Here is a 56130-nt window from a genome sequence, read left to right as displayed (position 1 = left end):
CACAGGATCCCGTAGAAGACGTTGCCCGCGTCGACCGGGCCCATCTGGCGCTTGATGAACGCCGCCCACACCCCGTAGACGAGGCCGGCCAGCAACGGGCGGAGCAGCGCGCTCCTGCTCGCGTGGTGTGCGTCGGCCGACCTCGCCGGTCGGCGCCGCCGGGAGACGGTAGGTGCCGCATGTGCCATGACGGGCTCCTCTCTTCCATCCTCCAGAGCACACCCGCCACCCCCGCCCGGCAAGTGGATCACCCGTCCCGGCGGTGGGTGAGGACGCAGGCGGGGCCCGGTCCCGGCCGTGGACGGGCCGGCGCCGCCGGCCGGTCCCACCCGGTCGCAGCAGCAGCGGTGGCGCCGCCGCGCGCCCCGCCTTTCCCTGGTGACGTGCGCACCTTCCTGTCGGCGGCCCTCATCGTCCTCGTGACCCTGCTCGTGCCCGCGAGCGCCGTCGCGTACTGGGCCGATCACGAGTTGGGGAACGCCGACCGGTACACCGCGGCGATGTCCCCGCTCGCCGAGGACCCCGCCGTCCAGGGAGTCGTCGTCACCCAGGCGGGCCGCGCCCTCGCCGGTCAGATCGACGCCGGCCCCTTCCAGGACACGGTCGACGAACTGATCGGGGAGGCCCTGCGCTCCTTCGCCGGCACCCCCGCCTACCGGACGGCCTGGGACGCCGCGAACCGCGCCGCCCACGCGGCCTTCCTCGACGCCCTCACCACCGGCCACGGCGACGCCCTCACCATCGACCTCGCCCCCGTGATCGCCCAGGTCAAGAGCGAACTGGTCGGGGACGGCGTGCCCTTCGCCGACCGCATCCCGGAAACCCACCTGTCCGTGAAGGTCATGGAGTACGACAACCTCGGCGCGCTCCGGAAGGGCTTCCACATGCTCCAGATCGCGGGAGTCTGGCTGCCCCTGCTGACCCTGGCGCTCGCCGCGGCGGCCATCGCCGTCGCAGTGCGGCGCCGGCGTGCCGTCCTCGCCACCGGGATCGGGCTCGCCGTCGGGGCCGGACTGCTGTGGATCACGGTGACCCTGTGCCGCCGGCTCGCCCTCGACGACCTGCCGACCGACGTTGACCGGCCCGCCGCCGCCGCGGTCTACGACGCGCTCACCGCCTACCTGCGGACCACCGCCTGGGTCGTGCTCGCCGTCGGCCTCGCCGCGGCGCTCGGCGCCTGGCTGGCCGGCCGGCTCCGCCGCACCCCATAAGCTCGGAAGGTACCCATCCTCCGCGAAACTCCCCAGAAGAACCGATTCGCGAGCGGCGACACGGAAGCGGAATGACCACCGAACGACGCACCGACCACATACCCCCCGGCCGGGACCGGACGAACCCCCTGGCACCCCCCGCCTGGCTGCTCGCGGGCCTGCGGCCGACGGCCGCGCCCGTCCCGTGGGCCGCGGTCCTGCGCGCGGGCGTCGCCCTCTCCGTCCCGCTGGCCGTCGGCTTCGCCCTGGACGAGCCCGAGTACGGTGCGCTCGTCTCCATGGGCGCCCTCTCCGGGGTGATCGGCGACACCGCCGACGCCTACCGGATGCGGGTCCTCAACATCGCCGTCCCGCAGCTCTTCGGCGCCGTCGGAGTGGCCCTGGGCACCCTCGTGTTCGGGCACGGCTGGCTCGCCGTCGGCGTCCTCACCCTGATCGCCCTCGTCTCCGGCATGATCTCCTCGATCGGCACCGTCGCCTCGGTGTCCGGGCTGCTGCTCCTGCTCAACGCCGTCGTCGGCGCGGGGCTGCCGATGCCCCGGCCCTGGTGGATCGCGCCGCTGTTGCTCGCGGCGGGCGGGCTGTTCGTCCTCGCGCTCACCCTGCTCGGCTGGCCCCTGCGCGGCCGCCGACCGGAGCGGGCGGCCGTCGCCGCCGCGTACCGGGCCCTCGCCGACGGCCTCGAAGCGGCGGGCGGGCCCGGGTTCGCGTACGAGGACGCCCGCCGCCGACTCACCCTGGCCCTGAACCACGCCTACGACCTGGTCCTGGGTCGGCGTGCCCGCGTCCACGGGCGCAGCCCGTCGCTGGTACGGATGCTCGCCCAGCTGAACGTGCTCATCCCGCTCGTGGAAGCGGCCCCGGCCGCGCACCTGCGGCGTCGGCCGTTGCCGCCCGCGGTGCCGGCGGCCGTCCGCGAGCTGGCCGACGCGGTGGAGGAGGGGCGCACCGGGGCCCACGTCCTCGTGCTGCCCGCCCCGCACAGCCAGTCCGAACGGGCCGTCGACGCCGCGCTGCGGCACGCGGCGGCCATCGTGCACCTCGCCGAGCCGGAGACCCACAACGTCGACGACCGGCTCGGCCGGCCCGCCGCGCTGCGGGTGCGGGCGCGGCGGGCGGTGCGCGACATGATGTTCTCCTCGGCGTCATGGCGGTACGGGCTGCGGCTCGCGCTGTGCATCGGGCTCGCCCAGTCGCTGGTCTCGCTGATCGAGGTCGAGCGCTCGTACTGGGTGGCGCTGACCGTCACCTTCGTCCTCAAGCCGGACTTCGGGTCGGTGTTCTCCCGGGCGTTGCTGCGGGCGCTGGGTACGGCGGCGGGGTTGGTGCTCGCGGCGGCGGTGCTCGCGGAGGTGCCTCGCGGGTGGTGGGACGTGCCGGTGATGTTCGCGCTCGCCGCGCTGATCCCGGCGTTCTCGGCGAAGGGGTACGCGTTCCAGACGGCGGCGATCACGCCGGTCATCCTGTTGCTGTCCGACCTGCTCAACCACCAGGGGTTCGACCTGATCCGGCCGCGGCTGCTGGACAGTCTGATCGGGTGCGCGATCACGCTGCTGGCCGGGTACCTGCTGTGGCCGGAGAGCTGGCGGACCCGGCTCGGGGACCGGTTGGCCGACTGCGTGGACGATGCGGCGCGGTACGTGGAGCGGTGCTTCGCGCCGGTAGCGGACGAGGCGGGGGTGCGGGTGGCTCGGCAGGCGCGGTTGCAGGCGCGGCGGCGGATCTATCGGGACCTGTCCGGGGTGCGGAGCGAGTTCCAGCGGGCGTTGACGGAGCCGCCGCCGACGGGGGCGCGGGCGGCGGCGTGGTGGCCGTTGGTGGTGGCGGTGGAGCGGATCGTCGACGCGACGACGGCTGCGCGGGTGCGGGTGAACCACGGGGCGGTGCCGCCTGCCGCGGAGGAGGTCGAGCGGATCGCGCGGGAGCTGCGGGGGCTCGCCGAGGGGGTCCGCAGCAGTGTGACGCCGGTCCGGGTGGTGGTGCCGCCGGCGGCGGACGCGTCGAGCGTGTTGGCGCCGGTGCACCAGGAGGTGGCGGCGGCTCGGGCGATTGCGCAGCCTGTGCGGTAGCCCTGGCCGGGTGGGGGTGGGGCCGGGGCTGCGGGTGGGGACTGCGGGTGGGGTCGGGGCCGGTGCCGGGGTGGGGTGTCGTCCGGGACGGGCATGATTTATGGCGCCCTGTCCGGGGTGGATTCGTCGGGCGGCACCGCGCGCCAACAAATCACGTTTTGGTCCCGGACGACACCCCACCCCGACCTGCGGCACCGTCCGGTTCAGGTTCGCCGGGGGTGGGGCGGAGATGCGGGGGGCGGGCCTTGGGTCTGTGTGCGTGGGGGGGCGCTCCAATGGGTCATTGTTCGGGCCCGGGGGCTGGGGTGGGGGGAGCATCGGGGTATGAGGGACTCGGTGCGGCGGGGGTGGTGGGTGGGGGTCGTCGTGTGGTGTGCCGGGTGTGCCGACGTGGAGGGGTTGCAGAGCGCCGGCGACTTCGGGACCGTGCACGCCCCGCAGAGCCTGTGGCGGGAGATCCGGCCCGATCCCCTTGGCCCGGGGCAGGAGCCGGGCGCGGCCGCCGTCGTGCCGGGGCTGCCCGAGGTGACCACCGGCAGCATGCGCGGCGTGAACGCGGTGGACGTCGTACGGGCCGACGTCACCGCCGCCACTGCCCAGGACGGCGGCACGGGCCGGCTCGTCGACCCGCGGGCGGCCCAGCGGCTGACGCTCTGCACACAGGCTGTGGACGGCGGTCCGGACTGTCCCGTGCGGCCCCCCGTCCTGCACGACGTGACGGGCAACGGCAAGGACGAGCTGATCACCGCCCTCGACATCGACGGCCGGCTGAGCGAACTGCGCGTCTACACCGTCCGCGACGACGGCAGCGTCGCCCGGATCCTGTCGCGCCGCGCGGTCCTGGAGGGGGTGGAGGTGGCCGCCGAGCACCTCGCGGTGCGTGAGCCCACCTCGAACCCCGAGTACATCTCCGTCTCCGACTACGTGTGGGACCCGGACGCCGGGATCATGAACCTGTCGCAGCTGACCCTCGACGAGTGCTCCGCGCTCGCGAAGGCCCCCCTCGGCGAGGACGGGGCGCGATGCGCGCGCTGAGCAGCCTGCGCTGGAAGATCGCGCTGACCACCACGCTCGTGTGCTGCGCGGTCGCCGCCGTACTGGGCGTGCTGGTGCACAACGTGGTCGCCGAGCAGATCTCCGGCGAGGTCCGCAAGGACGTCTACGGGGACCTCGACCACGCCCTCGGCCACTACGAGTACGGCACCGCGCACGGTGACATCGCGGTCGCCCTGGACCCGCCCGCCCTGCCCGCGCCGCTGCGCCGGCTCGTCGCGCGCGGACAGACCGGCAGCATGGTCGGCGAGTACCGGGGCGAACCCGTCATGTGGGGGGCCGGGCCCGCCGACCGGAAGGCCCTCGCGGTGTGGATCCCGTACGAGGGGACGCGCGAGCGGCTCCGCGACATCGACACCGCGATCCTCGCCTCCTCGGCGCTCGCCGCCGGAGTGGTGGCCCTGGCCGGCCTGTTCCTCGCCGACCGGATCAGCCGCCGGCTCGCCCGGACGGCGGCCGTCGCCCGCCGGATCAGCGGCGGGGACCTGGACGCCCGGGTGGGTTTCCCCACGCGCCGCTCCGACCCCCGCCGGGCCGGCGATCGCGACGAGGTCCGGGACGTGGCGCAGGCGCTGGATCTGATGGCCTCGTCCCTGCAAGCACGGCTGGAGGCCGAGAAGAGGTTCACGGCCGACGTCGCGCACGAGCTGCGCACCCCGCTGACCGGTTCGCTGGCCGCCGCCGCCCTGCTGCCGGAGGGACGCCCCAAGGAGATGATCAACGACCGCCTCAAGGCCCTGCACCTGCTGACCGAGGACCTGTTGGAGATCTCCCGGCTCGACTCCGGGGTGGAGCGGGCGGAACTGGCGCGCATCGACCTCGGCCGGGCCGTCCGGCGGGCCGTCGCCGGGACCGGACTGGCCGCGTCGGTGGAGGTCGTACGGGACGCGGTGGTGCTCACCGACCGGCGACGGCTGGACCGGATCGTCAGCAACCTGCTGGTCAACGCCCACAAACACGGGCGGCCGCCGATCGAGGTCACGGTCGAGGGGCCGGTCGTGGTGATCCGCGACCACGGGGCCGGCTACCCGGCCGAACTGATCGAGCAGGGTCCGCGGCGCTTCCGCACCGGGGACCCCGGGCGCGGGCGCGGCCACGGGCTGGGGCTGACGATCGCCGCCGGTCAGGCGGCCGTCCTGGACGTGTCGCTGACCTTCTCCAACGCCCGCGACGGGGGCGCCGTGAGCACGCTCCGGCTGCCGGTGGGGCTTTTGACGCCCGACAGTTGAGGGGGCGGTCGACCGGGTCGGGGCCGTGTTTCACGTGAAACACGGCCCCGATCAACGGCGCAACTCGGGTCGTCAGACGCCGATGTTGCGGCCGTCCTTGCGCCACACCGAGACCACGGAAGGACGGACGATCCTGCCCGGTCCGTCGGGCCACACCGACTGCGGCTTCTCGACGGACGCGCCGTCGATCTCACCCGGGTGCTGAACCGCGACGAGGACCCGCTTTTCCTGGATGATCGGGCCGCAGGTCTCCGCGCCGCGCGGCACGGTGAGGAACTGCTTCAGCTCACCCCGGCGGTCACCGGTGGTCGCGACGCCGAACAGACCGTCGTGGGAGCCGAGCTGGTTGCCGTCCGTGGAGATCCACAGGTTGCCGTGCGGGTCGAACGCCACGTTGTCCGGGCAGGAGATCGGGCTGACCTTGTCCTTCGGGAAACCGGCGAAGTAGGTCGACGGGTCGTTCGGGTCGCCCGCGACCAGGAACAGCCGCCACGCGAAGCCGTCGCCGGCCGGGTCGTCGAAGTTCTCGGCGAGCTCCAGGATCTGGCCGTGCTTGTTCAGGTTGCGCGGGTTGGACTCGGTGGCGCCCTCCTTGCCGGGCTTGCCACGGTCCGTGTTGTTGGTCAGCGCCACGTAGACGCGGCCCGTGCGCGGGGACGGCTCGACGTCCTCGGGGCGGTCCATCTTGGTCGCGCCGACCTTGTCTGCGGCCAGCCGCGTGAAGACGTAGACCTCTTCGGCCGTCATGCCCTCGACGTGCGAGACGTTGCCGGTGGCGAGCTTGATCCAGATGCCGGAACCGTCGAACTCGCCGTCGGCGGGCAGCTTGCCCGAACCGTCGAACTGCTCGACCGGGGAGTCACCGGTCAGCTTGGCGACGTACAGGGTGCCCTCGTCGAGCAGCGTCAGGTTGTGCTCCTTGGCCGCGCGCGAGTTGCCCTTCTTCATCTGCTTCGACGAGACGAACTTGTAGAAGTAGTCGAAGCGCTCGTCGTCGCCCATGTAGACGACCGGACGGCCGTCCTCGGTCAGGCGGGGCTGGGCGGCCTCGTGCTTGAAGCGGCCGAGCGCGGTGCGCTTGCGCGGCACGGAGTTCGGGTCGTACGGATCCAGCTCGACGACCCAACCGAAGCGGTGGGACTCGTTGGGCTCCTGCGCCACGTCGAAGCGCTTGTCGAACCGCTCCCACTTGCGCTCGGTGGCGCCCGAGGTCACGCCGTAGCGCTTCAGGCGGGCGGCCGCGGTGGGGTCGGTGACCTGGCCGGCGTTGGCGAAGTACTGGTTGAAGTTCTCCTCCCCGTGCAGGGTGGTGCCCCACGGGGTGGTGCCGCCCGCGCAGTTGTTGAGCGTGCCCAGGACCTTCGTACCGGTCGGGTCCACGGAGGTCTTCAGGAGCGCGCCGCCGGCCGCCGGGCCGGTCATGCGGAACTCGCTCTTGGTGTGCAGGCGACGGTTGAGCTGGTGGCGGGTGACCGCGGTCAGCTTGCCGCTGCGGTGGTCCTCCTGGACGACGACCACGGACAGGCCGTGCGCGGCCCAGGCGATCTCGACCTGCTCGCGCGTCGGGTTCGCCGGGTCGTAGCCCTTGAACATGAGGATCTCGTCGGTGTACTCGTGGTTGGCCACGAGGAGCTGCCGGCGCTCGTAGTCACCACCGAGCGGGAGCAGGCTCAGGAAGTCGTTGTTGTAGCCGAACTGACCGGCCTGGGCGGCGGCGGTCTGCTTGTCGGCGTTGAAGCCCGGAGCGCCCTTGACGATCGGCTCGCCCCAACGGATGACGACGTTCTGCTCGTAGCCGCCGGGAACCGTGACCTTGTCGTCGGTGTTCGGCGCGACCGACGCGAAGCGCAGGCCGCGAGCGGCCTCGCCGCCGCGCTGGGCCTCGGTGACGGGGGTGGCGTTGGCGCTCTGGCCGCCGTTGCCGCCGAGGGTGACCGCGGTGCCGGCGGCGGTCGCCACCGTCACGACCGCGGCGGAGCGCAGCATCGAGCGACGGGAGTAGGCACGGGCGATGACGTCGCCGACGTACTCGTTGTCGCTCTTGTTGGGCACCTCGTGGAAGCATGCGTCGCCGCAGCGGTAGCGGCAGGTGAGAGCGGAACGGCCGCTCCCATGCGGGTTGCCGATGAGCGGCAGGAGCTTGCGCACGAGGTGTCCTCCGGAAGGTGCACGGTGCCGACAACGTGTCGGAACGAATCCAGCCGTGACGCTAGGCCCGGGTTGCGCCGATGCGGCGGCGCTGGGATGAACGCCGGATGAACCCGGCACGGCGGGGGGGCAGTTCGGCCGCGGGCACGTTTGCCCGGACAGTCGGGCGCCACGAAAGGCGACCCTGCCGAAGATCCAGCCGGACGGCCGATAACCTTACGTGTCCACTCTGGGCAGGGATCATCCGCGCAGCACGGACAAATGACTCACACACTCATGCGAAAGGCCTGGCCCATGGGTATTCGGAGCTTGTTGCGCAAGGTGTTCGGACGGTCTGCGGAACCGGTTCCGGAGACGTCGGACGCCCCTTCGGCGGCCCTTCCAAGCCAGACGGAACGCACCCCGCTGGACGTGGCCGCCGAGTTGGTGGCGGCGTCCTTCGACAACCCGACGGTGCCGCCGCAGCCGGCGCCGCGGGACCGCGAGCCGGGGACGGTCATGACCGCCCCCGTGCCCGCCACGGACCCGACGGTCCCGGAGGCGCGCCGCCCGGTGACCCCGCAGTCGCCGCAGGGCGGCGGCGAGGGCCCGACGGCGACCCCGACGGGCGGGGCGAGCCCGGCGGGTCCGGAGGCGAAGGAGCCCCCGGCCGCGGTCGCGGAGCCGGCTGCCGAGCCGGCTGCCGAGCCCGTCGCTGAGCCCGTCGCCGTGGCGGAGGCGCCGGCGGTCGTGAAGGCCGATGCCGAGCCGGCTGCCGAGCCCGTCGCCGTGGCCGGGGTTCAGCCCCCGACCGGCGTGGGGCCCGAGGCCGAGGCGGCCGTACCGGCCGTGGCCGAGGACTCCGCCTCCGCGGTCGAGGCACCTGTCGCGCAGGCCCCGGCCGACGTCGCAGCCGAAGCCGACGTGCGGGCCGCTGCGGTGGTCGAGGTCGTGCCCGAGGCCGAAGCGGCCGCCGTGGCACCGGCCGTCGCGGTACCGGCCGTCGCGGCGGTCGCCCCGGAACCGGAAACGGAACCGGAACCGGAAGCGGAAGCAGAAGTCGCTCCCGAGGCCGCCTCGGTCGCACCGGCCCCGGTCGCGGTAGTAGCCCCCGAGGCCGAGGCACCCGTGCCCGCCACCTCTCCGGTGGAAGCGGAGCCCGAGCCGGAGCCGGAGCCCGAGCCGCTGCCCGCGGCCGCTGCGGTCACCGCCGACGCGAACGCCGAATCCGAGCCCGAAGCGGAACCCACGGCGGAACCCGCGCCGGAACCCGTGGTGACCGAGCCCGCAGTGGCCGAGGTCGCTCCCGGGATCCCCGCCCCCGTGGCGGAGCCCGTGGCCCCCGAGGCCGTGCCCGTAGCAGCAGCAGCAGCAGCCGTCGCGGCCGCGACGGTGCGGCGGCGGGCGCCCGGGGTGAGCGGGGCGTACAAGGCCGCCGGCCAGGTGCTGCGCGGCAAGGGGAGGGTCGGGGCGCGGGCCAAGGTGTACCTCGTCCTGGACCGTTCCGGCTCGATGCGCGGGTTCTACAAGGACGGCAGTGCCCAGCACCTCGCCGACCACGCGCTCGCGCTGGCCGCGCACCTCGACGAGCGGGCCACCGTCCACACGGTGTTCTTCTCCACGGAGGTGGACGGCACCGCCGACCTGACCCTGGACGCGCACGGCGCGAGCTGGGTCGAGGCCCGGCACTCCGAGCTCGGTCGGATGGGCCGCACCAGCTACCACGCGGCCGTCGAGGCCGTCCTGGAGCGGTACCAGAAGGACGGCGGCGAGGGCCCGGCCCTGGTCCTCTTCCAGACGGACGGCGCCCCCGACAACCGTCAGCCCGCCCGGCAGGCCCTCGTGGACGCCGCGACGGCCGCTCCGGACGTCCGCTGGCAGTTCGTCGCGTTCGGTGACCTCGACTCGAAGGCGTTCGACTTCCTGCGTCGGCTGGACGCCGGGAACGCCGGCTTCTTCCACGCCGGCCCCGCGCCCGCCGCACTGCCCCCGGCCACGCTCCTCAAGGGCCTGCTCGACGGCTTCTAACAGCGGCGGCGGCACCCGAACGAACGAAGGCGGCGCCCCCTCCCGACGGAGGGGGCGCCGCCTTCGCGCGTCACGGGGTTCAGCCGCGCGGGGAGCCCGCGTCCGGGATGACCGCGTCGGAGACGGGACGCTCCGAGGTCTTGGTCTCGACCGGCTTGCGCAGCGCGATGTTCAGCTCGCGCAGGCGGGCCTCCTCCAGCACCGTCGGTGCGCCCATCATCAGGTCCTGGGCGTTGCCGTTGAGCGGGAACGCGATGGTCTCGCGGATGTTCGGCTCGTCGGCCAGCAGCATCACGATGCGGTCGACGCCCGGGGCGATGCCACCGTGCGGCGGGGCGCCGAGGCGGAACGCGCGCAGCATGCCCGCGAACTCGCGCTCGACGGTCTCGGCCTCGTAACCGGCGATCTCGAAGGCCTTCAGCATGACCTCGGGCTCGTGGTTGCGGATGGCGCCGGAGGACAGCTCGATGCCGTTGCAGACGATGTCGTACTGCCAGGCCAGGATGTCGAGCGGGTCCTTCTCCTCCAGGTCCTTCATGCCGCCCTGCGGCATGGAGAACGGGTTGTGGGAGAAGTCGATCTTGCCGGTCTCCTCGTCCTTCTCGTACATCGGGAAGTCGACGATCCAGCAGAAGCGGAAGACGTTCTCCTCGAACTGGCCCGCGCGCTTGGCCGCCTCGACGCGGACGCCCGACATGATCTTGGAGACCTCGTCGAACTCGCCGGCGCCGAAGAACACCGCGTGGCCGGCCGCGAGGCCGAGGCGCTCGGTGAGGACCTTGACGTTCTCCTCGGTGAGGAACTTGGCGATGGGGCCGGTCAGGGCGCCCTCCTCGCCGACGCGGACCCAGGCCAGGCCCTTGGCGCCCAGCGAGATCGCGTACTCGCCGAGGCCGTCGAAGAACTTGCGGGGCTGGGCGGCGACGTCCGGGACGGCCAGCGCGCGCACGTGCTTGCCGGCGAACGCCTTGAACTCCGAGCCCTCGAACACGTCGGTGATGTCGACGAGCTCCAGCTTGGAGCGCAGGTCGGGCTTGTCGTTGCCGTACTTGAGCATCGACTCGCGGAACGGGATCCGCGGGAAGGGCGAGGTGACCTCGCGGCCGTTGCCGAACTCCGTGAAGATCTCGGTCATCAGGCGCTCGATCGGCTGGAAGACGTCCTCCTGCTCGACGAAGGACATCTCCACGTCGAGCTGGTAGAACTCGCCCGGCGAGCGGTCGGCGCGGGCGTCCTCGTCGCGGAAGCAGGGCGCGATCTGGAAGTACCGGTCGAAGCCGGAGATCATCAGCAGCTGCTTGAACTGCTGCGGAGCCTGCGGCAGGGCGTAGAACTTGCCCGGGTTCAGGCGGGACGGGACGACGAAGTCACGGGCGCCCTCGGGGGAGGTCGCCGTGAGGATCGGGGTCGCCATCTCGTTGAAGCCGAGCGCCACCATCTTCGAGCGGATCGACGCGATGACGGCCGAGCGCAGCATGATGTTGCGGTGCATGCGCTCGCGGCGCAGGTCGAGGAAGCGGTACTCCAGGCGGCGCTCCTCGTTCACCCCGTCATCGGTGTTGATGGTGAAGGGCAGCGGGGCGGACGCGCCGAGCACCTCGACGGCGGTGACCTCGACCTCGACCTCACCGGTGGAGAGCTCGGGGTTCACGTTGTCGGCGCCGCGGGAGACGACCTTGCCGTCGATGCGGACGACGGTCTCCTTGGTGACGCTGCTCAGCGCCTCGTTCGCGGCGGTGCCGGGACGGGCGACGAGCTGCGTGATGCCGTAGTGGTCCCGCAGATCGATGAAGAGGATGCCGCCCAGGTCTCGACGATTGTGGAGCCAACCGCTCAGCCGGACGTCGGAGGCGACGTCGGAAGCACGGAGCTCGCCGCACGTGTGGGACCTGTACCGATGCATCAGTCATCCAGTTCTACGCGATACCAGGGAGGATTCAACCGTCCCCAGGTTACCGCCCGGGCGGTGACGGCGTGGGCGCGCCCGGAGAGGGTGGCGAACGGGCAGGTCCATGGGATGACCTGTAAAGATGACCGGGTGCGCACCGAGGACGTCCTGGCCGCCATCGCGACCGGCCTGTGGCGATGGGACAACACCTCCGGGAAGGTCACGCTCGACGGCGAGGCCGCCCGGCTGCTCGGGCTGCCCGCCGAGCCCGTCGTACTGCCCGAGGTGGCCGTGCGCTCGCGGTTCCATCCGGTGGACTGGAACGAGATCAACGCCATCATCACCCTGGCCGTCGCCGAGGACACCCTCGCCGAGGCCCGGCTGCGGATCATGGACGAGGACGGCCGGGTCCTGCGCACCGTCCGCAGCCGCTCCAAGCCGTTGGAGCGCCGCACTCCGGACGGCCGGGTCGACTTCGAGCTGATCGGCACCCTCCAGGAGATCGCCGAGCCGCAGCCCGGCACGACGGCCGCGCACACCCCGATCACGGGTGACTGGCGGCGCTCGCGCGAGGCGTTCCTGCTGGACGCCGGCCGGGCGCTGGCCGAGGCGCGCTCCACGTCGGAGGTGCTGCGGGTGGCGGCCTCGCTGTCCATGCCGGGGTTCAACCCGGACGGGCTGGCGGTCTTCGGCGTCGAGGGCGACCGGCTGTCGGTCATCGGGCACCACGGGCACGGTCCCGGGGACGAGGGCCCCTTCACCGACATGGAGCGGGAGACGGACTACCCGGCCGCGGAGGTCGTCCGGACCGGGCGGGCGATCTACCTGTCGACCCCCGAGGACTACAAACGGCGCTTTCCGGCCGCCTGGCCGCTCGCCCAGCGGTTCGGCAGGGTCTCCTGGGCCTTCCTGCCGCTGATCGTCGCCGGGCGCACCATGGGCGCCTGGATGGCCGCCTTCAAGCACCCGGTGTCCTTCTCGCCCGACGAGCGGTCCGTGCTGACGACGGTGGCCCGGATGCTGGCCCAGGCCCTCCAGCGCGCCGGGGTGGCCGAATCCGAACGGGAACTCACGACGGGGCTCCAGCGGTCGATGATGCCGCAGCTCGGTCCGGAGGTCCCCGGCATGACGATCGCGGCCCGCTACGTCCCGACCGGCGGCGGGCTCCAGGTCGGCGGCGACTGGTACGACATGATCCCGCTGCCCTCGGGCCGCTTCGCGCTGGTGATCGGCGACGTCCAGGGGCACGACGTACGGGCCGCCGGGCTGATGGGCCAGCTGCGGATCGCGGTCCGCGCGTACGCCTCGGAGGGCCACCGGCCGGACGCCGTGCTGTCGCGGGCCTCCCGCTTCCTGGCCGGCCTGTGTTCCTCGCAGGAACGCGAGGAGGACGCCGGGCAGGACGGCGGCCCGCGCTTCGCGACCTGCCTGTACGTGGAGTGCGACCCGGAAACCGGAATGCTGGAGGTGGCCCGCGCCGGGCACCCCGATCCGGCCGTCCGGATGACCGACGGCACCGTACTGATGCGGCCGACGGCGGGCGGGCTGCCGCTCGGGATCATCCCGGACACCGACTACCCGACGACCCGGTTCGTCCTGGAACCCGGCGAGACGATGATGCTGTGCACCGACGGGCTCATCGAGACCGGCGGCCACGACCACGACACGGGCTGGGCCCGGCTGCGGGCGATCCTGGAGACCGAGCCCCCGGAACCGGCGGGCGGCGACGCGAGCGGCGGCGCCGGCTCGGCGCACCTGGAACGGATGGCGGACCTCCTGGTCCAAGCCGTGCACGGGCCGTCCTCGCACCACACCACGGGGCCGCTCGTCGACCGCCGCGAGGACGACATAGCGGTGGTGCTGCTGTGCCGCGAGGGTTCGGACTGCGGCTGCGGCACCACGGCCGCGCACCCGGCGCGGCTCGCCCGGCGCACGATGCTGACCGTGGCCCAGGCCGAACCCGGCCGGATCGCGGGGGCCCGCCGGCAGATCCGGGAGCTGCTGCACGACTGGGCGGACGACGACCAGGTGGACTCGGCGGTGCTGATGGTCTCCGAGATGGTGACGAACGTACTGGTGCACACCGACGGCGACGCGCTGCTGGTCGCCGAGGCGGCGGGCGACCTGGGCACCCGGCGGCTGCGCGTGGAGGTGGCCGACGGGAGCGACGAGCTGCCCCACAAGCGGCAGCCCGGGGAGATGGCGTCGAGCGGGCGCGGGGTGCTGCTCATGGAGATGCTGGCCGACGACTGGGGCGTCGATCCGCGGGGTGAGGGCAAGTCGATCTGGTTCGAGTTGCACGAACGGTCCAAGCCGGACGCCGACGCGCTCGACTGAGCCGGGTCCGCGCGGGTCACCGTGGTTCGATGCCGCGGTGTCGACCCCCGGCGCCGCCAGGTACTCCGACCCCGACCCCGCGGCCGCCCGAGGCCGTACGGCGGCTCGGCGCCCGGTGCGCCGTCGTCCTGCTCGTCACCGCCGTGCTCGGCACGGCCCTGCTCGGGCCGATGCACCGGCGGCTGATCGGCATGAAGGTCAACCGTTCGCTCGCGGCGACACCGGCGACCGGGGACCGGCCCGATGGCATGGCCGGGGTGCATAACCGCAGGTCAGGTCAGTGTCCTGAGGGACCGTCGACTTTCCCTTGCATGTGAGGTGTCTCACCCACCGGGATTTTGCCCTCCCGTTACCCGATGCTTACGATCGCATTTCGAACAGTCCATCGGGGGAGAGTGACTGCTTTGCACACCATGGAATCCGTGCGTCCAGCCATCGCCGACCAAGTGCCTGACCAGCACGCAGAGTTGACGAAAACGGACGCACACGGCACGGGAACCTGCGACTGCGCGCACCTGCGCGGTGCCGTCCACGATCCACGGGGGATCGGGACGCTCACCGGGCGCGAGCGCCAAGTGCTCGCGCTGCTCGGCCACGGCATGCCCAACCGGCTCATCGCCCGACAGTTGGGCGTCGTCGAACGGACCGCGAAGGCCCACGTGGCCAGCATCGTGGACAAGCTCGGCGTCAGTTCCCGGCTCGAAGCCGCGCTGATGGCCCACCTGCACCACCCGCTCATCTGCACCGGGCACGTTGTCCCGAAGGACACCACACCAAGGGACAACTCCCCATTGGACAACACCCCAAGGACCAATACCCCTACCTCCGGGCTCGGTTGTTGACTGGGGAACACCCCGCCGGAACCACGGGCGGGCGTTTCCAAATGATCCGGAGAGCACAATGCAGAAGATCGAGAACGTCAGCGTCATGGAGCTCGTCGGTGGCTTCGAGGCCTACGCCGACGCCGCCGAGCTGAACTTCGAGGCGTCGGCCGACGCCCCGGCGATCACGCCGACCCTCACCACCATCGCCTACACCAAGGTGAGCGTCGCCGCGTCCGCCGCGTCCGTCAAGTGGGGCTGCTGAAGCAGCAGTAGGGGCGGCCGGTAACGGCTGATCCCGAGCGGTCCTGGGCGCGAGCAAGGCGCCCAGGACCGCCGCAGCCCCATGCCCCGGCAACACCCGGGCCCGGGCCCCGCCCATTCTTTCCTGCCCTTCCCTTCCGCGACTCCCGGAGGTGCGGCGATGAGCCGCAGCGTCTCTGTTCTGCTGCCCATGGTCCCGACCCGCGCGGAGCACGCGGCGCCGTTCGCCGCGTTCGTCCAGTGGCGGGGAGCGCGGGCCCTGTGGCACGGACAGGCCCTCCTCAACGAACAGCACCAGATCCTGGCGCAGTTGAGCGGCATGGGACTGGGCGTCCCCTTCGGGATCGGCGTCTCGTTGATGCCGCTGCGCCATCCCGTGCAGGCCGCCATCGAGGCCCGCACGCTCGCCGCGGCCTCCGGCCACCCGATCACCGCGGGCTTCGGCCCCGGCGCACGCGCCTTGCAGGCGATGGTGCTCGGCGAGCCGTACAAGAGCCCGCTGACCGCCTGCCGCGAGTACCTGAACATCGTCCGCGGACTGCTCGACGGCGACGAGGTCGACCAGCGCGGCAGCTACTTCTCCTGCGTCGGCGCCCTGCCGCCCGCGCCCGCGCCTCCCGTCCGCGTCGGACTCGGGGTGCTGCGCCCCGGCATGGCCCGGATCGCCGGCGAGGCCGCGGACGTGGCGATTACCTGGCTGACCCCGCCCGCGTACGTGCGCGACGTCATCGTGCCCGCGCTGCGCGAGGGCGCCGAGGCTGCCGGGCGGCCGGTGCCGCGCGTCGTGTCCGTCGTCCCGATGGTCGCCGCGGCCGACGGCAGGAACCCCCTGACCGCGCTCGCCACCGGCAGCTCCAGCCACTTCGGCGCGCCCCACTATCGGGACATGCTGACCCGCGCCGAGGTGCGGGTCGACCCCGAGGACCCGGCCGCCACCGCCGCGGGCCTCCTCGCCGCGGGCGGAGCCCTCACCGGCGACGCCGCGGAGATGGCCGCGGGCGTCGCCGCGTACCACGCGGCGGGCGTGGACGAGGTGGTCCTCAACAACGTCGGGGTCGCCCTGCTGGAGGGACCGCGCGCCGTACTGCGCGACCTGGAAGCCCTGTTCACCGGAAACGGCTGGTGAGCCCGGTGACCGAACACAAGGGGGACGGCCGGACCGGCACGGGCATCGGGGGCGCCGGGGCCGACCAGGCCGTCGAAGCCGCTGAGGCCACCCGGGCCTCCGCGCCACCCGCGCCCGCCGGGCTCGGGTTCACGCGGTTGCTGCTCGTCGCCACCGGGTCCGTCTCCGCCGCCGAACTGCCGTCCTGGATCGCCTGGTTGCGTGCCACGCACCCCGAGCTGGAGATCCAGACCGTCCTCACCCGCAGCGCCCAGCGCTTCGTCACCCGCGAGTCCCTCAACCTGCTCACGGGCCGCCGCACCATGGTCGACGCCTGGCCGGAGGAACCCGTCCTGCGCGCCCCGCACGTCGACCTGACCGCCTGGGCGGAGGCCGTCCTCGTCCACCCCTCGACGTTCTCGTACACCGCCCGCCTCGCGCTGGGCCTCGCCGACAGCCCCTCACTGCTCACCGCGCAGTGCACGGCGGCGCCCGTCGCCGTCGCACCCGCGCTGCCGCCCGGCGGCGTACGCAGCCACGCCTTCCACCGGCACGTCGAGTCCCTCGCGGAGCGCCCCAACTGCGTCGTCGTACCGCCGGTGCCCGCGCTCAGCCTGACCACCGGGCGCACCGACAGCTGGGCCGCCGCCCCGCTGCCCGACGTACTCGACGCCCTCGGCGCGCTGCACCGACGGCTCACCGCGGAGCCGACGCCGTGACCGCGGCCCCGCACACGGCTCAGGGCGCCGTCGTCGTCGACGCCTACGCCACCGGCCTGCTCGCCACCACCGTCACCGCCCTGCCCGACGGCGCTCACCACTGGCTGCGCCGGCCCGGTACGCGGGCCCCCGAACCGTTCGCCCCGCTCACCCCCCGCCTGCGCGCAGTCGTCGAGCAGACCTCCCCCGGCCCCGGCACCCGCCTGCTCGTCGGGGCGGCGGCGCCGGACGGCGCCCGGGCGTACGCCGCCCCCGGCCCGTACTCCGTGGCCCACTGGCTCATCGCCGGCGGCAGCCCGCACGCCGTCCCCGGCGGCCCGCGCGCGCTCCACGACGCCCTCCGCGAGGTCGGCGCGCTGCTCGCCGCGCTGCACGCCCGGCCCGTCCCCGCGGAGGCCCGCCGGCCGGCCCGCGCCGCCGTCCGGCTCCACGCCTGGCTGTCCGGGCGTACGAACGCCGGCGGCGCGACCGCCGCGGACCTGCTGGGCGGCGCCGCCGTCGGCCCCCTGCGCGACTGGGCCGCCGAAGCCGCGCACCCCGCGACCGGGCACGTCCTGTCGCACGGCGCGCCGAGCCTCGGCTCGCTCGTCCCCCGCGCCGGCGGGGTCGGCGCGGGGGTGCTGCTGACCGGCGAGGACCTGTGCGCCGCACCGGCCCATGTCGACCTGGGCTGGATCGCCGGCGAACTCGCCGAGTTCCGCTGGCTGCTGGGCACCGCCGGCGACCCCCGCGACTGGCAGCAGCCGTTGGAAGCCCTGCTCGACGGCTACGGCGCCGACTCCGCGCCCGCGCGCGACGGCTGCCTGCGCGGCGCCGCCCTGCGCATCGCGCTCCACGCGCACGACACGGCCGCGTACGTCCCGGACGGCGCCGACACGGCCCGCCTGTACGGCGTGCTCGCCACCACGCTCACCGAAGGAGCGGCCGCATGACCGGCATCGGGATCCGCGCGACCGGCGGGACGGGCCCGCGCCGGCTGACCCTCGACAACGGGCTGCGCGTACTGATCGACACGGCGGCGACACCGGTCGGTCTCATAGCCGTCGCGGTGCACTACGGCGTCGGCTTCCGCTCGGAGCCCGAGGGCCGTGCCGGCGTCGCCCACCTGCTGGAGCACATGATGTTCGAGGGCAGCGAACGCCTTCCGGAACGCGCCTACTTCACCGCCCTCGTGGCCGCCGGCGGATCCGCCGAGGGCACCACCCACCAGGACTACACGGACTACGTCCACGTCGTTCCCACCGCGGACCTGGAACGGGCACTGGCCGCCGAGGCCGACCGGATGCGCGCCCCCCTCTTCACCGCGAACTCCCTCGCCGAGCAACTCGCGGGCGTAGGGGCCGAGATCAGGGCCGCCGTCCACGACGCCCCGCTCGGTGGGCTGCCCTGGCCGCTGCTGCCGGCCCTGATGTACGACCGTTGGGCCAACTCCCACGACGGCTACGGCGACCTGCCCGAACTCGCCCGCCTGACGCCCGGGGACTGCGCCGACTTCTTCCGCGCGCACTACGCCCCGGGCAACGCCGTCCTCACGGTCAGCGGCGCCGACGACCCCGACCGGGTCGCCGCGCTCGTCACCCGGCACTTCGCCGCGGTGCCGGCCCGGCCGGCCCCCGATACCGCACCCCGCCCGGTCCTGGCAGAACCCCCGCTCGCCACGGACCGGGTGGGCGTGCACACCGTGCCCGGGGGCGGCGCCGTCAGCCTCGGCTACCGGCTGCCCGACCCCGCGACCGACCTCGACGGCTACCTCGCCCGGCTCGTGGTCGCCCGGCTGCTGGCCGTACCCCCCGTGGACGCGGGCTGCGGCTTCTTCGGGCCGCTGGACGCACTCGACCCCGACACCCTCGTCATCACCCTGCCCGCCGCCGACGAGGACGGCGTACGGGAGGCCCTGCGCCGGGTCGACGACGCACTGCGGGCCCTCGCCGGCGCCGGCGACGCCGAGGTCCGGCAGGCGGCGGGCCGGCTCGCCGACGACCACCTGCGCGCCCACCACGGCGCGGACCAGCGGGCCCGCGCACTGGGCCGGCTGGAGATCCTCCTCGGCGGTCCCGCCCTCCTCGACGCCCTGCCCGACCGCCTGCGGACCCTGGACCCGGACCGGGTCCGGGCGGCCGCCGGCGCCCTGTCCGCCGACCACCGTGCGGTCCTGGCCCTCCTCCCGGGCGGCGCCCCGACCCTGTTCCGCGACCTGACGGCGACTCCCCGCCCCGCCAACCCGGCCCCGCTCCCGCTCCCGCGCCGCGCCCCGACACCCGGCGCGACCGCACAGCCCGCCTCCCGCACCGCCGATACGCAGGCACCGGCACCCGGCGCTGCCGGTACGCCCGCACCGGTACCCGGAACCACCGCACCGGAACACGGCGCCCCCACGCCGGAGCCGGAGCCCCACGACTTCCCTCCTACGCCCGGCACTGTCCCCGCGCCCGCGTCGGCGCCCCGCGACCCCGCTGCCACGCCCGGCACCGCCCGCGAGCCCTGCGGCTCCGCGACCGCGCCGCGTTCCGCCGTCGCGGCGGGTCCGGAGCCGGCACCGGTGCCCGTCGCGGCCTCGGCGGCGCCCCGGTTGCGGGCGTTCGGGTTCGCCGAGAGCGGGGGCGGGAGCGGGCGGGTCGGTGGTGAGCCCGTCGTCGCCGCCGTGCGGGACACCCGGGCGCCCCTCGTGGAGTTCCGGCTGCGTCTGCCCGCGCCCCCGGCGGCCGCGCCCGCCGACCGGGAACGGCTCGCCCTGGTGCTCGCCGACCGCTGGGCGGCCCGCTTCCCCGCGCGGGGATCGGTGTCCACGACCGTGGAGGGCGGCGCCGTCCTGCTCGACGCCTGGCTGCCCGCGCCCGCCCCCGACCCGGTGGTGTTCGCCGACCTGCTCGGCGTCCCGCCCACGGCCGCCGAGCTCGCCGACGCGGAACCGCGCGCCCGGGCCCGCATGGGCGGCCGGGTCAGCAGCCCGACTTGGCTCGTCGAACAGGCGCTGCGTCAGCGGCTCCTGGCCGGCGGGCCCGTACCGGGCGGCAGCGGCGTCACCCCGCCCCCGTACGCGGGGGGCGTCGAGCTCACCGCCGTCGGCGACCTCGATCCCGACGCCTGGGTCGCGGCGGCGACCGCCGCCCTGCGTCCCCCGCTCACCGCACGGCCCGGACCCGCCCCGTCGTTCCCGGCCGCCACCGAGGGCCTCGCGCTGCTCACCCTGCCCCCGGCCCTGCCCGCGACCGTCGCCCACCTGGTGTGGGCCACCCCTGAACCGCCCCCGACCGGGTCGTTCGCCGCGCGCTGGCTCGCCGTGTCCGTGCTCGGCGGGGGCCAGCCCGGCGCACGGCTCGCCGCGCTGCGCACGCCGCAGGCCCCGTACGGCTTCACCTCGTACGCGGGCCGCTTCGGCGACCACGCCGGTACGGGGCCGCTCGTGCGGATCCACGCCCAACTGCCGCCCGACGGAGCCGTCGAGGCCGCCGCCGTAATCCGCGCGGAGCTGCGCCGCACCGCGACCGAGCCGCCCACCGCCGGCGAGGTGGACGCCGCCCGCCGGTACTGCGCGGGCCAGTTCGCGCGCATGCCGCAGTCGCAGTCCTCGTTCGCCGACCAACTGAGCGCCTGGCTCGCGACCGGCCGACGGACCGCCGAACTCGTCGACTTCCCCGACGCCCTGTACGGGGCGCCGGCCGCCGAGGTGGCCCGTGACTGCGCCCGCCTCTTCGCCCAGCCCGCCTACGCCGGAGTGCTCGCCGCCCCGGCCACCGACCCGGCCGGACCAGCCGACCCGGCCCGACCCGCCGACCCGGCCGCTCCGGCCCTCCCGGCCGAGGAGACCCCGTGACCCGCACCATCGCCCTCACCCCGCCCCGCACCGAACTGCGGTTCCAGCCGGTCGATCTCGACGGCGTGCCCGAGGTCGACGCACTGCTGCGGCGCCTCGGCACGGGCCCCTTCGACCGCGCCGACCTCACCGCGCTGCCCGGCCGCAACGACACCTGGGCGGGCCGCACGACCGGCGGCGCCCGCGTGTTCGTCAAGCGGCTGACCGGGCCGCCGCAGGACGTACGGGCCCGGATGGGGCGCGCGCTCGCCTACGAACGGATCGTCGCGGACGCCCCCGCCGACGTACTGCGCGGCCCCGCGCTGCTCGGCAACGACCCGGACGCCGGGCTGCTCGCCTTCGACTACCTCCAGGACGCCCGGAGCGGCGCCGAGTTGATGGCCGACCAGGAGTTCACTCCGGAGCTCGCGCACCGCGCCGGCCTCGCCCTGGGCCGGCTGCACGCCCGCCCCGTCGGACCGCGCGACGACCTGGAGCGGAGCACGCCCGTCCTGCCCTCCCCGGAGCTGCTGGAGGCCCTGCCCGCCGCCGTGTTCGAGGAGCTCAGCGGCGCGGAGCTGGAGACCTGGCGACTGCTGCAGAACGACGCCCCGCTGATCACCGCCGTGCACCGACTGCTCGCCGACGAGCGGGCCGCGCCGCGCGTGCCCGCCCACTGCGACCTGCGGATGGACCAGTTCCTGATCACCGGCCGGCCCGGCCCGGACAGCCGGCTGCACGTGGCCGACTGGGAGGAGTTCCGCCTCGCCGACCCGGCCCGCGACGTGGGCGGCTTCGCCGGCGAATGGCTGCACCGCGCCGTCCACGACATCGTCACCACCCGCGGTGACGCCGACACCGCCGCCTTCGCCGGCCTGTCCATGACCCGCGAGACCGTGCTCGCCCGCGGCGCGGAGAAGCTGACCCGGCTGCGTCCGGTCGTCCAGGAGTTCTGGCGCGGCTACCGCGAGGCCCGGCCGGACGCCGATCCGGGCCTGGCCGAACGGGCCACCGCCTTCGCGGGCTGGCACCTGCTGGACCGACTGCTCGCCGGGGCCGCCCGTTCCAACCGGCTGCTCGGCATCGAGCGGGCCGCCGCCGGCATCGGTCGGACGGCCCTTCTCGACCCCGCCCGCTTCACCCACGTCGTCGGACTCGGAGACGCCTCGTGACCACCGCCGCAGCCACCGCCCCCACCGCGCCGGCCGACGCCGCCCTGGCCCCCGCCCTCGCCGACGCCCTGGCCCGCATCCACCTCTCCGCCGACGGCCTCACCGCCACCGTCGGCCCCCGCACCATCGAGGGCGAGTCCACCCGCGAACTCCAGCAGCGGCTGGGCGCGGCCCTGTACGAGGTGTTCCACACCGGCCGCGCCGAGGCCGACACCCGCCCCCGCCGCATGGCCCCGCGCGACCACGGCTTCGAGCGCGAGCTGGCGGCGGCGCTGCCGCACCACGAGATCACCCGCACCGGGGTCCTGCTCCGCGCCCCGCAGCCGCCCACCACCGACAGGGGGGCGCGCGTACCCGAGGCACCCGCGTCCGAGGCACCCGTACCCGAGGCGCTCGTGTCCTGGGACGGCGTCCGCGTGCGGGTTCCCGTGGCCCGCCTCACCGCCGACGGCCCGCTCGTGCCCGGCGCCGAGGTGCGCAGCCCCGCCTCCCCGGCCCGGCCCGCGCTCTCGCCCGGGTTCTTCTACGCCATGGGCTCCCGAGAGCCGCGCTTCGGCGACGAACTGCTCCGGGTCTACGTCCACCTCACCGATCCCGCCCGGGCCCCGCGCGTCTGGGGCGCCGTACTGGAGCGCCTGGAGGCGGCCGGGGCCGGCTACCACGCCAAGGTGCTGTCCGGTCCGGCCGACTACCCCCGTCGCGACGCCCTCGTCGTCTACCTGGGCGCCGAGTCCCGGGGCGCCTGCCACACCGTCGCCGACGCCGTCCGCGACCTGCCCGGCACCGGCTCCGACACCTCGGTCTTCGCCCACCGGCTCGGCCCCGCCGCCGCCGTGGCATGGGAGCCGGCCGACCCCCGGCCCGGCGCGGGCGGACTGAGCTTCGGCCAGCACCGCGCGGCGGCCCTCGCCGAGGCCGCCGTACGGGCCGCCGCAGGAGCCGGCTCCGACACCGACGCCCACCCCGCCCGCTCCGCGTTCGCCGGCGCCGGCATCGACCCCGGCGCCCCCTACCGGAACCTGGCCTCCCCGGGCCTCCCCGCCCGCTGAGCGGGACGGCCCCCGGGCCTCCCGTCCCCCCACCCCCACCCAGCCGGAAGGCAGCGCGATGCACCACCCCCCCGAAGGCGAAACGGTCCCGGCGGCCGTGGAAGTACGAGGTCTCCGCAAGGAGTTCGACGGCAAACCGGCCGTCGGCGGAATCGACCTCACCGTCCCCCGGGGCAGCTTCTACGGCCTCGTCGGCCCCAACGGCGCCGGCAAGACCACCAGCCTTTCCATGATCACCGGCCTGCTCCGGCCCGACGCGGGCACCGTCCGCGTCGCCGGGTACGACGTCTGGCAGGACCCGTACGAGGCCAAGCACCGCATCGGCATCCTGCCCGACGGCCTGCGCCTGTTCGAGCGGCTCTCGGGCCGGGAACTGCTCCGCTACACCGGGCGGTTGCGGGAACTGCCCGCCGCCGACACCGAGGCCCGCGCCGAGGAGCTGCTCGACGTGCTCGGGCTCACCGAGGCCGGCGACAAGCTCGTCGTCGACTACTCGACCGGCATGCGCAAGAAGATCGGCCTGGCGGCCGCGCTGCTGCACAACCCGCCGGTGCTGTTCCTCGACGAACCCTTCGAGAGCGTCGACCCGGTGTCGGCCGAGACGATCCGCGAGGTGCTGCGCCAGTACACCGCGACCGGCTCGACGGTGATCTTCTCCAGCCACGTCATGGAGCTCGTGGCGGCCCTGTGCACGCACGTCGCCATCATGGCCAAGGGCAGCGTCGTCGCCGACGGCACCCTGGAGGTGGTACGGGCCGGCCGCAGCCTGAACGAGCGCTTCATGGAACTGGTCGGCGCCCCCGCCGGGAAGGCGAAGGGGGGGAGCCTCGCATGGTTGGGGTCTTCGTCGGGCTGAAACTCGCCCTCCTGCGCAGCAGTCTGCGCCGCAGCACCGCCCGCGCCGTGGGCTTCGTCTCCGGCTCGCTCATCAGCCTGACCGGCGCCTGCTGGGTGGCCGTGGGCCTGGCCCGGGCCCAGGGCGAACCCGAATCGGCCGACTTCGCCGTCCTCGTCCTCGCCGGACTGGCCGTCGCCTGGCTGGCGCTGCCGCTGTCCTTCGGCGCGGGCGGCGACGAGAGCTCCGATCCGACCCGGCTCGCCGTGCTGCCCGTACGGCCGAGCCGGCTGATCGCGGGGGCCACCGCCTCCGCGCTCGTCGGCCCGGGGCCGCTGTGCACCCTCGTCCTCATCACCGGAGCCGTCGTCGGCGCCGCCGAGGGCGCGTTCGACAGCCTGCCCGGCGCGCTCGTCACCGTCCTCGCCGTGCCGCTGGCGCTGCTGCTGTGCGTGGTCGCCTCCCGGGCCGTACTGGCGGCCTTCGCGCGGGCGTTGACCGGCCGGCGCGGCAAGGACGCCGCCGCCCTCGGCGGCCTGCTGACCGCCGTCGGCGGGTACGCCGCCTACCTGTTGCTGACCACCGCCGGCTCCGGTCTCGCGCTGCCGCCCGTCGTCGTACGGATCCTGCGCCGGACCCCGCCCGGCTGGCCGGCCGACGCCGTCCGGGCCGCCGCCGACGGCAGGACCGGCACCGCCCTGCTCGAACTCGCCGGGACCGCCGCCCTGATCGGCCTGCTGATGGTGTGGTGGCACGGCTCCCTGGCCCGCCTGATGACCACCACGGACTCCTCCACGGCCCGGGCCGGTGAGGTCCGCGCCGCCCGTACGACCGGCCGCCGGGCCCGGCTCCTCGCCTCCAGCCGGACCCTGCTGGTCGCCCACCACCAGCTGAGCGCCTTCGCCCGGTCCCCGAGGCACCGCATGACGATGATCGCGGCGCTGGCGTACGCGGTGCTGTTCCCCGTCGTGATGGTGCCGATCGGCGCGCGCACCCCGTACGTCGCCGTCGGCGGCGCCTGGGTCTTCGGACTGACCGTCCCCGGCGTGCTGTTCGCCCTGGACGGCTCCGCGATCTGGAGCAACGTCGCCACGCTGCGCACCGTGGCGCAGGCCCGTGCCGAACTCGTCGGCCGGCTGCTTCCCCAGCTGGTGTTCATCGTGCCGTGGCTGACCGTCGTGGGCTGCGGCGTCGCCCTCGCCACCGGGCGCACCGACCAGCTCGCGGCCGCGCTCGGCGTCAGCTTCGCGCTGCTCGGGGTGACGTTCGCCCTGGGCATGGTCATCAGCGTGTTCCGCCCCTACCCGTACCCCGAGGACCCGTGGAGCGTGAGCGCGCCCGGCCAGAGCGGCGGCTACCACCTGGCGAACTTCTGCGGCTCGCTCCTCGGGGTGGTGGCGATCGCCCCGGTGATCATCGGCGCGATCGCCCTGGACGGCTCCGCGTCCTCCTGGCTGCTGCTGCCGCTGGGGACGGCGTACGGGATGCTCGCCGTCCTGGTGACGCTGCGGGCCATGGGTCGGCGGCTGTTCGAGAAGGCGCCGGAGATCCTCACCGTCCTGCGGATGTCCTGACCCACCGACCCGACGAAGGAACGAGAGAAGCCACCACGATGAAGGCCGGCACGACGAAGGGCGACGCGATGGACGCGGACGCGGCGACGGGCGACACGGTCGCGGCCGAGGCCGACACGGCTGACGCAGGCACGGCCGAAGCAGGCATGGGCGAAGCAGGCACGGGCGAAGCAGGCACGGCCAACGCCGAAGCGGTCAAGGCCGATGCGGTCGACGCCGCCGGGCCCGGTGCCACCCGCACCCTGCTGGAGCACGCCCGCCCGCACCGCAAGGCCCTGATCGCCGGCGCCGCCCTGAGCGCGCTCGGCGGGCTCAGCGGCCTCGCCCAACCCCTGGTGGCCAAGTCGTTCGTCGAGGCGCTCGCCGTCGACGGGTCCGTCACCCGCCAGGTACTGCTCCTCGCCCTGCTGATCGTGGGCGGAGCGCTGACCAGTGCGTTCGGCGTGTACACCGTGGAACGGGCCGCCGAGAGCGTGGTGTTGGGCGCCCGCAGGCGGCTGATCTCCCGACTGCCCCGGCTGCGCGTCGCGGACCTGGACCGGCGGCCGCCCGGCGACCTCATATCCCGGGTCACCGCCGACACCACCCTGCTGCGCGAGGCGGCGACCAACAACCTGGTCGACACCCTCATCGGCTCCGTCACCCTGCTCGGCATGCTGGTCCTGATGGCCTGGCTCGACGTCGTCCTGTTCCTCGCCGTGCTCGGCGTCGTCGTCGCCATCGGCGGGTGCACCGCCCTGGTGATGCCGCGCATCGCGCGGGCGAGCAAGGAGGCCCAGGAGGCCCTCGGCGAGCTGGGTTCGGGGCTGGAGCGACTGCTCGGAGCGATCCGTACGGTGAAGGCCAGCGGCGCCGAACAGCGCGAGAGCGCCGTCCTGGAGGGTTCGGCGCGGGGCGCCTGGCGGGCGGGCCTGCGGGCGGCCCGGTGGGGCGCGGTGGCCGGCACCTCCAGCGGCCTGGTCGTGCAGTTGGCGTTCCTGACGGTGCTGGGCCTGGGCGGGGCGCGCGTCGCGAACGGGTCGATGAGCGTCGCCTCGCTGATCGGCTTCCTGCTGTACCTGTTCTACCTGGTGGGGCCGGTCGCCCAGTTGGCGAGCGGGATCAGCGGCCTCCAAGTGGGCACCGCGGCCGTCCGCCGCATCCACGAGGTGCTGGAACTCGCCCCCGAGGAAGGCGAAGCGGAGGTACCCGCAGCACGGACGGCACGCGAGCGCGGCACCACCGGGGGCGGCGCGGGCATCGTCTTCCGGGACGTCGTCTTCCGTTACCGCGAGGACGGCCGACCCGTCCTGGACGGGGCCGACTTCGAGATCCGACCCGGCGGACTGACCGCCGTCGTCGGCCCCTCCGGCACCGGCAAGAGCACGCTGTTCGCCCTGCTGGAGCGCTTCTACGACATCGACAGCGGCAGCGTCACCGTCGACGGCCGCGAGCTGCGCGACTGGAACCCGGCCGAACTGCGACGGACCATCGGCTACGTGGAGCAGGACGCCCCGGTCCTGGCGGGCACCCTGCGCGACAACCTGACGTTCGCCGCCCCGGACGCGAGTCCGGACGAACTCCGGCACGTCATGGATCAGGTACGACTGACCACGCTCGTCGACGCCCTGCCGGAGGGCCTCGACACCGAGGTCGGCCACCGCGGTACGGCCCTGTCAGGCGGCCAGCGCCAGCGCGTCGCCATCGCCCGCGCGCTGCTGCGCCGGCCCCGGCTGCTGCTGCTCGACGAGGCCACCTCGCAGCTCGACGCGCTCAACGAGGGCGAGCTGCGCGAGGTCATCGCGGACATCGCGCGCACCACCACCGTCCTGGTGATAGCCCACCGCCTGTCCACGGTGACGGGGGCGCGCCGCATCCTCGTCCTGGAGGACGGCCGTGTGCGCGCCTCGGGCACGCACGCCGAACTCCTGCGCGAGGGCGGCCTGTACGCCCGCCTGGCCGCCGGCCAAACCCTCGGCGGCGACCACGGGACCTCGCGACCGACCGCCGACTGACGGTCGGGGCGGGCTCCCGAACGTCGGGAGCCCGTCGGACGGGTCAGTCCTGGTCGGCCTCACCGGCGCCGCGGTGGCCGAGGCCCGTGCGCTGCGTCGTCGGGATCGTGCCGAGCCGGCCGGCCTGGAAGTCGTCGAAGGCCTGCTGGAGTTCCTGCCGGCTGTTCATGACGAACGGGCCGTAGTGCGCCATCGGTTCCCGGATCGGGCGACCGCCGAGCAGCACGATCTCCAGCGCGGGCGCGTTGGAGTCCTGGGACTCGTCCGCCCGGATGGTGAGCGAGCCGCCCTCGCCGAAGACGGCCGTCTGACCCTTCTGGATCGGACGCCGCTCCTGGCCGACCGCACCGCGTCCGGCCAGGACGTACGCGAGGGCGTTGAAGTCCGCGCGCCACGGGAGGGTGATCTGCGCGCCCGGGGTGACGGTCGCGTGGATCATCGTGATCGGGGTGTGGGTGATGCCCGGGCCCTGGTGTCCGTCCAGCTCACCGGCGATGACGCGGAGCAGCGCGCCGCCGTCGGGGGTGGTCAGCAGCTGGACCTGGCCGCCGCCGATGTCCTGGTAGCGCGGGGGCATCATCTTGTCGGAGGACGGCAGGTTGACCCACAGCTGGAGTCCGTGGAAGAGCCCGCCCGACAGGACGAGGGACTCCGGCGGGGCCTCGATGTGCAGGAGGCCCGCCCCGGCGGTCATCCACTGCGTGTCACCGCCGTTGATGACTCCGCCGCCGCCGTTGCTGTCCTGGTGGACGAAGGTTCCGTCGATCAGGTACGTGACGGTTTCGAAGCCGCGGTGGGGGTGCCACGGGGTGCCCTTCGGCTCACCCGGGGCGTACTCCACCTCGCCCATCTGGTCCATCATGATGAACGGGTCGAGGTGCTCGTAGTTGATCCCCGCGAACGCGCGGCGCACCGGGAATCCCTCGCCCTCGAAGCCGCTCGGCGCCGTGCTCACGGCCAGCACCTTGCGGGCGGCGGCCGTCTGCGGCTCGGCCACGCGCGGGAGGGTCAACGGGTTCTCAACAGTCACTGCGGGCATGGTCAGGACCTCCTTCTGCGTCGAGTTTAGTTGAAACTCGAACTTTCTGCCACACCCGGCCACAACGGGAGGTGCGTCGGGATAATTCCCGCACCGCGCCAACCCTTGCGCCCGGGGGCGCGTCCTACCGGACGTGAGCAACTTATTCACCTTCGACGATGTGTCCGGCGACGGCGTGCCGGAGGAAACCCGCAGGCAGGGGCCCCTATGGCGGCACGCCCTGTGGGTGGCGGGGATCGCCGGCGGCGCGGTGGCGGCCGGTTGGATCGCGGCGGCCTTCCGGTTGGGGCCGGCGGAGTACGGGATTCCCAGCGCGGCCCCCGGCTCCCCGTGGGGCCTGCTCGCCTGGTGCCTCGGCGCCGGGCTGGTCGCCTGCGCGCCGCTGCGCGGTACGGCCGCGCGCATCCCCGTGTACGCGCCCGGCCGCGTCGGCTTCGTCCTCGTGTTCCTCGGCACCCGGCTGGCGCTCGGCTTCCGCCCCCCGGCGCCGCTCCTGGCCGCGGGAGCGGTCGCCGCGGTGGCGGTCGCCCTCGCCTGGTGCGTCGTGGCGGCGGTGACCCACCGCACGCACGGCCCCGACCGGACCTGACGCCGGACCTGACGCCGGGCCCGGGGCGGGGCCGTGCGGCCGCCGGGACCCCCGTACCCGGCGCCGCACTCCCGCAGCACCGATGGTCGACCCCGCCCGGCCACCCCCGCGAACCTTTCGGCGGTGCCCGAAGGCTGCGGGGCCCGAGGGCTCAGCCGCCGCTGCGCAGCAGGTCCACGCCGAGGACCGTCGCCGAGTGCAGCACGGCCCGGCCGTCGCGTTCCGTGGTGATCAGTCCGGCCGCGCGCAGCGTGCGGGTGTGCTCGGAGACCGACGGGAGGCTGATGGCGAGGTCCCGGGCCAGCTCACTGGTCGTACGCCGCTCCAGCAGCGACTGGAGGACGGCCGCCCGGGTCCGCCCGAGGAGGGCGTCCAGCGCGCCCCCGGCGGGGCCGGGCGCGGCCAGTGGCAGGGGGGTCAGCGCCGGGTACACCAGGACGTGCGAGCCGTCGGGGCGCCCGGCGAGCAGCGGCCGGCCCGTCCAGAACACGGAGGGCATGAGCACCAGGCCGCGCCCACCGAGCCGGACCTCGTAGTCGGGCGGCAGCCCCACCTCGAAGGCGGTGCCGGACCAGGCCGCCCGGAGGTGGACGCTCGCGAGGCAGGCCTTGATGCCGTGGCCGGCCAGCAGCCGGGTCCGCCAGGCGACGTCGGCGCGGAAGGACTGCCTGATCCGGGCCCACTGGGGGGCGAGCACCGTCGCGTGGGCGGCCCGCAGGGCCTCGTCCAGTACGTCCCAGGCCTCCCGGTCCTGCCTCCACAGCGCGCGCAGCCAGGAGGCGGGCCCGGGGGCCCGGGCGGCCGTCCGGGCCAGCTGGTCGGGGGTGAGGAACGGCGCGGCGTCCCGGACGGCCGCGAGGGCCTCCTCCAGGTCGGCGGCGTACGGCTCCACGAACGGCGGGTTGTCCCCGTCGGGGCGCAACAGGTCCAGCAGGGGCCGCGCCCCGGCGGGCAGCTCACGCGAGACACCGGCGCGCCAGCGGCCGAAGACGGCGGGCTGGTCGGTGCGCTGCCAGGCGACGAGCGCCAGCGCGAGTTCGACGAGCGGCAGCGGCTCGGGCGCGAAGGTGACGTCGAACAGGTCCTCGGCCGTGAAGTGCACCCTCAGCATCCGCCCGCCCCCGCCCCCGTCGCCGTCGGCCCCCGTCGGCCGGCTAGCCGTACATGCGGCGCATGGCGAAGTCGACCATCTGCTCGACCGCCTTCGCGTCGAACACCATCCGGTGGTCGCCCTCCATGTCGAGGACGAAGCCGTAGCCGGTGGGCAGCAGGTCGATCACCTCGGCGCCGGTGATCACGAAGTACTTGGACTCCTTGCCGGCGTACCGGCGCAGTTCCTTGAGCGAGGTGAACATCGGGATCACCGGCTGCTGCGTGTTGTGCAGGGCCAGGAACCCGGGGGTCTCGCCGCGCGGGCAGTAGACCTTCGAGGTGGCGAAGATCTGCTGGAAGTCCTCGGCGGACAGCGAGCCCGTGGTGAAGGCCCTGACCGCGTCCGCGAGGGAGGGTGGCGACGGCTCCGGGTACAGCGGCGCCTGCGCGTAGCCCTGCTGGGGCGGGGGCTGCTGCGCGTAGCCCTGCTGCTGGGCGCCCGGATTCTGGTCGTAGCCGTACATGCGGCCCACCCTATCGAGCGGCCGACCCCGTACCGGCGGGTACCGGCCACCGTCCCCGCCCCCGCCGGGCTATCCCCCCAGCACGCCCACGGCCCAGAGCAGGCCCAGGACGGCGATGACGGGTCCCAGGACCCGGAAGGCGACCGTGTTGGACCTCTCGAACCGGCGGCCCGCGCCGCTGCCCACCGTCGCGGCGAAGCGGGGCCCGGCCACGGCGAGCGCGATCCCGAAGAGCGCGACGAGGATTCCCACGACTGCCTGCATGTCTTGCCTCCCCTACGAGAGGAGGCGCCCCGGCCGGGGCGCCTCCATCGGACTTCGGCCGGTCCTTACCGGCGCTTCTTGGCGAACATGACACCGACGAAGATCATCACCAGCACGAAGCCGCCGATGAACACGTACGGCGTCCACGAGGGCCCGTCGGGCCGGTTGGTGGCGAGGAGCAGTATCGGGTCCATGTCTTCTTCCTTTTCCTGTCGGTGAGGTCGCTTCAGTGGATGGGGGGAGGGGGGTCGGTCAGAACGTGTACTTCGCGGTGGCCGAGCACTTGCCCGTGCTGCCGCCGGTACCGACGCCCTCCGAGCCGTCGGTCGCCACGGACAGCTCCGCCGGACCGAACCCGCAGGCGACCTCGCCCGTCAGGCCCTTGTCCGCCGACCCCGAGGCGAGGCTGGCATCGACGCTGGCGCCGGGGTTGCCGACACCGAGCGACAGGTACGGGTGGACGCTCCCGTCCTCGTTGACGGACACACCGGCCCCGCCGCACAGCCAGAAGCAGGCTTCCCCGCCCAGGTCCAGGGACAACAGCCCGCTGGGGTCGATGCGGTTGACCGGGTCGCCCTCGGCGTAGAGGTACGGGTTCTTCTCCTGGCCGCTGGGGTCGGGCGAGTTGAACCGGCCGAGGTTCGGGTCGTAGTACCGCGCCTGGAAGTGGTACAGGCCGGTCGGGTCCTGGTAGCCGCCAGCGAACCGGTACGGCTGCGGGACCTGCTCCGAGGTGGCGGCGCGCTGCACCCCGCGCGGGCTGTAGGAGTAGGTGTTGACCTTCGTACCGCTGCCGTCCGCCAGCGCGACGACGCTGCCCAGCGCGTCGGTCAGGTAGTAGTACGACTTGCCCCCGGTCGTCATGGAGTTCAAGGTGCCCCCGGGTTCCCGGTTGAATCCCGTGTCCACACCGGCCGTCGACTTCGCCGACAGACCCAGCGGCCCGTTGTGGAAGAAGGTGTCACCCAGCTTGATGCGCTCGCTCTGGTCCGTCGAGCCGTACTGGCCCGCGTACGTCTTGCCGCCCACCGTCACCGAGGTCATCTGCGAGTGGTCGGACCACTTCTCGGCGGTGCGGGTGCCTTCGGGGGTCGACGCCCCGGCGGTCTCGTTGCCGAGCTTGTCGTAGGACCAGTTGGCCGTCGAACCGTCCTTCGCGGTGATCTGCTGCGCGTCGTTGAGCGCGTACGTCGTCCCGCGCGGGCAGCCCTGGTCCACGCCCTGCGAGGTGAGGTTGCCGGCCAGGTCGTAGCAGTACTGCCAGGACGAGGTGAGCGCGGCGCCCTTCTCCTCCTTCGCGTAGGAGAAGCGTCCGGCGCCGTCGTAGGTGTACGTGGTCTTCAGGCCCGCGACGGCGTCGGTGCTGGTGCGGATCTTCCCGCCGTCCTTGACGCCGTTCCGGTAGGAGTACGACAGGTCGACCAGGGTGCCCTTCGGGGAGGTCGCCTTGATCTTCTCCGGCCGCCCGGACGTGTCCGGGGTGACCTCCTGGACCGTGCCGCCGGGGTAGAGGGTCTTCTTCCGGAAGTCGTTCTCGTTGTACTCGTACTTCGTGACCTTGCCGCTCGGGTCCTTCAGCTCCTTGAGCCCGTTGACCTCGTTCCAGGTGTAGTCGGTGGTGCCGGCCGGGTCCTGGTAGTAGTCGACGTTGCCCGCCGGGGTGTAGGCCAGCTTCGTCTGCGAGCCGTTCTGGAGCGTGCGGACCGTCTCGCGCGAGAGCGGGTCGAAGTCGTACTGCGTCACGCCGGTGCCGTCCGAGCGCTGCTTGAGGTTGCCGTCCCCGTCGTACTCGTACGTCACGGTGGCGTAGTTGGAGCTGTCGACCGTCTTGATCCGGTCGCGGTTGTCGTACGTGTAGGTCGTCTTGACCCCGCGGCCGTCCTGCACGGCCGTGGTCCGGCCCAGCGCGTCGTACGTGTAGGTGAGGACGCCCAGCGGCGCGGGCGGGGTGACGCGGTCCAGGTTGCCCTGGGCGTCGTAGCGGAACGACGTGGAGACCGACTTGCTGTCGCTCATCCTCGTCGTCGCCTTGCAGCGCTGGCCCTCGAAGCCGCCACAGGTGGGCGTGGCCGGGTTGTAGTCGAAGGACTGATTCCCGCCGCCCGTGCCGGTGACGGCGACGGACTTGGTGTTGCCCGCGGTGTCGTAGGTGTAGTCCGTCTTCTCGTCGTCCGCGCTGGTGGACGTCTTCGGCAGCTCGGTGCCGGCGATCGTCTGGAAGGCGGCGGAGGCGGTCGCGCCGGTGGGCAGCTTGGCCTTGACCGGGTTGTTGCGGCTGTCCCAGCCGTACTCCGTCACGTTGGCGCCCGTACCGCCGACGCCCAGTGCGTCGCTCGCGGTCTGCACGTTGCGGTTGGCGTCGAAGGTCTTGGACCGGGAGTGGTTCAGCGCGTCCGTGACCTTGGTGACCTGGCCGTCGCCGTCGTGCTCGTACTTCGTCGCGTACTGCTCCGGGTCGGTGACGGTGGTGGTCCCGGCATCGGAGGGGGACGCGGCGGAGTAGTCGTAGGTGTACGTCGGACCGGTGTGGCCGGATCCGTTCGTCTGCGTGGCGCGGAGCATGGAGCGGACGCGGTTCTCCGCGTCGTAGGTGAAGACCGTCACCCGGCCCTCGGGCGTGGTGATCTTCGTCAGACGGTTCGAGGAGTCGTAGCCGAACGAGGTCGCCTTGCCCTCGGTGTCGGCGGTACGGACGAGGTTGCCCGCCGCGTCGAGGTCGAAGACCGCGGTACGGCCGGTGTGGTCCTTGGCCTGCCACTGGGACGGGTTCGTCTTCAGCAGGTCGAGCCAGCGGCCGGAGCGGGTCTCGGTGAGCTTGAAGCCCTTGTGCTCGGAGCCCTCGTCGTGCTGGGTGACGGTGATCGTGCCGTTGTTGCGGTCGGTGACCTTGGTGAGGGTGCCGTTCGCGTCGTAGCCGTCCTTCGTCCCCGACTTGCGGTCGGTCAGGGTGTAGGTGCCGTCCGCGTTCTTCTTCAGGTCCTTCGAGTAACCCTTGGGCGTGGTGAAGGAGCCGTCGGCGTTCTTGTCGAAGGTGAGCGTGTCACCGGTCGCCGCGTAGAGCACGACCGAGTTGGAGAAGACGTGCAGGTAACGCTCGTACTCCTGCCACCAGCTGTCCGACACCTTGCCGTACGGGGAGTTCAGGGAGTTGTACGTCCGGGCCAGCCGTAGCGACTGGCCGACGCCCGCGACCTGGAAGTCGGTCGCGGCGAGCATCAGGTTGCCGTTGGAGTAGTTGATCCGGGCCACCAGGGAGTCGGTGATCCGGAAGTCGGAGATCTGGTGCCACGGCACCGCGCCCTGGCCCTCCGGAACGTAGACGAGCGGCGCCATCGCCGTGGCGGAACGGTTCTGCGGGGCCGGCGGCTCCTCCCCGGTGCGCGCCCGCTCCTCCTGGGCGGCGCGCCAGGCGGCCTCTTCGGGCGTGGGCGCGGCCTCGGCCTGGTTGGGCACCGGCACGGTCCGCCCGACCTGGACGGGCGGTACGTCGAGCCGGGGACCGGGCTTGCCCCACGCCGAGGTGGGGCCGGGGTCGACGGGTTCCGCGAGCGCGGGAGCTCCGGCGAGGGTGACCGCGAGAGCGGTCATGGCCGCGAGCGCGGCCGTACGGGACGATGTGCGGGCACGCCGAAGTGGCGTGCCGAAGGCACGTGAACGCATGGACTTTCCCCCGAAAGACGGGCCGGAGGCTCCAATGGCCCCCGGCGGCTCATACGTTCACACGCGCCCAGGCGGCAACAGCGGGCCGTGCCCCGAACAAACATCCGTACGCGGTGCGGAATCAGCCTTTCGCTTGCAGCGGGCGAAACGGGCATTCGGGATGCCCGGCCACCGGATTCACGCCACCGCAGGCCGGGCGACGAAACCCGGACAACGGAAAGTGGCCGAAACCCGCCCCTGGGGAACGGGTGGTTCCGGCCACATCAGCCCCTAGAAGCGCCCGTCCTTGACGGCCCCGACGAACGGAACCCAGGCGGCGGCACGGACGATCACGGCGGGGCCGGCGGGTCGCTTGGAGTCCCGGACGGGGACGAGTCCGATGAGCCCGTCGGCAACCTCGACGCATTCACCACCGGTCCCGTTGCTGTAGCTGCTCCTGCGCCAGCTCGCGGTACTCAAGTCAGACCCGCTGCTTGCCATTTCGGTAGTCCTCTGCCGCAGCGTCGAGAAGGGCCAGGGACGCCCCCGGCGGCAAGGCGGCGGCCCTCAGCAGATCGTAAGACCTGCGGTACTCCTTCACGAGGGCTGGAAAGTCGATGAGCTGCCCGCTGTGCAGGTTCTCCACGTAGACCACAGGAGGTGCGTCCGGAAAGGTCATCAGCCGCGCCATTCCCATCATGAGAGCGTGGCTGGTGGTGGTTTGCGGGACGATCTGCAAAATGGACCGCGTCCTGCGGATCACGGCTCCGATGTGCTCCAGAAGTGCGGCCATCCGGCACGTGGGCAGGACGGCACGGCGGATCACCGACTCGTCCAGGACGGCCCAGAATTCGGGCGGCCGTTCCTGGTCGAAGAGCTCGGCCCGCCCCAACCGGGCGACGACCAGCTTTTCGATCGCCGAATCGGTCGCACGGGGCATGGCGGCCCGGCTGATGGCCCGCGCGTAGTCCTCCGTTTGAAGCAGCCCCGGGACGAGCATCGGTGCCCAATCCTCAATGGTCTCCGCGAACGGCTCCATCTCCGCGACGTCCGCGAAGTACTCCGCGTGCCCAGACTGCTTCGCTTTGCGCGCGTCTTCACAGCGCCGTTGGAAAAAGCCGTCCGTCCCCAGCTTGGCGTCCGCGTGCTGAGCCAGATCCATCGGCATCCGACGTTCGCCCCGCTCGATCTGACTCAAGAACGGAACACCCCGGAAGCTGCCCTCGGCCAGCTGCTCCAGCGTGAACCCCGCCGATTCCCGTTTGTACCGAAGCTCGGCACCGTAGAACGACGGAACGTTCGCCGACGCGTCCGGATCCTTGCGAGCGGGCACAACCCACCACCACCGTTTGCCACTTGCCCAGCGCAACCTGAAACCCTTCCCACGCTACGCCGCCCGACCCCACTCTGTGAGGGCTTTGTCACACTCCGCACCGGAACGGAAGTCCCCCCATGAGCGACCACGCCAACGACCGCATCGCCATCGAGGCCCTCGCAGAGCTGCGGCTCGCCCTCGCGGAGCGGGGAATCACGCTGCCCTCCCTCGACCTGCACCTCCCCTCGTACGCCGGCGGCTACCGGACCCCGCCCCTGATCACCCTCGGCAACTGCAACGTCGCCACCGCCCGACTGCTGGCCGACGCCCTGGCCGCCGGCCGGTGAACGCGCTCACGATCCGGCTGCTCGCCGTCCCGAAGGCGGCCCCCCTGCTGCGGCACGCCGTCCGCGAGCACATCGGGGAAGCCGCCGGCTGCCCCGAGGCGGAACTCTGCGTCAGCGAGCTGCTGAGCAACGTGATCACCCACCTCGGCGAAGGCACCCCGGTCACCCTGCGCGTCAGCGTCCACGGCGGCGGGGCCGGTAACGGCAACGGGAACGGCAGGGCAACCCGTACGCGGGTCGAGCTCACCGACCCCGCCCCGCACGCGTGGCCCCTGCCGCGACAGGCCGGCGGAACCGAGGAGTCCGGGCGCGGGCTGGCCCTGCTGGACGCGGTGACCCTGCGATGGGGTGTGACGCGGGGCAGTGACACGAAGACCGTCTGGTGCGAGCTTTGACCCTGGTCACAGTCGCCGGAGAGGGGTTGCTCTTATTACCGACCGGTAGCATCATGTTGTTACCGAGTGGTATGCACGAGGAACCCGTCTCACCGAGCCTTAACGGAGCCGTCGCCATGGGGCACTACAAGTCGAATCTCCGCGACATCGAGTTCAACCTCTTCGAGGTGCTCGGACGCGACAAGCTGTACGGCACCGGCCCGTTCGGCGAGATGGACACCGACACCGCGCGGACCATCCTCAGCGAGATGACCAAGCTCTCCGAGAACGAGCTGGCCGCCTCCTTCGAGGACGCCGACCGCAACCCGCCGGTCTTCGACCCGACCACGAACACCGCGCCCGTCCCGGCGTCCTTCAAGAAGAGCTACAAGGCCTTCATGGACTCCGAGTACTGGCGTCTGGGCCTGCCCGAGGAGATCGGCGGCACCACCTCGCCCCGCTCCCTGATCTGGGCGTTCGCGGAGACGATCCTCGGCGCGAACCCGGCCGTGTGGATGTACTCCTCGGGCCCGGCGTTCGCCGGCATCCTCTTCGAGGAGGGCAACGCGGCGCAGAAGAAGGTCGCCGAGATCGCCGTCGAGAAGCGCTGGGGCTCCACGATGGTCCTCACCGAGCCGGACGCCGGTTCGGACGTCGGCGCGGGCCGCACCAAGGCCGTCGAGCAGGCGGACGGCTCCTGGCACATCGAGGGCGTGAAGCGCTTCATCACCTCCGGTGAGCACGACATGGAGGAGAACATCCTCCACTACGTCCTCGCCCGCCCCGAGGGCCACGGCCCGGGCACCAAGGGCCTGTCGCTCTTCCTCGTCCCGAAGTTCCACTTCGACTGGGAGACCGGCGAGCTGGGCGAGCGCAACGGCGTCTACGCCACCAACGTCGAGCACAAGATGGGCCTCAAGGCGTCCAACACGTGCGAGATGACCTTCGGCGACCAGCACCCCGCCAAGGGCTGGCTGATCGGTGACAAGCACGACGGCATCCGCCAGATGTTCATGATCATCGAGTTCGCCCGGATGATGGTCGGCACGAAGGCCATCGCCACCCTCTCCACCGGCTACCTCAACGCGCTGGAGTACGCCAAGGAGCGCGTGCAGGGCCCGGACCTGGCCAACTTCATGGACAAGACCGCGCCCAAGGTCACCATCACGCACCACCCCGACGTACGCCGCTCGCTCATGACGCAGAAGGCCTACGCCGAGGGCATGCGCGCCCTCGTGCTCTACACGGCCTCCGTGCAGGACGAGATCCAGTTCAAGCAGGCCGCCGGCGACGACGCCTCCGCCGAGATCGGCCTGAACGACCTGCTGCTGCCGATCGTCAAGGGCTACGGCTCGGAGAAGTCCTACGAGCAGCTCGCCCAGTCGCTGCAGACCTTCGGCGGTTCCGGTTACCTCCAGGAATACCCGATCGAGCAGTACATCCGCGACGCCAAGATCGACACCCTCTACGAGGGCACCACGGCGATCCAGGGTCAGGACTTCTTCTTCCGGAAGATCGTCCGCGACCAGGGCGCCTCGCTGAACGTCCTCTCCGAGACGATCAAGAAGTTCCTCGCCGAGGCCGTCGGCGGCGACGACCTGGCCCCCGCCCGCGACGCCCTCGCCAAGGCCGCCGTGGACCTCGAAGGCATCGTCGGCCAGATGATCGTCGACCTCACCGCCACCGGCGAGGACGTCAAGAACATCTACAAGGTCGGCCAGAACACCACCCGCCTGCTGATGGCCTCCGGTGACGTCGTCGTCGGATACCTGCTGCTCAAGGGCGCGGCCGTGGCCGCCGAGAAGCTCGCCGGCGCCTCCGCGAAGGACGTGCCCTTCTACCAGGGCAAGATCGCCGCCGCGAAGTTCTTCGCCGCCGAGGTGCTGCCGAACGTCTCCGTCCAGCGCCGGCTGGCCGAGCTCGTCGACAACTCCCTGATGGACCTCGACGAGGCCGCCTTCTAAGGCACCGCGCCCCGCCGACCAGCCGGTACGCCCCGCGCGTGCCAACAGTGGCCGGACCTCCCTGCCGGGGGTCCGGCCACTGTTGTCGGCGGTTCGTGGCACGCTCGTAGACATGAGCCCACAGGAGCAGCACAGCAGCAGGGGGTATTCCGTCCCCACCGGACGCCCGTATGCCCTCAAGGAGCTGCAGGCGAATGTGGGCGCCCTCGGCGACCGCGTCAAGGAGCTGTACGACGGCGCCCACCCCGCCGAGTACGAGCCCGTGGCCGACGCCCTCCACCTGGCCTTCCGGACGGCGGCCGGCCTCGCCCCCGCCAAGAGCTACACCGGGTGCCCCGAACACCCCAACGGCGCGCTCGACCCCGAGGCACCGGACGGCTGGGGCCGCTGCCTCATCTGCAACGACCGGCGCCGCCTCGGCCGCCGCATCCAGGGCGCCCGCGCGGCCGGACCGGCCGCCGGGGAACAGCGCCGGCTCGGCTACCCCGTGCCCGAGCCCCCGTACGACCTGGACGTCCTGCGCCACTACCTGCGCGTCGTCGACGAGCAGCGCTTCCACCTGACCCTCGGCTCGGCCGACCAGGACTTCGTGCGCATCGCGGACGACCTGCACCGCGCCTTCATCGTGGCCCGCGAACTCTCCCGCCCCCGCAACGCGTCGGGATGCTCCGAGCACCCCGGCGCGCCGATCGACCCCGATGCTCCTCCCGGCGAGGCCTGTATCTTCTGCGCCGGACGCAAGAGACGTGCGCAGCGCCCCGCGCAGACCCCCGAGATGCTCCCGCGCATCCGGCGGGGCGAGCGCAGGCAGTTGCAGCGCCGATTCGAGCGTCCGCCGGGCTGATCGCGAAGGGACCACGGGCCACACACCCCGCCGTCCTCGACCCTTCCGCTATCCGCCGCAGTCCGGCCAATGGCGAACACGACCGTCGTTAAGGTGAACCACATGACCTCTCCCGCCCGCTTCGACCGCGGACACACCGACGATCTGATGACCTTCCTGACGGCCAGTCCGTCGCCGTACCACGCCGTGGCCAACGCGGCCGAGCGGCTGGAGAAGGCGGGCTTCAGGCAGTTGTCGGAATCGGATGCCTGGGACTCGGGCACGGGTGGCAGGTTCGTACTCCGCGGCGGCGCACTCATCGCCTGGTACGTGCCCGAGGGCGCGGCGGCGCACACTCCCTTCCGGATCGTCGGCGCGCACACCGACTCCCCCAACCTGCGGGTCAAGCCGGTCCCGGACACCGGTTCGCAGGGCTGGCGGCAGGTCGCCGTCGAGATCTACGGCGGCACGCTGCTCAACACCTGGCTGGACCGCGACCTCGGCCTGGCGGGCCGGTTGACGCTGCGCGACGGCACGGAACGGCTCGTCAACATCGACCGCGCGCTGCTGCGCGTGCCCCAACTCGCCGTCCACCTCGACCGCTCGGTGAACACCGACGGCCTGAAGCTGGACAAGCAGCGCCACATGCAGCCGATCTGGGGTCTGGGCGACGCCCGCGAGGGCGACCTGATCGCCTTCCTCGAAGAGGAAGAGGGCCTGGAACAGGGCTCGGTGGCCGGCTGGGACCTGATGGTCCACTCGATCGAGCCGCCCGCCTACCTGGGCCGCGACCGCGAACTCCTCGCCGGACCGCGGATGGACAACCTGCTGTCGGTGCACGCGGGCGTCGCGGCGCTCGCCGCCGTCTCCACCGCCGACAAGCTCGACCACATCCCGGTGCTGGCCGCCTTCGACCACGAGGAGAACGGCTCGCAGTCGGACACCGGCGCCGACGGCCCGCTCCTGGGCAACGTGCTGGAACGTTCGGTCTTCTCGCGCGGCGGCAGCTACGAGGACCGGGCCCGCGCCTTCGCCGGCACCATCTGCCTGTCCTCCGACACCGGACACGCCGTCCACCCCAACTACGCGGAACGGCACGACCCTTCGCACCACCCGCGCGCCAACGGCGGCCCGATCCTGAAGGTCAACGTCAACCAGCGGTACGCGACCGACGGCAGCGGCCGCGCGGTGTTCGCCGGCGCCTGCGAGCGGGCCGGTGTGCCGTGGCAGACGTTCGTCTCCAACAACTCGATGCCGTGCGGCACGACGATCGGCCCGATCACCGCCGCCCGCCACGGCATCCAGACCGTCGACATCGGCGTGGCCATCCTGTCGATGCACAGCGCCCGCGAACTCTGCGGCGCCGACGACCCGTACCTCCTCGCGAACGCCCTGCTGTCCTTCTTGCGGGGCTGACGAACCGGCCGGTCGATCGAAACCCCCGCACCGCGCACAGCGGGGCGGGGGTTCCCGTGCTCGCGGTCCGCGCTACTCCGCGTCCAGGCCCGCGAGCACCAGGGGGAGGCGGGTCGCGGCGTTCGGGGCGAGGCGGACGGGGACGCCCCAGTCCTGCTGGTGGACGTGGCAGGCCGGGTACTCGTTCGCCGGGTCGTCGTCGCAGGACGCGGCCATCGCCGAGACGTGCAGCACGCCCTCGGGGACCTCGGGGTTCAGTTCCAGGTCGCGGAACAGGTCCGTGCCCCGGCCCTCGCCCGCGACCAGGAGTTCCGGCGGGGTCGAGGAGACCAGGAGCCGGGTCGAGGGACCGTAGCGGGTGTCGAGCTTCTGGCCGGCCGGGGCCTGGAAGACCACGTCGAGGCGCAGCGTGCCCGGGGCGACCTCGGTGGCGGCCCGCTGGGTGCGGTGGGCGACCGCGTCGACCCGTACGGCCTCCTCGGGCAGCCGCAGCCGGGTCAGCCGGTGCCGGGCGGACTCCACGACCACGATGTCCTCGCCGACCAGGACCGCGTCGCTGGGCTCGCGCAGGTCGGTGGCCGGCGTCGAGACCTGCCCCGTGGCGGGGTCGTAGCGGCGCAGCGCGTGGTTGTACGTGTCGCAGACGGCGACCGAGCCGTCCGGCAGGGCGGTGACGCCGAGCGGGTGCTGGAGCAGGGCCTGGGCGGCGTCGCCGTCGCGGTGGCCGAAGTCGAACAGGCCGCTGCCGACGGCGGTGACGATGGCGTACCCGTCGGCGGAGCCGTCCGGGTCGGCGGCCGGGGCCCGGACGTACCGCAGGGCGCTGGTCTCGGAGTCGGCGATCCACAGCCGGTCCCCGGCGGCCGCGAGCCCCGACGGCTGGGCGAACCAGGCCTCGGCAGCCGGACCGTCGACGAGGCCCTCGTTGGTGGTCCCGGCCGCGACCGCGACGGCGCCGGTCTCCGGGTCCCAGGTCCACAGCTGGTGCACGCCGGCCATGGCGATCCACACCTTGCCCTGCCACCAGGCGACGTCCCACGGCGAGGACAGGTCGACCTCCAGGGCCGGACCCGAGGTCGGCGAGCCCTGCCACCACTGGCGGCCCGTACCGGCGACGGTCTCGACGGCCCCGGTGACCGGGTCGAAGGTGCGCAGCGCGTGGTTGACGGTGTCGGCGACGACGACCCTGCCGTCGGGCAGCAGCGTCAGGCCCTGCGGTTCGCTGAAGCTCTCGGCGGTGAAGCCGCGCGACCCGCTGCCGACGCGGCGCACGACGCTCTCCCCGTCCGGGGCGAGCTCGACGAGCTGGTGCCGGGTGGAGTCCGACACCAGGAAGTTCCCCGAGGGCAGCAGCAGCGCCTTGCCGGGGAAGCGCAGGTCGGTCGCGACCGGCTCGGGCGCCACGTAGGGCCCGTCGCCGCGCCGCAGCGTCCCCTTGGCCTCGTGCTCGGCCTCCAGCTCCTCGACCAGCCGCTCGATGGCGTGGGCATGGCCCTCGCCGGCGTGCTGTGCGACGACGTACCCCTCGGGGTCGATGACGACGAGCGTGGGCCAGGCCCGCACGGCGTACTGCTTCCAGGTGGCCAGCTCGGGGTCGTCGAGCACCGGGTGGTGGACCCCGTACCGCTCGACGGCGTCGACGACGGCCGCGTGCTCGGCCTCGTGGACGAACTTCGGCGAGTGCACGCCGACGATGACGACGGTGTCCCGGTGCTTCTCCTCCAGCTCACGGAGCTCGTCGAGGACGTGGAGGCAGTTGATGCAGCAGAACGTCCAAAAATCGAGGATCAACACGCGACCCCGGAAGTCGGCGAGGGCGAGCTCTTTGCCGCCGGTGTTCAACCAGCCGCCCTTGCCGATCAGCTCGGGGGCACGGACACGGGCACGTCGGCGGGGCGCGGGCGCGGGGGTGGGCGCCGGGGCAGCATCGTTCATCCTTCAAGCTTGCCATCCGGTCGTGAAGCGCCCGTCACGGCCGTGCGAAGAGCGCCGTGAGGCCGGGGCCACCGCGTCGGCGGGTCCGATGCCAGGAAGGACTTCAGCGAGGCGACCAGGGACGTCACGAAGGCGTCGCGGGTGGGTTCCGGGAGGAGGTCCAGGGAGAGGTACGGGTTCAGATCCTCCAGTTCCACGAGGAGGAGTTCCCCGGAGGGGGCCCGGCAGGCGTCCACGCGTTGGATGCCGTGCGCGAGGGTGTTCCAGGCGATGAAGCGGCTCGCGAAGGCCAGGTCCTCGTCGGTGGCCGCGTAGGGGACGAGGTCCCAGCGGCGGGCCGGGTCGGGGGCGTACAGGGCGTATTGGAAGGCGTCGTCGACGTAGTAGAAGGACACCTCGTACGCGAAGTCGATGCGGGGCTGGATCAGCACCTCGCCCGCCGGGCCGCCCGGGTCGGCGGTGAAGGTGAGGCCGATGGAGTCGGCGCCCTGCTTGGGCTTGACCGCGTACACGGGCACCTCGGGCAGCAGGTGCAGGTCGGCGGGGTCGTCGACGGTCGGGATGACCGGGAAGCCGGCGGCGGTGAGGTCCAAGAGGTACTGCTTGCCGGCCATGTCGCCGCGCCCGACGAGCGGGTTGTAGACGCGGGTCCCGGTGGCGAGGGCGGCGGTCCGGAAGGCGTCGTAGGCCTCCTGGTAGTGCAGGACGGGCCCGCTGTTGCGGACCACGACGGCGTCGAAGCCGCCCATCAGGGACGCCGCGTCCAGCGGATGGCACAGGGCGAGGGGGAAGTGCTCGCGGAGCCGGGAGGTGAGGAACGTGTCCTCGTCGCCGTAGCGGCGGCCGCGGGCCGGGTACGCCAGGTCGGTCACGTAGAGAAGAGGCATGGCGGCAACCTATCGCGGGCACCGATGACCGCATGAAATACCTCGTACGGGACAAAGTGCTCGCGATCGGCGACGACTACTGGATCGAGGACGAGGGCGGCCGGCAGGCCTTCCTCGTCGACGGGAAGGCGCTGCGGCTGCGCGACACCCTGGAACTGAAGGACCCCGACGGGCGGATCCTGATCACCCTGCGGGAGAAGTTCTTCTCGCTGCGCGACGCGATGACGCTGGAGCGCGACGACCAGCGGCTCGCCGTCATCCGCCGCAAGCGGCTCTCGCTGCTGCGCCACCACCACCGCGTGACGCTGGTCGAAGGGACGGAGCTCGATGTCAGCGGCCGGATCGCGGAACGCGAGTTCAAGATCGAGTACGCGGGCGAGCTGCTCGCCCTGGTCTCGCGCCAGTGGTACCGGATCCGCGAGACGTACGCCGTCGACGTGATCCGGGAGGACGCGGACGCGGCCCTGCTGATCGCGGTCGCCGTGTGCGTGATCCGGATGTCCGAGCGGGAGGGGCAGGAAGGGCTGGACCAGCAGGAGGGGGACGACGACCGCGGGTCCCTCCGGGACGTCGCCCGGGCCGTCGTCGGCTGACCCGGGCGGGTGGGCCCCGCCCGGGCGCGGCGTCGGGGCGGGGCCTACGGAGCCCCCTCCGCGTGGTGGGCGCGCGCCGCGATGCGGCCCTGGGCGAAGGGGTCGGACTCCGGGGTGTAGGGCCCGCCGTGGGCCTCCAGGTGCTCGGTGATGCGCTGCCACTCCGCCACCACGGCCGGATCGGCGCCGGCCTCGCGGGCCGCCTCCAGGGCCTCGTGCGCCTCGTGGTGGGCCAGGCCGGTGGCCTCGGCGCACACCCCGTCCCGCGCCGCGCGCTCGGTGGGGGAGGGCTCGTGGGGTTCCCGCGCGGCCTCGACCGCCGCCGCCTGCCCCTCGGGCGCGCTCATCGCGCGCCGCCCGGGGCCCGGACGCCCAGTGCCCGGTCCTTCAGCGCCGGGAACTGCTCGCGGGTCTCGGCGACCTTCTTCGGGTCCAGGTCCACCGTGATGACGTCCTCGCCCGGCCCGGCCTCGGCCAGCACCTCGCCCCACGGGTCGACCACCAGGCTGTGCCCGGACTGCTCGACGCCCGCGTGCGTCCCGGCCAGCGCGCAGCCGAGGACGTACGCCTGGTCCTCCACCGCCCGCGCCCGGTTCAGCAGGGTCCAGTGGGACCGGCGGCGGGCGGGCCAGCCGGCGGCCACGACCATCGTCGTCGCGCCGGCGTCGACCAGGCCCCGGAACAGCTCGGGGAAGCGCAGGTCGTAGCAGGTGGAGATGCCGAGGGTCTGCTCCGGCAGGGTCACCGTCGTCAGGGAGTCGCCCGCCGACATCAGGACGGCCTCGCCCTGGTCGAAGCCGAAGCGGTGGATCTTGCGGTAGGTCGCGGCCAGCTCGCCCTTCGGGGAGAGGGTGAGGGCGGTGTTGTAGAGGGAGCCGTCGCCCGCGCGCTCCACGATCGAGCCGGCGTGCAGCCAGACGCCGGCGTCCCGGGCCGCGTCGGCCATGGACTCGTAGGTGGGGCCGTCCAACGGCTCGGCCTCGGTCTCGAACTGCTCGTAGGCGAAGGCGCCGACGGTCCACAGTTCGGGCAGCACGACGAGATCGGAATCGCTCTGATCCCGTACGAGTTCGGCCACGCGGGAGCGCCGGGAGGCCACCGACTCCCCGTCGTTCACCGCGATTTGGATCAGCGAAGCGCGCACAGTACCACCGTCCTGGCTTGTCAGCCGTCGACTCGGGCCTACGATCGTCACACGAAAGCACTGCCGGGGTGCTCACCGGCAGCGTACTTTTGGGCACAGTCCACAACGCGCCACTGAACAGCACGCGAGGGGTCCCGTTGACCGTCCATCCCAGCCTCCAGCCCTATGCCGACGCGTGGACCCATTCCATCGAGGCGATATCCGAGCTGGTCCTCCCTCTGCCCGAGCGCGACTGGAACCGGGCGACTCCCTGCCCCGGCTGGTCCGTTCGTGACGTTGTGTCACACATCATCGGCATCGAGTGCGAGCAGCTCGGAGATCCCCGCCCGATCCACACGCTGCCGCGTGATCTGCGGCACGTGGTGGACGAGTTCACCCGCTACATGGAAGTGCAGGTGGACGTACGCCGCCACCACACCGCTCCGGAGATGACCTCGGAGCTGGAGTACACCGTCATCCGGCGCTCGCGCCAGCTGCGCAACGAGAAGCGGGATCCGGCCACGATGGTGCGGGGGCCGCTCGGCGTGCAGGTGACGCTGGAGCAGGCGCTGCGGCTGCGCGCCTTCGACGTGTGGATCCACGAGCAGGACCTGAGGGCGGCGCTGGGCGTGCCGGGGAACTGGGACTCCCCCGGCGCGTACGTGGCGCAGGACATGTTGCTGGCCGGCCTGCCGAAGGCGATCGCCAAGGGCGCGGGCGCGCCGGCGAACTCGGCGGTGGTCATCGACGTGCACGGCCCGCTGGAGTTCATGCGGACCGTACGGGTGGACGCGGCGGGTCGGGGGACCCTGGACGAGTCCCCCTCGCTGGGCCCGGCCGTGACGCTGACCCTGGACTGGGAGACGTACGTACGCCTCGCCGCCGGCCGGGTGCGACCGCGCACGGTCGCCGACCGGGTGAAGGCGGAGGGCGATCAGGAGCTGGCCGCGGCCATCCTGGCGGCGTTCGCCGTGACGCCGTAGCGCGGGGGCGCGGTAGCGCGGGGGCGCCGTAGCGCGGGGGTGTCGTAGCGCCTCAGACGCCCGCCGGGTCCGTGGCGGCCACGGCGGTCCGCGCGGACGGCACGGCCGCCGGGACGCGGGAGCGTTCCCGGGCGAGCGCGCGGCCCCGCAGCCGCAGGATCTGGCTGGTGCCCAGCATTTGGAGGACGAAGACCGAGGAAAGGGCGATCCGGTAGTCGTCCCCGGTGGCGTCGAGCAGCACGCCCACCGCGAGCAGGGTGGTCATCGACGCGAGGAAGCCGCCCATGTTGGTGATGCCGGACGCGGTGCCCTGCCGCTCCGCCGGGTTGGCGGGCCGGGCGAAGTCGAAGCCGATCATCGAGGCCGGACCGCAGGTGCCGAGCACCACGCACAGGGTGACCAGGAGCCACATCGGGGCCCGCTCCCCCGGGTGGAGGAGGATGGCGGCCCACAGCGCGGCGGTCACGCCGACGGTCGTGAGGGCCAGCGGGATCCGCGCCCCCTGCCGGCGGCCGACGACCTGCCCGTAGACCAGCCCGAAGGCCATGTTCGAGGCGACGATCAGGGTCAGCAGCCCGCCGGCGGCGGTCCGGGACAGCCCCTGCGCCTCGACCAGGAACGGCATCCCCCACAGCAGCAGGAACACCATCGCCGGGAACTGGGTCGTGAAGTGCACCCACAGCCCGAGCCTCGTGCCGGGCTCCCGCCAGGAATCGGCGATCTGCCGCCGGACGAACCCGCCGCCCGCCCCGGCTCCCCCGGCGGACGGGCTCCCGTACCCCTCGGGCTGGTCCCGCAGGAACAGCACGAGCGGCACCAGCACCACCAGCCCGGCGACGGCGCTGCCCGCGAAGGCGGGCACCCAGCCGACGCCGTGCAGGACGGGCGCCAGCACCAGCGTGGAGACGAGGTTGCCCGCCATCCCCACCAGCCCGGCCAGCTGGGCCATCAGCGGCGCCCGCCGGGCCGGGAACCACCGGGTGCCGAGGCGCAGGACGGAGATGAAGGTCATGGCGTCGCCACAGCCCAGCAGGGCACGGGCGGCCAGCGCCATCCCGTACGACGGCGACAGGGCGAAGCCGAGCTGCCCGGCGGTGAACAGGACGGCGCCCAGCGTGAGCACCTTCTTGGTGCCGAGCCGGTCCACCATCAGGCCGACGGGTATCTGCATCCCCGCGTAGACCAGCAGCTGGAGCAACGAGAAGGTGGCCAGCGCGGAGGCGTTGACCTGGAAGCGGTCGGCGGCGTCGAGTCCGGCCACGCCGAGGCTGGTCCGGAAGATGACGGCGACGAAGTAGACGGCGACGCCGATCGACCAGATGAGGACGGCCTCCCGCCCGCCCGGCGGGTCCTTGGGGACGGGCCCCGACGAGCCCCGCGCGCTGCCGGCGGCGCTCATCGGCCCGCCCTCCGCACCAGCGCCTCGACCCGCCCGATGTGCCCGCGCACGGCGGCGGCGGCCGCCTCCGCGTCCCCGGCGCGCAGCGCGTCCAGGATCTCGGCGTGCTCGGCGAGCGTCGGGTCCATCCGGTCGGGGTGGGCGTGCAGCAGGGCGACGCCCATCCGCAGCTGCCGGTCGCGGAGCTGGTCGTAGAGGCGGGAGAGGATCGCGTTGCCGGCGTGGCGCACGATCTCGGCGTGGAAGGCCCGGTCGGCGGCCATCGCGGCGGCGGTGTCGCCGGCGGCGGCCTGCCGCCGCTGCTCGGCGAGCAGGGCGGCGAGGCGCTCCAGCAGGGCGGGCGGGGCGGGCACGGCCCTGCGTACGGTGAACTCCTCGACCAGCAGCCGGGTTTCGATCACGTCGGCGATCTCCTGCGCGGAGACCGGCAGCACCAGCGCGCCCTTCTTCGGGTACAGCTTCAGCAGGCCCTCGGTCTCCAGCCGCAGCAGCGCCTCGCGCACCGGCGTGCGGGACACCCCGACGGCCTCGGCGACCTCGCCCTCGGTGAGCAGCACCCCGCCCTCGTAGCGGCGCTCCAGCACGCCCTGCTTGACGTGGTGGTAGACGCGGTCGGCCGCGGTGACGGTGGCCCGGGCGGGGGAGTCGGTTGGCATGGGCACAGCTTAGATACAACAGAGGTGCAAGCGGCGGACCGTCCGGGATGTGGACGCGGCCCGCCCGCGGCTGCATCGAAGGATGTACCGGCCGTTCGTCCACGGGCAGGACGTACGGCGCCCCGCCCGCCGGGACGCTGAAGTCATGGCCGACACCCTGACCGTCCCGACCCGGCGCGCGACCGCGCGGCTGCCCCTCCTCGACGTCCTGCGCGGCGCCGCCATCCTCGGCACGCTCATGACCAACGTCTGGATCTTCACCTCCCCCGGCGCCGAGTGGGGCGTCCTCCAGGGGGGCCTCACCCCGGTCGACCCGCTGTCCGACCCGTCCGCCGCGAACATCGCCGAAACCGTGTTCCGCGCCCTCGCCGACGGCAAGTTCCTGGCCCTGCTGACGGTCCTGTTCGGCGTCGGGCTGGCCATCCAGTACGACTCGGCGGCCCGGCGCGGCAACCCGTGGCCGGGCCGGTACTGGCGGCGGGCCGCCTTCCTCTTCGTCGAGGGCACCGTCCACTTCCTGCTCGTCTTCGCCTGGGACGTGCTGATGGGCTACGCGGTGACCGCCCTCCTCGTGGCCCGGCTGCCGGCCCGCTCCGAGAAGGTCCGGCGCCGGGCCATGTGGACGGCCGGGGCGCTGCACCTGGTGATGGTGGCGTTGCTGACCCTGGCCCTGGTGGGCGGCTCGGACGACTCCGGGTCACGCTCCGGCTCCGGGTCCGGTGGGGTCGACCCCGAGGTCGTCGCCCTCTACGCCGAGGGGAACTGGCTCGACCAGATCGCCTTCCGGTTGCAGAACTTCGCCGCCCTGCGCATCGAACCCGTCTTCTCCTTCGGACTGTTGGTGTTCCTCTTCCTGCTCGGGGTCCGGCTGCACCGCGCGGGCGCCTTCACCGCCGGCGACACCGGCCGCCGCATCCGGGCCCGGATGGCCGGCTGGGGCCTGGGCCTCGGCCTGCCGCTGACCGTCGCGACCACCCTCGGCGGCGGCGACTTCTTCGCCGTCGGCCGCTACGGCGTCGCCCCGCTGGTCGCCGTCGGCTACATCGGGCTCATCGGCATCGCCCTCGACCGGCTGTGGCTGCCGAAGCCGGTGGTCACCGCCCTCTCCTCGGTCGGCCGCAGCGCCCTGTCCTGCTACGTCGCCCAGAACGCGCTCTGCGTCCTGCTCTGCTACGGCCTCGGTCTCGGCCTCGCCACCCGCTTCGCCGACGACGGGCCGTGGTGGGTGATGGGCCTGTGGGCCGCCGTCTCCCTGGTCCTGGCCCTCGGCTCGTGGCTATGGCTGCGCCGATTCGAGCGGGGCCCGCTGGAGGCCCTCCAGCACCGGGTGCTCAGGCCGCGCCGATGACACCGGGCCGTAGGCCGGGGCCGACGACACCGGGCCCTCGGCCCCGGCCGACGGCGCCGCGTCGCCGGCACGGGGTGACGGCACCGCGTCCGCCGGCCGGGCCGATGCCGCCCGGTGCTCAGGCCGGGCCGATGACCTGCCCCTCGTGCCAGCCCGCGCCGTCGCGCCACCAGTGCTGGAGCAGTCGGTCGGTGCGCAGGACGACGGCCTCCAGGTTGAACCCGAAGCTGCCCTGGAGCATCCCGGTCACGGCCAGCACGTCATGCCCGAACACCCCGCCCCGGGCCCAGCCCGCCGGCCGCGTTGGCCCGCCACCAGTGCTCCACCCGCCCGTCACCGCGGGCCGCGCACAGTTCGTAGTTCCCGGCGGTGTCCTCGTCCGCGGCCCCGTGCGGGCCCTCGATCAGGCAGGGCGCCGAGGTGACGCCCGCGCCGAACACCTCGCCCGGCCGCCAGGCGAAGCCGTCCGCGTCGTCCCGCCACCACAGCTGCATCCGACCGTCGGTGCGGGCGGCGACGAGGTCCAGCCGGCGGCCCCGGGTCTGGATCAGGGCCGGACCGTAGTGCGCGGTGCCGGGCGCGAACCGGCCGCCGTCGTTCCAGGTCCAGGGGGCCCCGTTGATCCGCCACCAGTGGTTCAGCCGGCCGTCGGCGGTCCGCACGACCACCTCGAAGTTCCCCGGCTTGCCGTAGTCGCTCTGGATGAACGCGGGGGTCGAGCCGACGGCCGCGTCGCCCGGTCCGAAGGCGCCGCCGTCGCGCCAGACCCGCACCGCCTGCTCGAAGTACCAGTGGCGCAACCGGCCGCCCGTCGTGACGTGCAGGGACTCCATGTTCCGGTTGTAGGTGGTGCCGGTGAAGGCGGGCTGGCCCGAGGCGTCGTGCGCGTACGTCTCGTCCCGCGACCAGGAGAACGGTGCCTCGCCCTCGCGCCACCAGTGCCGCAACCGGCCGGCGCCCGCCGTCGCGGCCATCTCGAAGTTGCGGTGGGCGCGGCCGTTGCCGCTCTCGTAGACGCTGCCCGCGTGCGACCGGCGCTTGCTCCAGGGGTCGATGTTCGTGCCGTACAGACCGCACTTCGCCCAGTCGTCGATGCCCGAATCCCCGTACGCGATCCGGCCGTAGCCGCCCACGTGGTGGTCCGTGCCCCAGGAATTGCGGAACAGCCAGCAGCCCGCCGCGTCGTCGTAGCCCACGATCAACACGCAGTGGCCGCCCGCCCGGCGGTCGCTGGTGCGGTGGTAGACGCCGGCGCCGAGCCCGAAGAAGTCGTCGTACACGTCGAAGCAGGCCGTCAGCGGGCCGACGGTGTCCAGCCAGACCTTTTGCTGCTCGACGTCCCCGAGCCGTACGGGCTCCGGGATCCGCACGGTCCGCCCCGACCGGTCCCAACTCGGCGTGTACTCCGCCCGCCACGCCTCCCGCCGCTCGGCGGGCAGCCCCGGGGGCGGCGTGCCGTACGGCCAGCAGTCCGGGTCCGCGAGGCCCCCGTTCGTACGGATCCAGTCCAGGGCGGTCTCCGGGTCGCCGCCCTGTCCGCAGGCCGACTTCATCCCGTCGTGCACGTCCCCCTCGGAACGCGCGGCCCACACCCCGTGCTCGATCCGGGCCATCGACTCCACCAGCGCGGTCGCCCCGAACACCCAGCAGGAGCAGCACGGGTTCTGGTCCTTCACCCGGGTCAGCCACGGCCGCCCCCAACGGTCGCGCCAGTCCACGGAGACGGGCCGCCCGCCGCCCGGACCGGCGTCCGCCGCGCCGGGCAGCAGCCCGTGCGCGGCCCTGCGCCGGGTCACGTCCGGATTGCCGCTCGCGTGCCCGACGAGCGCCCGCAGGTCGACGGGGCCCGCCTGCGCGGCCGGCGTCAGGTTCGCCCCCGGGTCCAGACCGAGCGCGGGCCGCGGCACGGGGTCCGCGTCCGCCAGGTGCTCGCCGACGGACCACCTCGCCCCGCACGCCGCGAGCTGCGCCCGTAGCTCCCCCACGGTCTGGACGGACTCCTGCGGCATGGCGGCCCCCCGGCTGCGACCGTTCGGATGCGAGACCCCTGAACGTCTCCCCGCCGCGGAACCCCGTCAAGGGGGTCCGCACGGTCGCTCGGTGGCACGGGGGTCGTACGGTGATCGCATGGAAGAGCCGTGCGCACGACGCCAGTTGGCGATGATCGCCGAGGTCCGCGGACTGGGCGTGGAGGTCTGGCTGCGGGGTGGCTGGGCCATGGACTTCTGGCTCGGCCGGATCACCCGCGAGCACGAGGACATCGACTGGTTCACCCGGTCGCGGGACGCCGGCCGGCTGATCGGCCCGCTCGTGGCCCGGGGGTACGAGGTCCTGCGGGCGGACGGCCAACAGCTGGACCTCGTACGCGACGGCGAGGAGCTGAGCTTCGCGCTGGTCGACCGGGACGGGGCCGGCCGGGACGTGGTGGCCGGCGGCCCCTGGGCGGGCACGCGGTGGCCGGCCAGGATGCTGGACGCGGCGGAGCCGGGGCGGCTGGGCGCGCTGGAGTGCCCGGTCGTCTCCCCGGCGGCGCAGATCGAGATCAAACGGATGACCCCGATATGGATACCGGGCCGCGCCAGGCGCCCGAAGGACGCGGCGGACGTGGCCCTGCTGGAGGCGACCTTGGCGGCCCGGGGCGCCCTTTGACACGTGCCCGCAGGGTGGCGCTGCCGGTCCGCTTCCGTGGGGCGGCCGGGGGGCGGCGCGGCGGGGGGCGCGTGTCGGGCCCGGGAAGCGGAGGACTTACGCGGGCGCGCGGGGCCTAGGCAGCAGGCGGCTACGGGCGCCGGCCACGCGGCAGGGGGACGTTGTGGGCAGGCCGGGCCCACGCAGCAGGCGACTACGCCGGCGCCCCCGGGCCCGTACGGCAGGGGGAGCATGCGAGCGTGCGGCCCGTACGCAGGGGATCATGCGGGCGCGCCCGGCCCCGCAGCAGGCGACTACGAGGGGGCGCCGGGCCCACACAGCGGGCGACTACGCCGGCGCCCCCGGGCCCGTACGGCAGGGGGAGCATGCGAGCGTGCGGCCCGTACGGCAGGGGATCATGCGGGCGCGCCCGGCCCCGCAGCAGGCGACTACGAGGGGGCGCCGGGCCCACGCAGCAGGCGACTACGCCGGCGCCCCGGGTTCGCACAGCAGGGGGAGCATGCGAGCGTGCCGGGCCCATGCAGCAGGGGACTTACGCGGGCGCGCTGCTACGGGACCGGCACGGGGACCGGGAGCGGGGGGAGGCCGGGCAGGCCGAGGCCGGTGAGGAGTGCGACCAGCGTGGCGACCAGGCTGGTCAGGACGTCGGTGGCCTTGGCCTTGGCGTCGGTCGTACAGCCGCAGGGACCCGCCGTCCTGAGGAGCCCGTCCACGGACTCCTTGAGGTTGTCGATCGCCGCCGTCATCACGTCGAGCGGCCCGGCGAAGGCCCGGGCCGGCACGGCGGGCCCCTTGGGCGCGGCGACGGGGAGCCTCGGTGCGTCCGCCGGGACCTGCGGTGCGGCGGCGGGGAGCTTCGCGGCGTCCGCCGGGAGCTGCGGGGCCGCGACAGGAAGCTTCGGGGCGTCCGCAGGCACCTTGGGCGCGTCCGCCGGGAGCTTCGGGGCGGCCGCCGGGACCTGCGGGGTGGTCACCGGCGGGGCCGGGGCGGTCGGGGTGGGTGGGAGGTTGTTTCTCAGGGTGGCGAGGGCCGTGTCGGTCTTCGACCGGAAGGCGGCCACGTCCGCCTCCGGGAGTTTGCCGTCGGGGGACGCGAGGACGGCGCCGAGCAGGTCGGTCACGGGCTGCAACACCCCGCCGATGGAGCCCAGTTGCCGGACCTGCGCGAGCAGCGCCTCGGCGTCGGGGATCGCCTTCGACCCGGCCTCGGCCGGCGCCGCGACCGGCGGCCTCGCGGGGGCGTCGGCGGCCGTCGCGAGGCCGGGGGACGCGGCCAGCAGCGCGGTGCAGAGCACTGCGGGGACGGCGTAGCGGGTGAGGCGCGTGGAGCGGCGCAACGGAACTCTCCTGTCCGGCGGGGCCTACGGGTGACTGGGACGTGTCCCGCTCCACGTAGCGGCACCCCGCCGGCCCCCGCAACCGCAGCGCGTCCACCACCCCCGGGGACACGCCGCGCAACCGGCGTACGTACCGCGCTGACCTGCGTCGATGCCGTCACCCTCGGCTGATGCCCCGTCGGACTGGCCGCCCCGGCGGTGCCGGCCCGTACCCCTCAGTCGCTCCCACCCCCACCGCAGGAGTGCCCTCCGCCCGGTCCGGGCCTTGCCCATCCGGACGAGGGCCCGGCCCGGCCCGGCCGGCGCGGACTGCGCCTGCGCGAAGACCCGGCGCAGCCGGTCCTGGAGGACGGGCGGCCCGTCGAAGACGTACGGGGCCAGGTACGGCCCCACGACGTCCCGGGACGTCCGTATAGGGTCCCGGTATGACTGGCTGGACGGCGCCGAGCGCGATCGAGAGAGAACTGCACGGGGCCAGGACGCGCGGCGACTGGTCCGGCTACCTCGACACCCTCGCCCGCGCCGAACTGTTCCTCCCGCAGTCCCGCGCCCGGGTCGACGCCGATCCGGGCCGGGCCCGCTTCCACCCGTCCCCGCACGACGGCAGCCTCGCCGTGTGGACCCGGGGCATGCTGCCCGCGCCCGACGCCGACACCGTCTTCCTGCGCCAGAGCCTCGCCTGGTTCGCGAACGCCTGGGACGAGCGGGACCCGGCCCACCTCGCCGTGAACCCGGGAACGCCCGCCGGGGCGTACCTGACCACCACGCCCGCCGACCGCGCCCGCTGGCGGGCCCACTGGGACGCCACCTCCGCCTGGGGTCCCGAGCCCGGCGCCGTGCACGCCCTGCACACCGGCGGGCCGTTGCACGGGGCCGTCGCGCACGGACTGGCCGTCGGAGCCCATCTCGCCGTCCTCAACGGGGAGTTCTGGAACGCCCTCGGCTACCACGGCAAGGGCTACACCCGCGAGCGCGAACGCCTGCGCACCTCCTGGGGGATCACGGACGCGACGGGCTGGTTCGACGTGTTGCGCCGCATGCAGCACGCCGAAGTCGTCAGCCCCGTCTGGGAGTTCGCCCTGCGCGTGCGCCGGATGCTCGCCTCCGACTTCGCCGGCCCCGTCGACGTCGAGCACTGGCGGCACGCCGTCGAGTACGGGCTGCGCCGCAGCGCCGAGCAGGCCGTCGAGCCGCAGCTCACCCCGGAGGGCGTGACCCTCGCGGAGCCCCGCCCGGTCGCCGAACTCGAAGGGGAGATAGCCGGCGTGCAACGGCTGATCGGCCGGATCGCCCGCTACGAACAGCGCTTCCGCGCCGACGGGCTGCTCCCCGAGGGCGGCTGGGTGCGTTCCGTCGCGGGCTGGGACCACGGCCGCGCCTCGCAGATGGCCCGCTGGGGTCTGGGCGCCCGCTACTGCACGATCGAGGACACCGAGCGGGCCGTCCTCCGGGCGGGCGAAGCGGCCCGGGGCAGCTACCGGTCCTGGGAGGAACTCTCCGCCGGGTACCTGCTCGGGCGCTGCCTGCACTTCGACGAGGAGGAGTTCGGCGAGTGGTACGCCTCCTCCCTCGCCACCCACCTGACCCTGACCACCGACCCGGCGAGCCCCTGGCTCAACATCCCCTGGCGGTAACCCGGTTCGCGCACCACCCCCCACCCGCACCGGCCCCACCCGCACCGCGCACCCCCGAGGCGCTACGGCAGACCCGCGCGCACCGCCGACCAGGCGTCGACGGCCCGCGCCAGGGGGTCTTCGGCCGTCAGGAAGGGGCGTACGAGGACCATCCACGCGATCAGGCTCTTGATCCGGCGCAGGTGCTGGATCCGCTCCGCCGGCAGCTCGCGCCAGCCGACGGCCAGCGCGGCGGCCGCCGGCGGGGTCAGGTCGATCAGCTCCAGCAGGTCCCGGCACAGGGCCGCCGGATCGCCGCCGGGCCCGGGACCGAACCGGCGGATCAGGTAGCTGCGCACGGCGGCCAGCTCGCAGGCCCGTACGAGGTCGGGCGTGCCCTCCGCCTCGGCGCAGCGGGCTCCGGCGGTCAACGCGATCCGGCCCCAGCGCAGCCGGACCCCGTCCGGCAGGTCCTCGTCCTGCATCCGGGCCCCGGCCAGGGCCCGCAGGGGTCGTGGGTGCGGCTCCTCCAGCAGCGGCGGCCCGCCGGCCAGCCAGGCCTCCAGTTCCGCGAGGGCGTGCCCGTCGGTCGGCACCGAGGTGAGCACCTGGCCGCGGGTCAGCAGCGCGACCATGGGGCCCGTGAGGTGGACCCGCGCGACGCGGCCCCCGCCGACGGAGTGCACGGTCAGTCCGGCGGCCTCGATGCGGCGCAGCCCGAGCCGCGCCTCCCCGGCTGCGTACACCTGCCCGGGGCGGGCGGCGCCGCCCAGGCACCGCACGAGGCACACCCCGCCCGTGACGTCGGCCCGCTCGACGGAGTACACCTGCAACTCGGTGATGGGCACGCGGACCCCCTTTCCCGGGCGGAGGCTACCGCGTCGGGAGCGGGCGGTTCACACGAGCCGGAGGGGGTTCGTTCCCGCCCGGGCGGCGGGGCTCAGCCCCCCGCG

The 56130-nt window shown here is 73.6% G+C and carries 50 protein-coding genes (2 of these 50 running past the window's edge); 28 read left to right on the top strand and 22 right to left on the bottom strand.

Going from position 1 to position 56130, the window contains the following annotated elements; genetic code table 11:
* On the bottom strand, nucleotides 1-188 hold the start of the coding sequence (locus AB0D46_RS01735; protein WP_362875248.1) for a hypothetical protein. 223 nt of this gene lie to the left of the window's left edge; the window shows 188 of its 411 coding nt (coding positions 1-188); the start codon lies at nucleotides 186-188; its stop codon lies beyond the left edge, outside the window.
* A 195-nt stretch (nucleotides 189-383) separates the two neighbouring features.
* On the opposite strand from AB0D46_RS01735, the gene AB0D46_RS01730 reads away from it, so the two are divergent.
* From AB0D46_RS01730 to AB0D46_RS01715, 4 genes are all read left to right on the top strand, one after another.
* Nucleotides 384-1211, top strand: coding sequence for a hypothetical protein (locus AB0D46_RS01730; protein WP_362875247.1), 828 nt, complete (start codon nucleotides 384-386; stop codon nucleotides 1209-1211).
* 71 nt (nucleotides 1212-1282) lie between these two features.
* Nucleotides 1283-3280 carry an FUSC family protein gene (locus AB0D46_RS01725; protein ID WP_362875246.1) on the top strand — a complete coding sequence of 666 codons (1998 nt, stop codon included), beginning with the start codon at nucleotides 1283-1285 and terminating at the stop codon, nucleotides 3278-3280.
* Between the two features lie 324 nt (nucleotides 3281-3604).
* Nucleotides 3605-4315, top strand: a complete 711-nt coding sequence (locus AB0D46_RS01720; RefSeq protein WP_362875245.1) for a hypothetical protein — start codon at nucleotides 3605-3607, stop codon at nucleotides 4313-4315.
* Nucleotides 4303-5562 (top strand): HAMP domain-containing sensor histidine kinase, encoded by a 1260-nt coding sequence (locus tag AB0D46_RS01715; protein WP_362875244.1) that lies wholly within the window; start codon nucleotides 4303-4305, stop codon nucleotides 5560-5562. Before AB0D46_RS01720 ends, AB0D46_RS01715 begins: the two co-directional genes overlap by 13 nt.
* Nucleotides 5563-5634: 72 nt before the next feature.
* Here AB0D46_RS01715 and AB0D46_RS01710 read toward each other — a convergent pair whose 3' ends face one another.
* Nucleotides 5635-7710, bottom strand: coding sequence for a PhoX family phosphatase (locus tag AB0D46_RS01710; RefSeq protein ID WP_362875243.1), 2076 nt, complete (start codon nucleotides 7708-7710; stop codon nucleotides 5635-5637).
* Between the two features lie 294 nt (nucleotides 7711-8004).
* On the opposite strand from AB0D46_RS01710, the gene AB0D46_RS01705 reads away from it, so the two are divergent.
* On the top strand, nucleotides 8005-9717 hold the full coding sequence (locus tag AB0D46_RS01705) for a VWA domain-containing protein (RefSeq protein WP_362875242.1): 1713 nt from the start codon (nucleotides 8005-8007) through the stop codon (nucleotides 9715-9717).
* Between the two features lie 79 nt (nucleotides 9718-9796).
* Here the strand turns inward: AB0D46_RS01705 and aspS are convergent, their stop codons facing one another.
* Nucleotides 9797-11620, bottom strand: a complete 1824-nt coding sequence (gene aspS, locus AB0D46_RS01700; RefSeq protein WP_362875241.1) for an aspartate--tRNA ligase — start codon at nucleotides 11618-11620, stop codon at nucleotides 9797-9799.
* Nucleotides 11621-11755: 135 nt separating this feature from the next.
* Between aspS and AB0D46_RS01695 the strand changes: the two genes are divergently transcribed.
* From AB0D46_RS01695 to AB0D46_RS01640, 12 genes are all read left to right on the top strand, one after another.
* Entirely contained in the window at nucleotides 11756-13942 is a 2187-nt protein-coding gene (locus tag AB0D46_RS01695; protein ID WP_362875468.1) for a SpoIIE family protein phosphatase, read from the top strand.
* Nucleotides 13943-14364: 422 nt separating this feature from the next.
* Complete coding sequence (locus AB0D46_RS01690) at nucleotides 14365-14784, top strand: helix-turn-helix transcriptional regulator (RefSeq protein WP_362875240.1); 420 nt, start codon at nucleotides 14365-14367, stop codon at nucleotides 14782-14784.
* Between the two features lie 58 nt (nucleotides 14785-14842).
* Complete coding sequence (locus tag AB0D46_RS01685; RefSeq protein ID WP_362875239.1) at nucleotides 14843-15028, top strand: LxmA leader domain family RiPP; 186 nt, start codon at nucleotides 14843-14845, stop codon at nucleotides 15026-15028.
* A 159-nt stretch (nucleotides 15029-15187) separates the two neighbouring features.
* Nucleotides 15188-16153 (top strand): LLM class flavin-dependent oxidoreductase, encoded by a 966-nt coding sequence (locus AB0D46_RS01680; protein ID WP_362875238.1) that lies wholly within the window; start codon nucleotides 15188-15190, stop codon nucleotides 16151-16153.
* 5 nt (nucleotides 16154-16158) lie between these two features.
* A complete protein-coding gene (locus tag AB0D46_RS01675; protein ID WP_362875237.1) occupies nucleotides 16159-16851 on the top strand; it encodes a flavoprotein in 693 nt (230 codons plus the stop codon).
* Nucleotides 16848-17783 carry a hypothetical protein gene (locus AB0D46_RS01670; RefSeq protein ID WP_362875236.1) on the top strand — a complete coding sequence of 312 codons (936 nt, stop codon included), beginning with the start codon at nucleotides 16848-16850 and terminating at the stop codon, nucleotides 17781-17783. Before AB0D46_RS01675 ends, AB0D46_RS01670 begins: the two co-directional genes overlap by 4 nt.
* The gene (locus tag AB0D46_RS01665; protein WP_362875235.1) at nucleotides 17780-20665 is read left to right on the top strand and encodes an insulinase family protein; all 2886 of its coding nucleotides are present in this window, start codon (nucleotides 17780-17782) and stop codon (nucleotides 20663-20665) included. The genes AB0D46_RS01670 and AB0D46_RS01665 overlap by 4 nt, the downstream gene beginning before the upstream one ends.
* Nucleotides 20662-21816 carry a class V lanthionine synthetase subunit LxmK gene (gene lxmK / locus AB0D46_RS01660; RefSeq protein WP_362875234.1) on the top strand — a complete coding sequence of 385 codons (1155 nt, stop codon included), beginning with the start codon at nucleotides 20662-20664 and terminating at the stop codon, nucleotides 21814-21816. The genes AB0D46_RS01665 and lxmK overlap by 4 nt, the downstream gene beginning before the upstream one ends.
* Nucleotides 21813-22865: a T3SS effector HopA1 family protein gene (locus tag AB0D46_RS01655; protein WP_362875233.1), complete on the top strand. Its 1053-nt coding sequence runs from the start codon at nucleotides 21813-21815 to the stop codon at nucleotides 22863-22865. The genes lxmK and AB0D46_RS01655 overlap by 4 nt, the downstream gene beginning before the upstream one ends.
* A gap of 58 nt (nucleotides 22866-22923) precedes the next feature.
* Nucleotides 22924-23721 (top strand): ABC transporter ATP-binding protein, encoded by a 798-nt coding sequence (locus AB0D46_RS01650; protein ID WP_362875232.1) that lies wholly within the window; start codon nucleotides 22924-22926, stop codon nucleotides 23719-23721.
* On the top strand, nucleotides 23697-25274 hold the full coding sequence (locus AB0D46_RS01645; protein WP_362875231.1) for a transporter: 1578 nt from the start codon (nucleotides 23697-23699) through the stop codon (nucleotides 25272-25274). The genes AB0D46_RS01650 and AB0D46_RS01645 overlap by 25 nt, the downstream gene beginning before the upstream one ends.
* Nucleotides 25275-25312: 38 nt before the next feature.
* Complete coding sequence (locus AB0D46_RS01640) at nucleotides 25313-27268, top strand: ABC transporter ATP-binding protein (RefSeq protein ID WP_362875230.1); 1956 nt, start codon at nucleotides 25313-25315, stop codon at nucleotides 27266-27268.
* A 43-nt stretch (nucleotides 27269-27311) separates the two neighbouring features.
* Here the strand turns inward: AB0D46_RS01640 and AB0D46_RS01635 are convergent, their stop codons facing one another.
* The gene (locus AB0D46_RS01635) at nucleotides 27312-28307 is read right to left on the bottom strand and encodes a pirin family protein (protein ID WP_362875229.1); all 996 of its coding nucleotides are present in this window, start codon (nucleotides 28305-28307) and stop codon (nucleotides 27312-27314) included.
* A 133-nt stretch (nucleotides 28308-28440) separates the two neighbouring features.
* Between AB0D46_RS01635 and AB0D46_RS01630 the strand changes: the two genes are divergently transcribed.
* Entirely contained in the window at nucleotides 28441-28896 is a 456-nt protein-coding gene (locus AB0D46_RS01630; protein ID WP_362875228.1) for a hypothetical protein, read from the top strand.
* Between the two features lie 151 nt (nucleotides 28897-29047).
* On the opposite strand, the gene AB0D46_RS01625 is transcribed toward AB0D46_RS01630, so the two are convergent.
* From AB0D46_RS01625 to AB0D46_RS01595, 7 genes are all read right to left on the bottom strand, one after another.
* Nucleotides 29048-30007, bottom strand: coding sequence for a winged helix-turn-helix domain-containing protein (locus tag AB0D46_RS01625; RefSeq protein ID WP_362875227.1), 960 nt, complete (start codon nucleotides 30005-30007; stop codon nucleotides 29048-29050).
* A 43-nt stretch (nucleotides 30008-30050) separates the two neighbouring features.
* On the bottom strand, nucleotides 30051-30512 hold the full coding sequence (locus AB0D46_RS01620; protein ID WP_362875226.1) for an SseB family protein: 462 nt from the start codon (nucleotides 30510-30512) through the stop codon (nucleotides 30051-30053).
* 69 nt (nucleotides 30513-30581) lie between these two features.
* A complete protein-coding gene (locus AB0D46_RS01615; protein WP_362875225.1) occupies nucleotides 30582-30776 on the bottom strand; it encodes a hypothetical protein in 195 nt (64 codons plus the stop codon).
* A 65-nt stretch (nucleotides 30777-30841) separates the two neighbouring features.
* Complete coding sequence (locus tag AB0D46_RS01610) at nucleotides 30842-30970, bottom strand: hypothetical protein (RefSeq protein WP_362875224.1); 129 nt, start codon at nucleotides 30968-30970, stop codon at nucleotides 30842-30844.
* 58 nt (nucleotides 30971-31028) lie between these two features.
* The gene (locus tag AB0D46_RS01605; RefSeq protein ID WP_362875223.1) at nucleotides 31029-34364 is read right to left on the bottom strand and encodes an RHS repeat-associated core domain-containing protein; all 3336 of its coding nucleotides are present in this window, start codon (nucleotides 34362-34364) and stop codon (nucleotides 31029-31031) included.
* Between the two features lie 342 nt (nucleotides 34365-34706).
* Nucleotides 34707-34916 (bottom strand): DUF397 domain-containing protein, encoded by a 210-nt coding sequence (locus tag AB0D46_RS01600; protein WP_362875222.1) that lies wholly within the window; start codon nucleotides 34914-34916, stop codon nucleotides 34707-34709.
* On the bottom strand, nucleotides 34897-35748 hold the full coding sequence (locus AB0D46_RS01595; protein WP_362875221.1) for a helix-turn-helix transcriptional regulator: 852 nt from the start codon (nucleotides 35746-35748) through the stop codon (nucleotides 34897-34899). Before AB0D46_RS01595 ends, AB0D46_RS01600 begins: the two co-directional genes overlap by 20 nt.
* Before the next feature lie 119 nt (nucleotides 35749-35867).
* Here AB0D46_RS01595 and AB0D46_RS01590 point away from each other — a divergent pair, with 119 nt between their 5' ends.
* The 5 genes from AB0D46_RS01590 (at nucleotide 35868) to AB0D46_RS01570 (ending at nucleotide 40654) form a co-directional block, all read left to right on the top strand.
* On the top strand, nucleotides 35868-36077 hold the full coding sequence (locus AB0D46_RS01590) for a hypothetical protein (RefSeq protein ID WP_362875220.1): 210 nt from the start codon (nucleotides 35868-35870) through the stop codon (nucleotides 36075-36077).
* A complete protein-coding gene (locus AB0D46_RS01585; RefSeq protein ID WP_362875219.1) occupies nucleotides 36074-36472 on the top strand; it encodes an ATP-binding protein in 399 nt (132 codons plus the stop codon). The genes AB0D46_RS01590 and AB0D46_RS01585 overlap by 4 nt, the downstream gene beginning before the upstream one ends.
* Before the next feature lie 116 nt (nucleotides 36473-36588).
* On the top strand, nucleotides 36589-38415 hold the full coding sequence (locus tag AB0D46_RS01580) for an acyl-CoA dehydrogenase (RefSeq protein ID WP_362875218.1): 1827 nt from the start codon (nucleotides 36589-36591) through the stop codon (nucleotides 38413-38415).
* Nucleotides 38416-38527: 112 nt separating this feature from the next.
* A complete protein-coding gene (locus tag AB0D46_RS01575) occupies nucleotides 38528-39259 on the top strand; it encodes a hypothetical protein (RefSeq protein ID WP_362875217.1) in 732 nt (243 codons plus the stop codon).
* Between the two features lie 102 nt (nucleotides 39260-39361).
* Nucleotides 39362-40654, top strand: a complete 1293-nt coding sequence (locus tag AB0D46_RS01570) for a M18 family aminopeptidase (RefSeq protein WP_362875216.1) — start codon at nucleotides 39362-39364, stop codon at nucleotides 40652-40654.
* A 72-nt stretch (nucleotides 40655-40726) separates the two neighbouring features.
* Here AB0D46_RS01570 and AB0D46_RS01565 read toward each other — a convergent pair whose 3' ends face one another.
* Entirely contained in the window at nucleotides 40727-42589 is a 1863-nt protein-coding gene (locus tag AB0D46_RS01565; RefSeq protein ID WP_362875215.1) for an NHL domain-containing thioredoxin family protein, read from the bottom strand.
* Entirely contained in the window at nucleotides 42586-43476 is an 891-nt protein-coding gene (locus AB0D46_RS01560; RefSeq protein WP_362875214.1) for a hypothetical protein, read from the bottom strand. Before AB0D46_RS01560 ends, AB0D46_RS01565 begins: the two co-directional genes overlap by 4 nt.
* Nucleotides 43477-43508: 32 nt before the next feature.
* Here AB0D46_RS01560 and AB0D46_RS01555 point away from each other — a divergent pair, with 32 nt between their 5' ends.
* A complete protein-coding gene (locus AB0D46_RS01555; protein WP_362875213.1) occupies nucleotides 43509-44069 on the top strand; it encodes an LURP-one-related family protein in 561 nt (186 codons plus the stop codon).
* 44 nt (nucleotides 44070-44113) lie between these two features.
* On the opposite strand, the gene AB0D46_RS01550 is transcribed toward AB0D46_RS01555, so the two are convergent.
* Nucleotides 44114-44416, bottom strand: coding sequence for a hypothetical protein (locus AB0D46_RS01550; protein ID WP_362875212.1), 303 nt, complete (start codon nucleotides 44414-44416; stop codon nucleotides 44114-44116).
* Complete coding sequence (locus tag AB0D46_RS01545; protein ID WP_362875211.1) at nucleotides 44413-45213, bottom strand: carbon-nitrogen family hydrolase; 801 nt, start codon at nucleotides 45211-45213, stop codon at nucleotides 44413-44415. Before AB0D46_RS01545 ends, AB0D46_RS01550 begins: the two co-directional genes overlap by 4 nt.
* Before the next feature lie 137 nt (nucleotides 45214-45350).
* Here AB0D46_RS01545 and AB0D46_RS01540 point away from each other — a divergent pair, with 137 nt between their 5' ends.
* Nucleotides 45351-46175, top strand: a complete 825-nt coding sequence (locus tag AB0D46_RS01540; RefSeq protein ID WP_362875210.1) for a maleylpyruvate isomerase family mycothiol-dependent enzyme — start codon at nucleotides 45351-45353, stop codon at nucleotides 46173-46175.
* Between the two features lie 52 nt (nucleotides 46176-46227).
* Here the strand turns inward: AB0D46_RS01540 and AB0D46_RS01535 are convergent, their stop codons facing one another.
* Both AB0D46_RS01535 and AB0D46_RS01530 read right to left on the bottom strand, forming a co-directional pair.
* Nucleotides 46228-47574, bottom strand: a complete 1347-nt coding sequence (locus tag AB0D46_RS01535; RefSeq protein WP_362875209.1) for an MFS transporter — start codon at nucleotides 47572-47574, stop codon at nucleotides 46228-46230.
* Complete coding sequence (locus AB0D46_RS01530) at nucleotides 47571-48230, bottom strand: GntR family transcriptional regulator (RefSeq protein WP_362875208.1); 660 nt, start codon at nucleotides 48228-48230, stop codon at nucleotides 47571-47573. Before AB0D46_RS01530 ends, AB0D46_RS01535 begins: the two co-directional genes overlap by 4 nt.
* A gap of 145 nt (nucleotides 48231-48375) precedes the next feature.
* Between AB0D46_RS01530 and AB0D46_RS01525 the strand changes: the two genes are divergently transcribed.
* Complete coding sequence (locus AB0D46_RS01525; protein ID WP_362875207.1) at nucleotides 48376-49578, top strand: DUF418 domain-containing protein; 1203 nt, start codon at nucleotides 48376-48378, stop codon at nucleotides 49576-49578.
* Nucleotides 49579-49696: 118 nt separating this feature from the next.
* Here the strand turns inward: AB0D46_RS01525 and AB0D46_RS01520 are convergent, their stop codons facing one another.
* Both AB0D46_RS01520 and AB0D46_RS01515 read right to left on the bottom strand, forming a co-directional pair.
* Nucleotides 49697-49837, bottom strand: coding sequence for a hypothetical protein (locus tag AB0D46_RS01520; RefSeq protein WP_362875206.1), 141 nt, complete (start codon nucleotides 49835-49837; stop codon nucleotides 49697-49699).
* 1 nt (nucleotide 49838) lies between these two features.
* Entirely contained in the window at nucleotides 49839-51587 is a 1749-nt protein-coding gene (locus tag AB0D46_RS01515; RefSeq protein WP_362875205.1) for a C1 family peptidase, read from the bottom strand.
* Between the two features lie 118 nt (nucleotides 51588-51705).
* Between AB0D46_RS01515 and AB0D46_RS01510 the strand changes: the two genes are divergently transcribed.
* On the top strand, nucleotides 51706-52227 hold the full coding sequence (locus AB0D46_RS01510) for an aminoglycoside adenylyltransferase (RefSeq protein WP_362875204.1): 522 nt from the start codon (nucleotides 51706-51708) through the stop codon (nucleotides 52225-52227).
* Between the two features lie 548 nt (nucleotides 52228-52775).
* On the opposite strand, the gene AB0D46_RS01505 is transcribed toward AB0D46_RS01510, so the two are convergent.
* Nucleotides 52776-53564 carry a hypothetical protein gene (locus AB0D46_RS01505; RefSeq protein WP_362875203.1) on the bottom strand — a complete coding sequence of 263 codons (789 nt, stop codon included), beginning with the start codon at nucleotides 53562-53564 and terminating at the stop codon, nucleotides 52776-52778.
* A gap of 425 nt (nucleotides 53565-53989) precedes the next feature.
* Between AB0D46_RS01505 and AB0D46_RS01500 the strand changes: the two genes are divergently transcribed.
* A complete protein-coding gene (locus tag AB0D46_RS01500; RefSeq protein WP_362875202.1) occupies nucleotides 53990-55198 on the top strand; it encodes a DUF1266 domain-containing protein in 1209 nt (402 codons plus the stop codon).
* A gap of 62 nt (nucleotides 55199-55260) precedes the next feature.
* Here AB0D46_RS01500 and AB0D46_RS01495 read toward each other — a convergent pair whose 3' ends face one another.
* Entirely contained in the window at nucleotides 55261-56025 is a 765-nt protein-coding gene (locus tag AB0D46_RS01495) for a hypothetical protein (protein WP_362875201.1), read from the bottom strand.
* 92 nt (nucleotides 56026-56117) lie between these two features.
* On the bottom strand, nucleotides 56118-56130 hold the 3' portion of the coding sequence (locus AB0D46_RS01490) for a GNAT family N-acetyltransferase (protein ID WP_362875200.1). It continues 935 nt past the right edge of the window; the window shows 13 of its 948 coding nt (coding positions 936-948); the start codon falls outside the window, past its right edge; its stop codon occupies nucleotides 56118-56120.

Source organism: Streptomyces sp. NPDC048383 (genome assembly GCF_040651775.1).
Classification (GTDB): domain Bacteria; phylum Actinomycetota; class Actinomycetes; order Streptomycetales; family Streptomycetaceae; genus Streptomyces.
The sequence above is the reverse complement of the archived record's forward strand: the minus strand, read 5'-3'. Positions and strand labels throughout refer to the sequence as shown.

What these genes read in the sequence shown, in the direction of transcription:
- AB0D46_RS01725 (WP_362875246.1), top strand. Translation starts at nt 1,283, where the DNA reads ATGACCACCGAACGACGCACCGACCACATACCCCCCGGCCGGGACCGG.
- AB0D46_RS01720 (WP_362875245.1), top strand. Translation starts at nt 3,605, where the DNA reads ATGAGGGACTCGGTGCGGCGGGGGTGGTGGGTGGGGGTCGTCGTGTGG.
- AB0D46_RS01715 (WP_362875244.1), top strand. Translation starts at nt 4,303, where the DNA reads ATGCGCGCGCTGAGCAGCCTGCGCTGGAAGATCGCGCTGACCACCACG.
- AB0D46_RS01705 (WP_362875242.1), top strand. Translation starts at nt 8,005, where the DNA reads ATGGGTATTCGGAGCTTGTTGCGCAAGGTGTTCGGACGGTCTGCGGAA.
- aspS (WP_362875241.1), bottom strand. Translation starts at nt 11,620, where the DNA reads ATGCATCGGTACAGGTCCCACACGTGCGGCGAGCTCCGTGCTTCCGAC.
- AB0D46_RS01685 (WP_362875239.1), top strand. Translation starts at nt 14,843, where the DNA reads ATGCAGAAGATCGAGAACGTCAGCGTCATGGAGCTCGTCGGTGGCTTC.
- AB0D46_RS01680 (WP_362875238.1), top strand. Translation starts at nt 15,188, where the DNA reads ATGAGCCGCAGCGTCTCTGTTCTGCTGCCCATGGTCCCGACCCGCGCG.
- AB0D46_RS01665 (WP_362875235.1), top strand. Translation starts at nt 17,780, where the DNA reads ATGACCGGCATCGGGATCCGCGCGACCGGCGGGACGGGCCCGCGCCGG.
- AB0D46_RS01650 (WP_362875232.1), top strand. Translation starts at nt 22,924, where the DNA reads ATGCACCACCCCCCCGAAGGCGAAACGGTCCCGGCGGCCGTGGAAGTA.
- AB0D46_RS01645 (WP_362875231.1), top strand. Translation starts at nt 23,697, where the DNA reads ATGGTTGGGGTCTTCGTCGGGCTGAAACTCGCCCTCCTGCGCAGCAGT.
- AB0D46_RS01640 (WP_362875230.1), top strand. Translation starts at nt 25,313, where the DNA reads ATGAAGGCCGGCACGACGAAGGGCGACGCGATGGACGCGGACGCGGCG.
- AB0D46_RS01635 (WP_362875229.1), bottom strand. Translation starts at nt 28,307, where the DNA reads ATGCCCGCAGTGACTGTTGAGAACCCGTTGACCCTCCCGCGCGTGGCC.
- AB0D46_RS01625 (WP_362875227.1), bottom strand. Translation starts at nt 30,007, where the DNA reads ATGCTGAGGGTGCACTTCACGGCCGAGGACCTGTTCGACGTCACCTTC.
- AB0D46_RS01620 (WP_362875226.1), bottom strand. Translation starts at nt 30,512, where the DNA reads ATGTACGGCTACGACCAGAATCCGGGCGCCCAGCAGCAGGGCTACGCG.
- AB0D46_RS01615 (WP_362875225.1), bottom strand. Translation starts at nt 30,776, where the DNA reads ATGCAGGCAGTCGTGGGAATCCTCGTCGCGCTCTTCGGGATCGCGCTC.
- AB0D46_RS01610 (WP_362875224.1), bottom strand. Translation starts at nt 30,970, where the DNA reads ATGGACCCGATACTGCTCCTCGCCACCAACCGGCCCGACGGGCCCTCG.
- AB0D46_RS01605 (WP_362875223.1), bottom strand. Translation starts at nt 34,364, where the DNA reads ATGACCGCTCTCGCGGTCACCCTCGCCGGAGCTCCCGCGCTCGCGGAA.
- AB0D46_RS01600 (WP_362875222.1), bottom strand. Translation starts at nt 34,916, where the DNA reads ATGGCAAGCAGCGGGTCTGACTTGAGTACCGCGAGCTGGCGCAGGAGC.
- AB0D46_RS01590 (WP_362875220.1), top strand. Translation starts at nt 35,868, where the DNA reads ATGAGCGACCACGCCAACGACCGCATCGCCATCGAGGCCCTCGCAGAG.
- AB0D46_RS01580 (WP_362875218.1), top strand. Translation starts at nt 36,589, where the DNA reads ATGGGGCACTACAAGTCGAATCTCCGCGACATCGAGTTCAACCTCTTC.
- AB0D46_RS01575 (WP_362875217.1), top strand. Translation starts at nt 38,528, where the DNA reads ATGAGCCCACAGGAGCAGCACAGCAGCAGGGGGTATTCCGTCCCCACC.
- AB0D46_RS01570 (WP_362875216.1), top strand. Translation starts at nt 39,362, where the DNA reads ATGACCTCTCCCGCCCGCTTCGACCGCGGACACACCGACGATCTGATG.
- AB0D46_RS01565 (WP_362875215.1), bottom strand. Translation starts at nt 42,589, where the DNA reads ATGAACGATGCTGCCCCGGCGCCCACCCCCGCGCCCGCGCCCCGCCGA.
- AB0D46_RS01560 (WP_362875214.1), bottom strand. Translation starts at nt 43,476, where the DNA reads ATGCCTCTTCTCTACGTGACCGACCTGGCGTACCCGGCCCGCGGCCGC.
- AB0D46_RS01555 (WP_362875213.1), top strand. Translation starts at nt 43,509, where the DNA reads ATGAAATACCTCGTACGGGACAAAGTGCTCGCGATCGGCGACGACTAC.
- AB0D46_RS01550 (WP_362875212.1), bottom strand. Translation starts at nt 44,416, where the DNA reads ATGAGCGCGCCCGAGGGGCAGGCGGCGGCGGTCGAGGCCGCGCGGGAA.
- AB0D46_RS01535 (WP_362875209.1), bottom strand. Translation starts at nt 47,574, where the DNA reads ATGAGCGCCGCCGGCAGCGCGCGGGGCTCGTCGGGGCCCGTCCCCAAG.
- AB0D46_RS01530 (WP_362875208.1), bottom strand. Translation starts at nt 48,230, where the DNA reads ATGCCAACCGACTCCCCCGCCCGGGCCACCGTCACCGCGGCCGACCGC.
- AB0D46_RS01525 (WP_362875207.1), top strand. Translation starts at nt 48,376, where the DNA reads ATGGCCGACACCCTGACCGTCCCGACCCGGCGCGCGACCGCGCGGCTG.
- AB0D46_RS01515 (WP_362875205.1), bottom strand. Translation starts at nt 51,587, where the DNA reads ATGCCGCAGGAGTCCGTCCAGACCGTGGGGGAGCTACGGGCGCAGCTC.
- AB0D46_RS01510 (WP_362875204.1), top strand. Translation starts at nt 51,706, where the DNA reads ATGGAAGAGCCGTGCGCACGACGCCAGTTGGCGATGATCGCCGAGGTC.
- AB0D46_RS01500 (WP_362875202.1), top strand. Translation starts at nt 53,990, where the DNA reads ATGACTGGCTGGACGGCGCCGAGCGCGATCGAGAGAGAACTGCACGGG.